The sequence below is a fragment of the Spirillospora sp. CA-128828 genome, from assembly GCF_050945415.1.
GTDB lineage: Bacteria > Actinomycetota > Actinomycetes > Streptosporangiales > Streptosporangiaceae > Spirillospora.
In genome coordinates this window covers 4915142-4972132 of the sequence record NZ_CP191986.1, presented here as the reverse complement: position 1 = coordinate 4972132, position 56991 = coordinate 4915142, and the positions used below count along the sequence as shown (strand labels likewise).

Sequence of the window (56991 nt, the reverse complement as noted above, 5' to 3'; positions counted from 1 at the left end):
ACCGGTTGACGTTCGATGGTTCGGTGGCGGACGAGCACGGTTATGTCGCGATGGGCGGGCAGGCCGAGGCGGTGGCGCAGTCGCTGAAGGACGGGTACCGGGAGGGTTCGGGGCTGGCGGGGGCGTTGCGGACGGCGGTGCGGGCGCTGGAGGCGCAGGATTCGGAGCGGCGGCTGGAGGCGACGTCGCTGGAGGTGGCGGTGCTGGACCGCAACCGTGAGCATCGGCTGTTCAGGCGGTTGTCGGCGGCGCGGATCGGTGATCTGCTGTCGGCGGATGATGCGGGGCCGGGGATCACGTCCGGTGGCGGTGAGGACGCGGGTGGTTCCGGCGAGGGTTCCGATGGTGCGAAGCCGGAGGCCGGGGGGGACGGGGAGGACTGACGCGGGGCCGGTGTGCGGCCGGCCGGAGGGCCCGTCGTGGTGGGGCGATCGGATCGTTCTGCCGCGGCGGGCCTGTGGCGTTGTGGGGAGGGTCGTGTTCCCGGGGAAACGGTGGGCTGGAGAGACTGTCGGGTGGGGGCTGCGCCGCATAGGGTCTTGGTGTGGACAGGCGCATCTTCGGGCTTGAGAACGAGTACGGCGTCACGTGTACGTTCCGCGGGCAGCGGCGGTTGTCACCGGACGAGGTGGCGCGCTATCTGTTCCGGAGGGTGGTGTCGTGGGGTCGTAGCAGCAATGTGTTCCTGCGGAACGGGGCGCGGCTCTATCTGGATGTGGGGAGTCATCCGGAGTACGCGACGCCGGAGTGCGACAGTGTCGTGGATCTGGTGACGCATGACAAGGCGGGCGAGCGGATCCTGGAGGGGCTGCTCGTGGACGCCGAGCGGCGGCTTCGCGAGGAGGGGATCGCCGGCGACATCTACCTGTTCAAGAACAACACGGATTCGGCGGGGAACTCGTACGGCTGCCATGAGAACTATCTGGTGGGGCGGCACGGGGAGTTCGGGCGTCTGGCGGACGTGCTGATTCCGTATCTGGTGACGCGGCAGATCATCTGTGGTGCCGGGAAGGTGCTGCAGACGCCCCGTGGGGCGGTGTACTGCGTGTCGCAGCGGGCGGAGCACATCTGGGAGGGTGTGTCGTCGGCGACGACGCGGTCGCGTCCGATCATCAATACGCGGGATGAGCCGCATGCGGACGCGGAGCGGTTCCGGCGGCTGCATGTGATCGTCGGTGACTCGAACATGAGTGAGACGACGATGCTGCTGAAGGTCGGGGCGACCGACCTGGTGCTGCGGATGATCGAGGCCGGTGTGGTGATGCGTGATCTGACCTTGGAGAACCCGATCCGGGCGATCCGTGAGGTGAGTCATGACATGACGGGGCGCCGGAAGGTGCGGCTGGCGAACGGCCGTGAGGCGAGTTCGCTGGAGATCCAGAAGGAGTACTTCGGCAAGGCGCGTGATTTCGTGGACGCGCGTGGTGGTGACGCGACGGCGAAGCGGGTGCTGGAGCTGTGGGAGCGGACGCTGCGGGCGGTGGAGACGGGCGATCTGGATCTGGTGTCGCGTGAGATCGACTGGGTGACGAAGTACAAGCTGATCGAGCGGTATCGGCGGAAGTACGATCTGCCGTTGTCGTCGCCGCGTGTGGCGCAGTTGGATCTGACGTATCACGATGTGCATCGTGACCGGGGTCTGTATTACCTGCTGGAGAAGCGGGGGTCGGTGGACCGGGTGTCGCGGGATCTGGACATCTTCGAGGCGAAGTCGGTGCCGCCGCAGACGACGCGGGCTCGTCTGCGGGGGGAGTTCATCCGGAAGGCGCAGGAGAAGCGGCGTGATTTCACGGTGGACTGGGTGCATCTGAAGCTGAACGATCAGGCGCAGCGGACGGTGTTGTGCAAGGACCCGTTCCGGTCGGTGGATGAGCGGGTCGACAAGCTGATCGCCGGTATGTGAGGGGGCCGGGGCGCTTTCCGGGGCGGGTGGGGTGACTTGTGCGCGGTGGGACTACTGGCAGGTCACCTGGGCGGTAGGGTGAGCGCGCAGTAGCGCTCGCCACCCCCCTGAAGGATCCTGTATGCGTCGTCGTGTTCGGTTCCTGTCCGCGGTCGTTGTGTTCGCGGTGCCGTTCGTGTTGTCCGCCGGGTGTTCGGGTGGCGGTGTGGACGTGAAGGTGAGCGGGGATTTCGGGCGGTTGCCGGAGGTGCGGTTCCCGAAGGGTGCGCCGGGTGATTCTTTCGCGGTGAAGACCGTGAAGGAGGGTAAGGGGACGGCGGCGCGCAAGGGTGACCTGGTGGTGGCCGACTATGTGGGCTACCGGTGGAACAAGGGTGGGCGGAAGCTGCTGGCGAGCAGTTATTCGAAGGGGGAGCCGGGGGCTTTTCCGACGGGGCAGCTGGTGCCGGGGTTGACGAAGGCGTTCGATGGGGCGCGGCCGGGGTCGCGGGTGGTGGCGCGGATTCCTCCGCGGGATGGTTTCGGGGATGAGGGTGACCCGAAGCATCAGGTGGGTGGGGACGACACGCTCGTGTACGTGCTTGATGTGCGGGCGGTGTATTCGCGGACGGCGGGTCCGCATGGGGAGAAGCAGGCGCCGGTGGACGAGCCGGGGTTGCCGAGGGTGGCGGAGGCGCCGACGGGGCAGGCGCCGGCGGTGACGATGCCGCGTTCGGCGCCGCCGAAGGGGCTGCAGGTCCGGGCGCTGGTCAAGGGTGATGGGCCGGCGGTGCGGAAGGGGCAGTTGCTGGCGTTGCAGTATGCGGGGTATTTCTGGCGCGACGGGAAGGTTTTCAATTCGTCGTGGTCGGAGGGGCATCCGTTCGGGGTGATGATCGGGACCGGCCAGGTGATGAAGGGCTGGGATCAGGGTCTGGTGGGGCAGCGGGTGGGGAGCCGTGTGCTGCTGGTGGTGCCGCCGTCGCTGGGGTACGGGTCGAAGGGGCTGGCGCAGTTCGGGATCAGGGGGAGCGACACGCTGGTGTTCGTCGTGGACCTGCTGGGCGCGCACTGAGCCGGAGTCTGAGCCAACCCGTCTGAGCCAACCCGTCTGAGCCAACCCGTCTGAGTCGGTCCGTCTAAGCGGAGTCCTCGTTGTTCTTAGAATGGCGGGGTGGAGGACATCGACGCGATCGCGCTGTTGCAGGATCCGGTGCGGCGGCGGCTGTACGAGTTCGTGGTGGCGCAGGGCCGCGAGGTGGGGCGCAATGAGGCCGCGGAGGCGGCGGGCGTGGCGCGGACGCTGGCGGCGTTTCATCTGGACAAGCTGGTCGGGGCGGGGCTGCTGGAGGTGGGCAGCAGGCGGTTGACGGGGCGGTCGGGGCCGGGGGCGGGGCGTCCGGCGAAGGTGTACCGGCGGTCGGCGGTGGAGCGGGGGGTGTCGGTGCCGGCCCGTGATTACGGGACGGCGGCGGGTCTTCTGGCGGAGGCGGCCGAGTCGGCGGGTCTGGACGTGGAGTTGCGGGATGCGGCGCGGCGGCGGGGGCGTGCGCTGCGTGGTGAGGGCGGGTCGTGCGGGGGGCTGGACGATCTGGCGGGGGTGCTGGCGGGTCGTGGTTATGAGCCGGTGCGGGACGGGGATGTGCTGCGGATGCGCAACTGTCCGTTCCATGCGGTGGCGGAGCGGTTTCCGCCGCTTGTGTGCGGGATGAATCTGGCGTTGCTAGAGGGGTTGGTGGAGGGTTCGGCGGTGCGGGTGCGGATGGATCCGCGGCCGGGGTGGTGCTGTGTGGCGGCCGCACCTTCTAAAAATAATGAAGATTGACATAGAAGTGCGCGCCGTGGTGGGGTGAGCCCATGACCGATGACGCCAGGTACCACCTCGCCCAGTTCAACGTCGCCACGCTCCGCTTCCCGCTCGACGACCCGCGCGCGGCGGACTTCGTCGCGCTGCTGGAGCCGGTCAACGCGCTCGCCGACGGGACGCCCGGTTTCGTGTGGCGGTTGGTGGAGGAGGGCGAGGCCGACGCCACCGGGATGCGTCCCGCCGGCGAGGACGTGATCATCAACTTCTCGGTGTGGGAGTCGGCCGAGGCGCTGTGGGACTTCGTCTACCGCAGCGCCCATCTGGAGACGATGCGGCGCCGCCGGGAGTGGTTCCAGCGGCACGCGGAGGCGCATGCCGTCCTGTGGTGGATCCCGGCGGGCCACGTCCCGTCCGTCGGCGAGGCGTTGGAGCGCCTCGCCCTGATCCGTGAGAACGGCCCGTCGCCCCGGGCGTTCACGTTCAACGCGTCCTACACGGCGGAGGAGGCGGCGGGCGCCGGTGAGGCGGAGCCCGCGGTGGCCTGACTCCTCAGCCGAGGAGGGCGGCGGTGTGGCGGCCGGCCGCGGCGGCGGTGAGGAAGTAGGGGAGGTCCTCGTCGAGGCGGCGGCCCATGGTGGACAGCCGGACGCCCCAGTCCTTCTCGGCGGCCCTGAGGGTCTCGTGGAGGCCGTCGACGGGGACGGGGACGAGGCGGTGCCGGTCGCCGAGGGGGGCGGCCTCGGCGGCGACGCGGGCGCCGAAGGCGCCGCCGAGCTCGGGGACGGGGATGTCGGCGGCGGCGAGCGCGACGCGCCCGTAGGCGGTGAGGGAGTGGTGGGAGACGCCGATGTGGCGTTCCCGCCTGTCGCCTTCGCTGACCCGCAGCGACCCGACCGGGCGGCCGCCGAGGACGGACGCGGCGTTGACGGCCTCGCCCGCCGAGACGCCGGAGAAGCCCCATCTGGTGCCCGTCCCGAGGTTCCCGGGGCCCTGGGCGAGGACGGCGACGTCGGCGCCGAGGACGAGCCGCGCCGCCAGTAGCCCGGTGTGGACGGTGACGGCCTCCAGGTCGCCGCCGAACGCTTGCCCCACGGTGACGGTGGCGGTGAGCGCGCCGGCGTCCTTCAGCCGGGCGATGGACATGGAGAACCATGACGGCAGCGCCCCGCCGTCCGGCATGACGTACGCGACGCGTGCGGACGGGCGCGCCGCGAGGAGGGCCGCGAGGATCGGTGGCAGGGCGGAGTGCAGGTCGGCGACGATGACGGGCATGCCGTCGAGGGAGTCGGCGTCGCGCAGGACGGCGTGGTGGGGGGAGTCCTGCTCGTCGGCGCCGAGGACGGTGGCCTGGAGGGGCGTGTAGCGGGCCTTGACCAGGTGGCCGGGCCCGTCGGGGTCGGGCGGGAGCCGGTCGGGGACGGCGACGACCATGGCGTAGCCGCCGGTGCCGAGACCCATCGCCAAGGCCGTAGTGTTGAGCAGGACGGTGTCGCCCGGTTCGGGCCGCCCCACCAGGGCGGGGTAGGCCAGGGCCCGGTGGGTGCCGTCGCCCCCGATCGAGACGTTCAGCTCGACCGCCCCCGGCCATTCGCGGCGGATGTCCTCGACTGTGCCTTTGCGCCATCGGATCACACCGGGAAACGGTAGCGTCCTGCACGACGGCGCGCGGGGACGATCGGCGCGCCGGGCGGGGACCGGGGCTCACGGAGGGAACGAGGTGGTGGCGAAGTGTCGCGGCGCAAGACCGAGCGGCTGCTGAACCTGGTGGTCTGCCTGCTCGCCACCCGGCGCTATCTGACGGCCGAGCAGATCCGCCGGGCGGTGCCCGGCTACCCGGACTCCGACGAGGCGTTCAAGCGGATGTTCGAGCGGGACAAGGAGGAGCTGCGCGAGCTCGGCGTCCCGCTGGAGGTGGGAAGCGACCAGCAGGGCGGCGGCGGTGAGGAGATCGGGTACCGGATCCCGCCGCAGGCCTACGAGCTGCCCGACATCCATCTGACGCCGGACGAGGCGGCGGTGCTCGGCCTGGCGGCGCGGGTGTGGCAGCGCGCCAGCATGGCGGAGGCGGCGTCGGGTGCGCTGCTGAAGCTGCGGGCGGCCGGGGTGGAGACTGACGTGCCGGCCGCGGTGGGGATCGAGCCGCGGGTGAACACCCACGAGCCGGCGTTCGCGGCGCTGTGGGAGGCGGTGCGGGACGGCCGGCCGGTCGCGTTCGACTACCAGGGGATCGGGCGGACGTCGGTGGCGCGGCGGCATCTGGAGCCGTGGGGCGTGGTGAGCCGGCGGGGCCGCTGGTATGTGGTCGGGTTCGACCGCGACCGCGACGAGCAGCGGGTGTTCCGGCTGAGCCGCATCGCCGGTGAGGTCGCGGCGGACGGCCCGGCCGGGTCGGTGACCGTCCCGGACGGGGTGGACGTGCGGCGCATCGCGTTCGACTGGGGCGACCCGGTGAGCGAGCCGCGGCCGGCGACGGTGCGGCTGCGGCGGGGCGCGGCGCAGGGCCCGCGGCGGTGGGCCCGGGACGTCCGCCCGGTCGAGGCGGGCGCGTGGGACGGGGAGTGGGACGAGGCGGTCCTGACGTTCCGGGACGCGGACCGGTTCGCGCCGTATCTGGCGCGGTTCGCGGACGACGTGGTGGTGCTCGACCCGCCGGACCTGCGGGAGGCGGTGATCCAGCATCTGAAGTCGGTGCTGGCGGCTGCCGGGCCGCACCCGGAGGCCGGGCACGGCGAGCGCGGGGAGATGAACCGGCGATGACGACGGCCAGGACGACGCCGAAGTCGGCGGCGAAGACGGCGGCGACGACGTCCACGGACCGGCTCGGGCGGCTGCTGGCGCTCGTCCCGTACGTGGTGAACCGCGACTCGGTGGCGCTGGAGGAGGCGGCCGCGGCGTTCGGGGTGACCCAGAAGCAGCTGATCGACGACCTGAACCTGCTGTGGTGCGTGGAGTTGCGCGCGCCGGACCCGTACTGCCCGATCGACCTGTCCTACGAGGGCGGGGAGATCACGGTGGCGGAGGCGGAGTCGATCGCGCGGCCGCTGCGGCTGAAGGTGGACGAGGCGTCCGCGCTGCTGGTGGCACTGCGGATGCTGGCCGGGATCCCGGGGCTGGACGACCGGGACGCGCTCAGCCGCGTGATCGCCAAGCTGGAGAGCGCGGCGGGCGCGGCCGCGGCGGTGTCCAGCCAGGTCGCGGTGGAGGTCGACGCCCGCGGCGGGACCGCCGACCCGGCCCGCAACGCGGTCGCGCTGCTGCGGGACGCGATCGCGGCGGGCCGCCGCGTCCACCTCACCTACTACGTGCCGGCGCGGGACGAGAACACCGAACGCGACGTCGACCCGATGCGGCTGCTGGTCGTCGAGGGCAACACCTACCTGGAGGGGTGGTGCCGGCGGGCGGAGGCGGTGCGGCTGTTCAAGCTGGACCGGATCGCGGACCTGGCCGTGCTGGAGGTGGCCGCGCAGGTGCCGGACGAGGCGGAGCCGATCGACGTGGACGCGGGCCTGTTCCGCCCTTCCCCGCAGGACGAGGCGGTGACGCTGGAGCTGTCCCCGCGGGGCCGGTGGGTCGCCGACTACTACCCGTGCGAGAGCGTGGAGGAGCTCGGGGAGGGGCGGCTGCGGGTCGTGCTGCGCACCCCGGACGCCCGCTGGGTGCGGGGGCTGGCGCTGCGGCTCGGCGACCAGGGCCGCGTCGTGGCGCCGGAGCCGGTCGCGGCGGGGGTGCGGGAGGACGCGGCGCGGGCGCTGGCCCGCTACGGCATGAGCTGAGATCGGATACCGTGACGGGTGTGGCGTGGGTGTCGGTGGCGGTGTCGCTCGGATTCGCCGGCCTGGCCGTGCTCGCCTGGTGCGCCTTCAAGGTGTGGCTGGGGGTGCGGCGGTTCGGCCGTGAACTGGAACGCACCAGGCGGCGGCTGGAACCGGAACAGTCGGCGCTGCGCGATGAACTGTCCCGCCTCGATGAGGCTCGCGCGTCACAACCGCCGGGTGAGGGCGTACGATCGTCCTGACAGGGCCCCTGCTGAAGAGGATTGACATGGCTGGACTTGGCACGACCGAGATTCTGATCATTCTGGCGGTCGTCCTGCTGCTGTTCGGATCGGCGAAGCTGCCGCAGCTGGCGCGGTCGCTGGGCAAGTCGGCGCGGATCCTGAAGGCCGAGACCAAGGGCCTGCACGACGAAGACGACGGCAAGTCCGGGAAGTCCGGCGACGCCGGGGACGCGGCGCAGGCCGCGGCGGGCGACGACGCGCGGGAGAAGGCGGCGCGGCTGCGCGAGGAGGCGGCCCGGCTGGAGCGTGAGGCGGCCGGCGACGGCGGTCAGCGTCCCCGCGGCGCGCTGGGCTCGGGCGAGCCGATCCAGGGTGTGCCGGTGTCGGACCCCGGCCGGATCCACAAGGGCTGATCCCGGCCCCCCACCGCCCCCTTCTGCCGCCGAACACCGAGCCTGAATGCCCACGATGAAGCTGAGCAGGCGCGACGCCGCCCCCGACGGCCGCATGCCCCTCATGGAGCACCTCCGTGAGCTGCGGAACCGGTTGATCAAGGCGATCCTGGGCCTGGTCGCCGGCGCGCTCGTCGGCTGGATCTTCTTCCCGCCGATCTGGGACTTCCTCAAGCAGCCCTACACGCGGATCCCGCCGGAGCACTGCCTCAACAACAAGTGCGACCTGGTCGTGCACGGGATCTTCGACGGGTTCTTCATCCACCTGAAGGTCGCGCTGATCGTCGGGGCGATCCTGTCGTCGCCGATCTGGCTGTACCAGATCTGGGCGTTCGTCGCGCCCGGCCTGTACCGGCGGGAGCGCCGCTGGACGTACACGTTCCTGGCCGCGGCGGTGCCGCTGTTCGTGGCGGGCGGCGCGCTGGCGTACCTGACGATGGACAAGGGCCTGAAGATCTTCATCGGGCTCGCGCCGGGCGACACGACCGTGCTGGTCGGCGTCCAGGACTATCTCGGCTACGCGCAGGCGATGCTGTTCATCTTCGGGTTGACGTTCGAGCTGCCGCTGTTCGTCGTGATGCTGAACCTCGTCGGGATCCTCACCCACGACCGGCTCCGCCGGTCCCGGCGGATGCTGATCTTCGGGGTGTTCGTGTTCGCCGCGGTCGCCACCCCCAGCCAGGACCCGTTCACGATGCTGGCGCTGGCGCTGCCGACGATCGTGCTGTTCGAGGTCGCCGAGCTGATCGCGTTCGTCCACGACCGCCGGCTGTCCCGCGGACCCGACCCGTACGAGGGGCTGTCCGACGACGAGGCGTCCCCGCTCGAGCTCGAGCGCATCGACGCGGAGCTGGAGAAGGGCGACCGCGCCGTCTGATTGGGTATCGGGCCGGTCGAAACCGTAGGCTCGAAGCATGACCTCCCCCGACACGGCGTCGGCCGAACAGACCCCGGCCCAGCGGTACGCCGCCTACCGCAGGCGCACCGCGGGGCAAGGCCCGGCCCTGCTGGACTTCCGCACCCTGTACGACTTCGAGCTGGACGCGTTCCAGCTCGAGGCGTGCCAGGCGCTGGAGGACGGCAGCGGTGTGCTGGTCGCCGCCCCCACCGGATCCGGGAAGACGGTGGTGGGGGAGTTCGCCGTCCACCTCGCCCTCACCGGCGGCGGCAAGTGCTTCTACACCACGCCGATCAAGGCGCTGTCGAACCAGAAGTACGCCGACCTCGTCCGCCGGTACGGGCCGGAGAAGGTGGGGCTGCTCACCGGCGACAACAGCGTCAACGGGGAGGCCCCGATCGTCGTCATGACGACCGAGGTCCTGCGGAACATGCTGTACGCCGGGTCGCAGACCCTCGCCGGGCTGGCGTTCGTCGTGATGGACGAGGTGCACTACCTCGCCGACCGGTTCCGCGGCGCCGTCTGGGAAGAGGTGATCATCCACGTTCCGGACTCGGTGCGGATCGTGGCGCTGTCGGCCACGGTCAGCAACGCCGAGGAGTTCGGCGAGTGGCTGCAGGAGGTGCGCGGCGACACCGCCGTGATCGTGGACGAGCACCGTCCCGTGCCGCTGTTCCAGCACATGCTGGTCGGCACCCGCCTGTACGACCTGTTCGTCGACACCGGCAAGGGCAGGGACCGGCAGGCGCGGCTGAACCCGCAGCTCACCCGGATGGCGGTGGAGGAGGTCCGGCGCGCCAAGGTCAACCAGGGCCGCCGCACCGGCCGCCGCCGCGCGCCGCGCCCGCAAAGGTTCCGGCCGCCCGCCCGGCCCGACGTGATCGAGCGGCTGGACCGCGCCGGGCTGCTCCCGGCGATCACGTTCATCTTCAGCCGCGCCGGCTGCGACGCCGCCGTCCTGCAGTGCCTGCACGCCGGGATCCGGCTGACCTCCAAGGAGGAGGCCGAGGAGATCCGCGCGCACACCGATCTGCGCACCGCCGACATCGCCCCGGAGGACCTGCGGATCCTCGGCTACGGCGATTTCCGGGACGCCCTGGAGCGCGGTGTCGCCGCCCACCACGCCGGGATGCTGCCGACGTTCAAGGAGATCGTCGAGGAGCTGTTCACCCGGGGGCTGATCAAGGCGGTGTTCGCCACCGAGACGCTCGCGCTCGGCATCAACATGCCCGCCCGCACCGTCGTGATCGAGAAGCTCGACAAGTGGAACGGCGAGGCCCACGTCGACCTCACCCCCGGCGAGTACACGCAGCTGACCGGGAGGGCCGGGCGGCGCGGCATCGACGTCGAGGGGCACGCGGTCGTGGTGTGGGGCCCGAACGTGGAGCCGGCGTCGGTCGCCGGGCTCGCCGGCACCCGCACCTACCCGCTGAACTCCAGCTTCCGGCCGTCCTACAACATGGCCGTCAACCTCGTCGGCGCCGTCGGCGTCGAACGCGCCCGCACCCTGCTGGAGGAGTCGTTCGCGCAGTTCCAGGCCGACCGGGCCGTCGTCGGCCTGGCCCGGCAGGTCCGCAAGAACGAGGAGGCCCTCGACGGGTACGCCGAGGCGGCGCAGTGCCACCTCGGCGACTTCATGGAGTACGCCGCGATGCGGCGGCGGCTGTCGGACCGGGAGTCGGAGCTGTCCCGGGAACGGGCCGGCGCCCGCCGCGCCGAGGCCGCACGGTCGCTGGAGCACCTGCGGCCCGGTGATGTGATCCTCGTCCCGTCCGGGCGGCGCTCCGGTCTCGCCGTCGTGCTGGACCCGGGCGTCGGGCGCCGCTCCGACGGGCCGGCGCCGCTCGTGCTGACGGTCAACCGGTCGGTGCAGCGGCTGTCGATCCAGGACTTCCCGCGCGCCGTCGAGCCCGTCGACCGGATCCGCATCCCGAAGTCGTTCAGCCCCCGCAACCCGCAGGACCGCCGCGACCTGGCGTCCACGCTGCGCAACAAGGTCCCCGACGACGTCCGCGAACGCAAGCGGTCGCGCGGCGACTCCGCCGCCCCCGACGACGCCGAGATCACCCGGCTGCGCGCCGACCTGCGCCGCCACCCGGTGCACGGCTGCGACAAGCGCGAGGACCACGCCCGCTGGGCCGAGCGGTACCACCGCCTCGACCGCGAGACCGAGCAGTTGCGCCGCCGCGTCGAGGGCCGCTCCCAGGTGATCGCCCGCACGTTCGACCGTGTGTGCGCCGTCCTGCAGCAGCTCGGCTACCTCGACGGCGACTCCGTCACCGACGAGGGCCGCCGCCTCGGCCGCATCTACAACGAGCTGGACCTGCTCACCGCCGAAAGCCTCCGCGAGGGCCTGTGGGAGAAGCTCGACCACGCCGAGCTGGCCGCGTGCGTGTCGGCGCTGGTGTACGAGTCGCGGCAGCCCGACGACGCCGCCCCGCCCCGCACCCCCACGGGGCGGGCCCAGGACGCCCTGGCCGCCATGGTGCGGCTGTGGGGCGAGCTCGACGCCGTCGAACGCGACAACCGGGTGTCGTTCCTGCGGGAACCCGACCTCGGGTTCGCGTGGACCGCCTACCGGTGGGCCAAGGGCGACGACCTCGACGAGGTGCTGCTGGAGAGCGACCTGACCGCCGGCGACTTCGTCCGCGCCGTCAAGCAGCTCCTGGACCTGCTCGGCCAGGTCACCGACGCCGCACCCCCCAACAGCCATCTCCGCAAGACGGCCCGGCGGGCCATGGACGCCATGCGCCGCGGAGTGGTCGCGTACTCGTCCGTCGCCTAGGCGGCCCGGCGCCGCCCGCGGCGCGCGGACCGGCGTGCGCAGCGGGCGGACAGGGTGCGGACAGGGTGCGGTTCACCCGGTACGTCGCCAGGCGGACCAGGACGGGCCGCGGCGGGCGCCTCAGGAACCCGGGGGTGACGCGGCAGGCCGCGGTGGCGGCACCGAGGAGCAGGGCGGCGGTGCGGCGGCGGGCCGGGGTCCTCCGGGCGGCGGCTGGGGCGGCCCGAACTCCTCGCGCAGCCGCTCCGGCAGGAGGGCGGTCGTGACGAGGCGGAAGACGGCCAGGGCCGGGAACAGGTCGCGGAGCCTGCGGGGCCGCAGCACGGCGTCGGCGACCCCGCGGGCCGTGCCGGTGACCTTCATCGCGGCGAGGGTCTCGGCCATGGGGCGGCCGGGGACGTCGGCGACGATGCGGGCCTGCCGGTAGTAGTCCTCGGCCAGGGCCGGGTCGCCGCCCCGGCCCGCTGGATGAGCTGCGAAGACCCAAAGCCGACCAATGATGCGAAACCGTCGCGAGGTACCAGGATCCGATGGCACAATCGGGGCGCCCGGCGACCGCGAGGTCGAGAGAGTCGGGCTCCCATTGGAACCCGAGAAAGGTCCCGACCGTGGCCATCCGCGACAAGATGAGCGCCAACGCGGCCCACGTCCTGCAGCCGGGCGAGAACATCCAGGCGGTGTTCGGCGCCCAGACCACCAGCCAGTACTTCGCCCTGCTCTCATACTGGATCATCATCTTCGCCAACGCCTACCGCGTGGTCGTCGTCACCGACCGGCGCATCCTCGTGTGCCGGTCCGGGCGGATGCGCATGACTCCCGTCAACGAGGTCCTGCGCGAGCTTCCGCGCGGCACCCGGATCGGGCCGCCGAGCGGCCTGTGGTGGCGCTGCGAGACGCTCGGCGAGCGCCTGTACGTCCACAAGCGGTTCCACAAGGACGTCAACGCCGCCGACGGCGTCGCCGCCTGACATTCCCGACGAGACGCCCTCCCGGCGGGAGGGCGTCTCGCCGTTCCCGGGGTCGGCGTCGGTGCCGCACCGCGCCGCCGGCCCCCTACCGAGGTCGGAGACGGATCGGCTTCCAGGAGGATCCGGCGGCCCCGCCGGCCGCGCTACTGTGATCCCGATCACCGACATCTGCGAGACGCGAGCCGGGACGAGGCATGATCGAGGCGAAGAACCTCACCAAGCGCTACGGCGACAAGACCGCCGTTGACGACCTGTCGTTCACGGTCGTCCCCGGGCGGGTCACCGGGTTCCTCGGCCCGAACGGGGCCGGGAAGTCGACCACCATGCGGCTGCTGCTCGGGCTCGACCGGCCCGACCGCGGCGACGCCCGCATCCACGGCCGGCACTACCGCGACCTGAACGCGCCCATGCGCGTCGTCGGCGCCCTGCTGGAGGCGCGGGCAGTGCACACCGGCCGCAGCGCCTACAACCACCTGCTGTGCCTGGCCCAGACGCAGGGGATCGGCAAGAAGCGCGTCGACGAGGTCGTCGAGCTCGTCGGCCTCACCGGCGTCGCCCGCAAGCGCGCCGGCGGCTTCTCCCTCGGCATGGGGCAGCGGCTCGGCATCGCCGCCGCGCTGCTCGGCGACCCGTCCGTGCTGATCCTGGACGAACCCGTCAACGGCCTCGACCCCGAGGGCATCGTCTGGATCCGCACCCTCATGCAGCGGCTCGCCGCCGAGGGACGCACCGTGTTCGTCTCCAGCCACCTCATGAACGAGATGGCCGTCACCGCCGAGCACCTCATCGTCATCGGCCGCGGCCGGCTGATCGCCGACTGCTCCACCGAGGAGTTCATCGAGCGCAGCACCGAGAAGACGGTGATCGTGCGCAGCCCGGACGCCGACAGGCTCGCCGGCGTCGTCGCCGCCGAGGGCGGCAAGGCCGCCCCGGGCGGAGACGGGCTGCTCACCGTGACCCACATGGAGGCGCCGCGCGTCGGGGAACTGGCCGCTGCTGAGGGCATCGTCCTGCACGAGCTCACTCCGAGCCGCGGCTCCCTGGAGTCGGCGTTCATGGAGCTGACCCGCGACAGCGTCGAGTACGGCGCCGCCGGCGCGCCCGGTGCCGGACCCGTCCCAGGGCCCGCCCCGGGCGCGGTCCCCGGCGTCGTCCCGGCCGAGGAGGGAGAGTCCCGATGACCACCGCCACCGCCACGCCCGCCGCGGAGCCCGCGGGCCACGACCGGGCCGGCTTCGGGCGGCTCATGGTCGCCGAATGGACGAAGATCCGCACGGTCCGGTCCACGCTGTGGTCGCTGATCCTGCTCGTCGTCCTCGACCTCGGGTTCACCGCCCTGTTCATCGGCCTCACCGTCGGGCAGTGGGACAACGCCGACGCCGGCGACCGCGCCCAGATCATCGCCGACCCGGTCAGCACCATCCTCGGCAGCGGGTTCTTCCTCAGCCAGCTGACCGTCTGCGTCCTCGGCGTGCTGGTGATCGCCTCCGAGTACTCCACCGGCATGATCCGCGCGAGCCTGCTCGCCGTGCCGCGGCGGCTGCCGATGCTGTGGGCCAAGGCCCTGGTGTTCGCGCTGGTCGTCCTCGTCCTCGGCGTCGCGGTGTCGTTCGCGTCGTTCTTCATCGGCGCGGCGATCCTGGCGGACAAGGTGCAGGTCTCCCTCGGCGACGAGGGCGTGCTGCGCGCCGTCATCGGCGGCGGCCTCTACCTGGCGATGCTCGGGCTGTTCGCGCTCGCCATCGGCGCGATCGTGCGGCATCCCGCCGGCGGCATCACCGGCGTCATCGGGTTCGTCCTCGTGCTGGCGCCGCTCGCCGCGCTGCTGCCCGGCAGCATCGGCGACCACGTCCACGCCTACCTGCCCTCCGAGGCGGGCACGCTGATCGCCAAGGCCCACCAGGGCCCCGACGACCTGCTGACGCCCTGGCAGGGGTACGGGGTCTTCGCCCTCTGGACGGCCGCGCTCCTCGCCCTCGCCGCCGTCCTCCTCAAACGCCGCGACGCCTGACCGCCCGGGGCGCCCCCCTCCCGGTCAGGGGCGGGAGCGCTCCGGCGCCAGCCGCCCGGCCACCACGATCCCGTACAGGACGTGGTCGAGCGCGACGACGGCCCGCCACGCGACGCCGCGCTCGTGGACGTGCCGGACGCCGAGGAGCGGGGCGATCCCCGCCTCGAAGCCCAGCCACACCGCCAGGCCGTAGGCGGGGCCCGCGGCCGGGTGCCGGCGGAACCCGGCGGGCAGCATCCCGAACACCGCGCCGCCGCCCGCGCCGTAGGCCCAGTGCGCCAGCTCGGTCGCCGCCTCCCGGTACGGCTCCGGCAGTCGGCGCACCACCGGCACGTGCCGCTCGACGATCGCCTCCGGCGGGCTCTTCTCGTGCGGGCCGACCGTGGCCGTCACGGTCCGCACCCCCGTCATCGCCATCGCCGCGACCAGCCCCCGCGCGCCCGCCCGCGCGACCGCGGGGCCGCGCGCCCGCGGCCTCCTGCCCCCCATGTGCGCCTCCTCGACGGACCCCCTCGGGCACCCGCCCCGCACGCGCCCGCCCATGCCCGCGGCGCCCCGCCCGGCATCGACTCTTGCATCATGCAATGATTCGCCGTACCCTCCGCTTAAGCGACCGCTTAAAGCGGGCGACCAAGAGACGGGGGGCGTGATGGAGGGCGACCAGGTGCCCACGCGGATACGGCTGCTGGAGGCGGCCGTCGCGGTGATGGCCGAGAGCGGCTGGGCCGCGGTGACCTCGCGGGTGGTGGCGGACAGGGCGCAGGCCAACAACGCGCTCGTGCACTACTACTTCGGGTCGGTGGACGCCCTGCGCCGGGCCGCGGTGATGCACGCCGTGGAGAAGGAGCTGGAGGGCCCGGTCGAGGCGATCCTGCGGTCCGAGGACGCCCTGGACGGCGTCGCCGGCGCGGTCCGCGACCTCGTCGGCCGCGGACCCGGCACGCCCGGCCAGCGCGTCCTGGTGGAGGCGATGCTGCACGGCCTGCGCGACGAGGAGTTGCGCGAGGAGACCCGGCGGCAGATCCGGATGTTCCGCGACCTGCTGGCCGCCCGGCTCGCGGAGAACCAGGCCGCGGGCCTGCTGCGCGCCGACGCCGACGCCGCCGGGCTGGCGGTCGTGTTCAGCGCGCTCCTGGACGGGCTGCTCATGCACGTGCTGATCGACCCCGACACCGCCGCCGGCGGATCCACGGCCGGGCTGATCGCCCTGCTGCGGCCGTCCGGCGCCCCGTCCGGCGCCCCGTCCGGCGCCCCGTCCGGCGCCCCGTCCGGCGCCCCGTCCGGCAACGACGACGAAGGAGACGACGATGACGCGTCACGGCCATGAACCGGCGGCCGTCCGGGACGACACCGCTCGGGATGAAACCGGCCGGGACGACACCGGCCCGGAGGGCGGGGCGCCGGCGGCGGTGCTGCTGCGCGGCGCCGGCAAGACCTACGGCAGCGGCCACGCCGAGGTCCGCGCGCTGCGCGACGTGGACCTGGAGGTGCGGCAGGGCGAGTTCGCCGTGCTGCTCGGCCCGTCCGGCTCCGGCAAGACGACCCTGCTCAACCTCATCGGCGGGATCGAGCCCGCCACCGCGGGCGAGGTGATCGCGGGCGGCCGCGACATCTCCGGCCTCGACGAGGACGCCCGCACCGCCTACCGGCGCGACACCGTCGGCTTCGTCTTCCAGTTCTTCAACCTCGTCCCGTCGCTGACGGCGCTGGAGAACGTCCGGCTGGTCGCGGAGCTGACCGGCCGCCGCGACCGGGAGCGGCCGGAGGCGGCGCTCGCCGCCGTCGGGCTCGCCGAGCGTGGCGGGCACTTCCCGGCGCAGCTGTCGGGCGGCGAGCAGCAGCGCGTCGCCATCGCCCGCGCGATCGCCAAGGACCCCGCGCTGCTGCTGTGCGACGAGCCGACCGGCGCGCTGGACCTGGAGACCGGGCGCAGCGTCCTGCGCGTCCTGCAGGACCTCAACCGGGAGGGCCGGACGGTCCTGGTCGTCACCCACAACGCCGCGATCGCCTCCATCGCCCACCGCGTGGTGCGGATGCGCTCCGGCCGCGTCGTCGAGGTGACCACCACCGCCGCGCCCGTCACCGCCGACGAGGTGACCTGGTGAGCACGCTCAACGTCAAACTGCGCCGCGACCTGCGCCGCCGCCCCGGGCAGCTGGTGTCGGTGGTGGTGCTGGTGATGCTCGGCGTCGCCCTGTTCGGCGCGTCCTACGACGCCTACAAGAACCTGGACGCCGGCTACCAGGCGCTCTTCCAGAAGTACCGGTTCGCGGACCTGACCCTCTCGGGCGGCGACGCCGCGGCCGTCGCCGAGCAGGCCGAGGCCCGCCCCGGCGTGGAGGCGGCCGGCGTCCGGACCGTCGCGGACGTGCCGATGCGCATGCCGGACGGCGCCACCCTCGTCGGACGCGTCGTCGGGCTCCCCGCCGGAACCCGGCCCGCCGTCGACCGGGTCAAGGTCCTCAGCGGCCGGTACCTCGACACGGCCGATCCCACGGGCGTCCTCGCCGAGAAGCACATCGCCGGCCACGCCCACCTGAAGCCCGGCGCCGCGGTGTCGGTGTGGGACGGCCGCGCCTGGCGGAGCCTCGGCGTGCGCGGCACCGTGTCCTCACCCGAGTACCTGTGGCCCGCCTCCAGCCGCCAGGACGTGCTTCCAGCGCCCGGATCGTTCGGCGTCCTGTTCGTCCCCGAACCGCTGGCCCGGCAGATCGCCGGCACGGAGAAGCCCAACCAGGTCGACGTCTACTACACCGCGGCGGGACGCGACCACGCCGGCCGGCTCGACGCCGCCCTGACCGCGGCCGCGCGCGGGCACGGCGCCGGCGCGGCCGTCACCCGCGCCGAGCAGCCCAGCAACGCCACCCTCGCCGAGGACATCAAGGGATTCTCCGAGCTGGCCGTGATGTTCCCGCTGCTGTTCCTCGCCGCCGCCGGCGTCGCCGTCTACGTCGTGCTGACCCGCCGGGTCGCGCGCGACCGCGTCGTCATCGGGACGCTGCGCGCCAGCGGGTTCCGCCGCCGGACCGTCGTGACGCACTACCTGATGACCGGTGTCGCGGTCGGCCTCGCCGGGTCCGTCCTCGGCGTCGCCGCCGGGCTGCTGCTCGCCGGATCGATCACCCGCCTGTACGCCGACGCCATCGGCCTGCCCGAGACGCTGGTGTCGGTCCGCGCGTCCACGGTCGCGGCGGGGCTGGTGTTCGGGGTGGTCGCTGGCGCGCTCGCCGCCCTCGCCCCCGCCGTGTCGGCCGCCCGCGTCCCGCCCGCCGAGGCGATGCGCGGCGCCGTCCCGTCCAGCGGGGGCGGCGGGCCGCTCGCCCGGCTGCAGCGGTCCGTGCCCGCCGCGGGACGGCTGCCCGCGGGCGCGTGGCTGGTGCTGCGCGGCCCCACCCGCCAGTTCCGCCGCACCCTCTACACGATGGCCGGCGTCGTCCTCGCGCTCGTCCTGATCCTCGTCTCCTGGGGGATGCTGGACTCCTCGCAGGCCACCGTCTCCCGGCAGTTCGACGACATCCAGCGGCAGGACGCCGAGATCACCCTCGGACGCCCCCTCGACGGCGCCACCCTCAAGGCGCTGTCGGCGACGGAAGGGGTGCGGGCCGCCGAGCCGTCCGCGCAGGTCCTCGTCACCATCACCGCGGGCGACAAGGGCTACTCCACCACCGTCGTCGGGCTGCCCGCCGGCACCCGCATGCACCGGTTCCTCACCCCCGGCGGCGGCGAGCGCCCGCTGCCCGCGCACGGCGCGCTGATCGGAGCGGCGCTGCGCGACAGGCTCGGCGTCGGCACCGGCGACCCCGTCGGCCTGCGCCTCGGCGACGGCCGGACGGTCACCACGACCGTCGCCGGGTTCGTCGACGAGCCTCTCGGCACCTTCGCCTACGCCGACCTCGGCCAGGTCGCCGCGTGGGCGCCGGACACCAAACCCGGCAGCGTCCTCGTCCAGTTCGACCCCGGCGCCGACCGCGCCGCCGTCGAGCACGCCCTGTCGGTCGTGCCCGGCGTCGTCGCCTACACCGACTCCCAGGCGCTGAGGAAGACCATGGGCGACTACATGGACCTGTTCTACGTGTTCGTCGCGGTCATGCTCGTGTTCGGCGGGCTGCTGGCCTTCACCGTCCTGTTCGCCACCCTGTCGGTCAACCTCGCCGAACGCGGCACCGAACTGGCGACCCTGCGCGCCGCCGGGGTCGGGCGGCGCCGGCTGGCCCGGCTCGTCACCGCCGAGAACCTCCTCGTCGTGGCCGCCGGAGCCGTCCCCGGGCTGATCGCCGGGCGGCTCGCCACCGGCGCGTTCCTCGGCGCCTTCAACAGCGACCTGATGGCGTTCCACACCGAGATCCGGCCCGCCACCTTCGCCTGGTCCGCGCTCGCCGTCATCGCCGTCGCCGCCCTGGCGCAGCGTCCCGGCCTGCGCGGCCTCGCCCGCATGGACCTCGCCGCCCTCGTCCGGGAGCGGACGGGCTGACCATCCGGGCGGCGCCCCCGGCCACGCGCGGGCGCCGCCCGGATCACCGGCGGGTTCCCGGGTAGTGGGAGGGGCATGCTGGACGACCCTGGAGAACGGGACTCCCTGCCGAAGGCCCTCCGCGACTACGCCCTCATCGCCGACGGGGAACGCGGCGCCCTCGTCGGCCCGCACGGCGAGTACGCCTGGATGTGCTTCCCGGCCTGGGACTCGCCCCCCGCCCTCGCGGGACTCCTCGGCGGCCCCGGCGGCTACGTCGTCCAGCCCCTGGCCGGACGCTGGGTCTGGGGCGGCTACTACGAGGACCACGGCCTCATCTGGCACAGCCGGTGGGTGACCGGCGACGGCGCCATCCTGGAATGCCGCGAGGCCCTCGCCCGCCCCGCCGCCCGGGACCGCGCCGTCATCCTGCGCAGCTGCCGCGCCGTCCGCGGCGGATCCCGCGTCCGCGCCCTGCTGGACGTCCGCGCCGGCGCCCCGATGCGCGACCTGCGCCACCACGACCCGGACTGGACGGCCCGCAGCGGCGCCGCGGTGCTCCGCTGGCACGGCGCCGACGAGGCCGCCGTCCGCGAGGGCCCGGACGGCGCGCCGATGCTCGCCCTCACCTTCGACCTGGACGAGGGCGACTCCCGCGACCTGGTCCTGGAGATCGCCGAAGGCGGCGTGCGCGGCCCCCTGGACGTCCGCGGGCTGTGGAAGGCCACCGAGGACGACTGGCGCGCGGCCGTGCCGGACTGCGCCGACACCATCGCCCCGCGCGACGCCCGCCTCGCCTACTCCGTCCTCACCGGCCTCACCGGTCGCGGCGGCGGGATGGTCGCCGCCGCGACCACCGCGCTGCCCGAACGCTCCAACGAGGGACGCAACTTCGACTACCGCTACGCCTGGATCCGCGACCAGTGCTTCGCGGGACGCGCCGTCGCGCTGCACGGCGGGCCGCCCCGCCTGCTGCGCACCGCCGCCGAGTTCGTGTCCGCCCGCATCCTCGCCGACGGCGACCGGCTGAGGCCCGCCTACACCGTCACCGGCGGGCCCGTACCGGACGAGACCACCTGCGGCCTGCCCGGCTACCCCGGCGCCGACGCCGTCGCCGGGAACAAGGCCGGCGAGCAGTTCCAGCTCGACGCGCTGGGGGAGGGCCTGCTGCTCCTCGCCGCGGCCGCCGAGCACGACCGTCCCGGCCCCGACATCGCGCGGGCCGCCGGCGCCGCGGCCGACGCGGTCGCGCGCCGCTGGACCCTGCCCGAGGCGGGGATCTGGGAGACCCACGACGACCTGTGGACGCACTCGCGCCTGACCTGCGTCGCCGGCCTGCGCCAGGCCGCCCGGACCCTCGCCGGCCCGGCCGACGCCCGCCGGTGGACCTCGCTCGCCGACGCGATCCTCGCCGAGACGGCCCGGACGTCGCTCACCCCCACCGGCCGGTGGAAACGCGCGCCCGGCGACGACCGCGTCGACGCCGCCCTGCTCATCCCGCCGCTGCGCGGCGCGCTGCCCCGCGACGACCCCCGCACCGTCGCGACCCTGAACGCCGTCCGCGACGACCTCGTCGAAGAGGGCTTCGTCTACCGCTACCGGGTGGGGGACCAGCCGCTCGGCGTCGCCGAGGGCGCCTTCACCCTCTGCGGCTTCTTCCTCGCCCTCGCCGAGGACCGCCAGGGCGAGACCGCCCGCGCCCTCGGCACCTTCGAGCGGACCCGGTCCGGCTGCGCGACCAGCGGCCTGTTCTCCGAGGAGTACGACGTCAGGCAGCGGCAGCTGCGCGGCAACATGCCCCAGGCGTTCGTCCACGCCCTCCTGCTGGAGACCGCCGCCCGCCTCGCCGCCTGACCCGCCTGAGGCGCCTGACCCGCCTGAGGTGCCCGGCGGCGCGCGGCGGGACGATTGAAGGCCGGCGTCCGGGTATGCGTGCCGGCATGGCTGTTTCGGCGAGGAGAACCAGGCAGGACGAACGGCCCGCGGGGGCCGCGGCGTACCGGGAGGACACGTTCCGGCGCGCGCTGGACGAGCGGGTCGACGGCGAGATCCGCTTCGACGCGGGGTCGCGCGCCGCCTACTCCCACGACGCGTCCAACTACCAGCAGCCGCCCATCGGCGTGGTCGTGCCGAAGACGGTCGAGGCCGGCGCCGAGGCGGTCCGGGTCTGCGCCGAGCACGGCGTCCCCGTCCTGTCGCGCGGCGGCGGCACGAGCCTCGCCGGGCAGTGCGTCAACAACGCCGTCGTCATCGACTGGTCGAAGTACTGCCGCGCGCTCGTCTCGGTGGACCCCGGCGCGCGCCGCGCCGTCGTCGAGCCCGGCGCGTGCCTCGACGACCTGAACGGCGAGCTGTCCGAGCACGGCCTCATGGCGGGGCCGAAACCGTCCACCCACGACACCTGCACGATCGGCGGGATGATCGGCAACAACTCGTGCGGCGCGTCCGCGCAGGCGTACGGGAAGATGGTCGACTCCGTCGCGCGGCTGGAGGTCCTCACCTACGACGGGCTCCGGATGTGGGTGGGGGAGACCTCCGACGCGGAGTACGACCGGATCCAGGCCGGAGGCGGCCGCCGCGCCGAGATCTACCGGGCGCTGCGCGAGCTGCGCGACGACGGCATGGAGCTGATCCGCACCCGCTACCCCGACGTCCCGCGCCGCGTGTCCGGCTACAACCTGGACTCGCTGCTGCCGGAGAAGAACTTCGACGTGGCGCGCGCCCTCGTCGGGTCGGAGGGCACGCTGGTCGCCGTGCTGCGCGCCGAGATCCGCCTGGTGCCGGTCCCCGCGCACGAATCCCTCGTCGTCCTCGGCTACGACGACATCGCCGCCGCCGGTGACGCCGTCGCCCGCGTCCTGCCGTCCCGGCCGCTCGCGCTTGAGGGCATGGACGACACGCTGCTCGACCTCGCCAAGGAGGACCACCTCGCCGGGCCGGACGTGCTCGCGGACATGCCGCGCGGCGCCGGCTGGCTCATGGCCCGGTTCGGCGGCGGCACCCAGGACGAGGCGGACGAGAGCGCCCGCGACCTCATCGAGGAGATGAGGGGCGGGCCGAACCCGCCCCGCTGCAGCTTCCTGCACGACCCCGCCGAGGAGGAGCGGCTCTGGAAGGTCCGCGAGGCCGGTCTCGGCGCCACCGCCTACCCGCCCGGGCACCCCGACACCCACGAGGGCTGGGAGGACGCCGCCGTCCCGCCCGGCCGGCTCGGCGACTACCTGCGCGACTTCCGCGCCCTCGTCCAGGAGTTCCACTTCGACCCCGTCGCCCTGTACGGGCACTTCGGGCAGGGCTGCGTGCACACCCGCATCCCGTTCGACCTGGAGGACGAGCAGGGCGCCGGGCGGTACCGGGAGTTCGCCGAGCGCGCCGCACGCCTCGTCGCCTCCTACGGCGGGTCGCTGTCGGGCGAGCACGGCGACGGCCAGTCCCGCGGCGAGCTGCTGCCGGTCATGTTCGGGGACGAGGTCGTCCGGCTGTTCGAGCGGTTCAAGGCGATCTTCGACCCGGGGAACCGGATGAACCCCGGCAAGATCGTCCACCCGCACCGGCTGGACGACGACCTCGACCACCTCGCCTACGACCCGGCCGAGCCGGACACGCACTTCTCCTTCCCCGCCGACCACCACCGGTTCACCCACGCGGCGGCCCGCTGCGTCGGCATCGGCAAGTGCCGGGCGTCGTCGGGCGGCGTGATGTGCCCGAGCTACCGGGTGACGGGGGAGGAGGAGCACTCCACCCGCGGCCGGGCCCGCATCCTGATGGAGATGATGCGCGGCATGCCCGGCGCCGCCCGGCCCGGGCGCGGCACGCCGGACCCGTCGGTGCCGGGACCGGGCGGCGCCGCCGTCATCGCCGACGGGTGGCGCTCCGAGCATGTCCGCGACGCGCTCGACCTGTGCCTGGCGTGCAAGGGCTGCCGCAGTGACTGCCCCGTCAACGTCGACATGGCCACCTACAAGGCCGAGTTCCTCGCCCACCACTACAAGGGCCGGATCAGGCCGCCCGCGCACTACACGATGGGCTGGCTGCCGCTGTGGGCCCGGATCGCCGCGCTCGCGCCGGGCGCCGCCAACGCCGCACTGCACGTCCCCGTCCTGGACGGCGTCGCCAAGCGGCTCGGCGGGATCGACCCGCGCCGCGACATGCCCCGCTTCGCCGGCGAGCGGTTCACCGACTGGTTCAAGCACCGCCCCGCCCGCGGCGGCGGCCGCCGGGTGGTGCTGTGGCCCGACACGTTCATCGACAACTTCCACCCGCACATCGGCAAGGCCGCCGTGCGCGTCCTGGAGGCGTCCGGGTACCGCGTCGAGGTTCCGCCGGTCCCGCTGTGCTGCGGCCTCACCTGGATCTCCACCGGGCAGCTCGGCGTCGCCGCCCGCGTCCTGCGCCGCACCGTCCGGGCCCTGGCGCCGCGGCTGCGCGACAGCGTCCCCGTGGTTGGGCTGGAGCCCAGCTGCACCGCCGTGTTCCGCGCCGACGCGCCCGAGCTGATGGAGGGCGACGCCCTGGAGGACGACGTCAAGCGGCTCCGCGACCAGACCAGGACCCTCGCCGAACTGCTCGACGAGCACCAGGAGGAGACCGGCGGCGCCTCGCCCGTCGCGGCCCACGGCGCCGTCGCCGGGCTCGACACCCCGCGGGTCCGCGCGATCGCCCAGCCGCACTGCCACCAGCACGCGATCATGGGGTTCGGCGCCGACGAGCGCGTCCTGTCCCGGGCCGGGGTCGAGGTGGAGACCCTCGACGTCGGCTGCTGCGGCCTCGCCGGCAACTTCGGCTTCGAGGCCGGCCACTACGAGGTGTCCACCGCCATCGCCGAGCAGGGCGTCTGGCCCGCCGTCACCGGCGCCGAGCCCGGGACGGCCGTCCTCGCCGACGGGTTCTCCTGCCGGACGCAGATCGAGGCGGGCACCGGCGCCCGCCCCCGCCACCTCGCCGAGCTCCTCGCCGGCCTGCTGCCGCAGGACGGCCGGTGACCCTCGCGCCACCGGCCGTCCCCGGCCGCTGGAGCGTTCCGCCGGCCCGTTGGCGCGCCCCGGGCCCGGCATTGTAGAAAGTCGTCATGAGCGAGCAGGGGGACACCGGCGTCGACGAGGTCACCTCGGCGCTGCTGACCGCGTCCCGGCTGCTGGTCGCGATCTCGGTGCGCTCCCTGTCCGCCGTGCAGGGAGCCGTCACGCTGCCGCAGTTCCGGCTCCTCGTCGTCCTGTCCTCGCAGGGGCCGGCCAAGCTTGTGACGCTCGCCGGGCTGCTGGAGGTCAACCCGTCCACCGCGATGCGGATGGTGGACCGGCTCGCCTCCGCCGGGCTGGTGGACCGGAAGGCCAGCCCGGACAGCGGCCGCGAGATCCGCATCCAGCTCACCGGCGCCGGACGCGGCATCGTCGACGACGTGACCGCCCGCCGCCGCGCCGACATCGCCGAGGTCGTGTCCCGGATGCCGGCCGGCCAGCGGCACGCCCTCGTCGCCGCCCTGCGCGCCTTCACCGACGCCGGCGGCGAGCCCCCGGTGACCAGCCTGGCGCAGCTCGGCTGGACCTGAGCCCCGGCCCGATCCGGTCGGCCGCCCGCCGAACCCCGCCGGGCCGACGCGCGTACTGCTGCACTGAGCCCCCCTCCTCGACCGAAAGGCGGCGGCGGATGCGAGATCCCCGACCTGTCGTCGCGGCGGCATGCGGCCTGACCGCGGTGCTGCTGCTCGGCGCCTGCACCGCGGTGGGCCGCCAGGCCGCCGACGGCGCCGTGGTGCCGCCGAAGGTGAACGCCGACAACGCGGCCCAGGCCACCGTCGACACGCAGTGGGGGCCGCTCGGCCCCGCCGACCGCAACCTCGTCGTGAAGGTCCGCCAGGCCGGGCTGTGGGAGATCCCCGTCGGCCGGCAGGCCGAGCGGCGCGCCGCCCGCGCCGCGACCCGCCGCAACCTCGGCGAGATCGCCCGCCAGCACGAACGGCTGGACGCGCTGGACCGCAACGTCGCCGCGAAGCTGAACGTCCCGCTGCCGGACCAGCCGACCGCCGACCAGCAGAGCTGGATGTCGGAGATCACCGGCAAGTCCGGCAACGACTACGACCGGACGGCCGTCCTCCGGCTGCGCATGGCGCACGGCCAGATCTACCCGGCGATCGCTGCGGTCCGCGGCAGCACCCGCAACACCCTCGTGCGGCAGTTCGCCGAGGAGTGCGAGAAGTTCGTCCGCACCCACATGAGGCTGCTGGAGGGCACCGGCTTCGTCACCGGCGACACCCTCCCGGACCCGCCGGCGATCACCGACGCGCCCCCGCCCGGGAACCCCGGCCAGCCGCACACCCCGGCCCCGGCCGCGACCTCCCTGCTCGGCGGCGGCGGGCACTGAACCGTCGGCGTCAGGCCGCCAGCTCGCCCAGCAGGGCCCCCAGGGTCGCGCCGAGCGGGGCGTCCAGCGTGACCAGGGCGTGCCCGTCGCCCCTGGTCGCGCCCAGGTTGACGATCGCCACCGGAACGCCGTGCCCGGCGGCGTGCCGGACGAACCGGTACCCCGACAGCACCGTCAGCGACGACCCGAGCACCAGCAGCGCGCCCGCCCGCTCGGTCAGCGCGTAGCAGTCCCGGACGCGGCCCGGCGGCACGTTCTCCCCGAAGAAGATCACATCGGGTTTGAGCGGGCCGCCGCACCGCTCGCAGCCCACGACCCGGAACGCCTCCACGGCCTCGTCCCCGAGGACCGCGTCACCGTCCGGGTTGATCGCGCCGGCGTCCGCCTCCCACCCCGGGTTGGCGTCGCGCAGCCGCTCCGCCAGCCGCCCGCGCGGGGTCCGCTCGCCGCAGGACAGGCACACCACCCGATCCAGCGCGCCGTGCAGCTCGATCACGCCGTCCGCGCCGGCCGCCTGCTGCAGCCCGTCGACGTTCTGGGTGATGATCCCGGCGAGCAGCCCGCGCCGCTGCAGCTCCGCGACCGCCCGGTGCCCGGCGTTCGGGCGGGCCCGGGCGATGTGCCGCCAGCCGAGATGGCTGCGCGCCCAGTAGCGGCGGCGCGCCGCCTCGCTCCCGGTGAACGCCTGGTACGTCATCGGCTCCGCGCGGCGCCTGCGCCCGGTCTCCCCGCGGTAGTCCGGGATGCCCGACTCGGTCGACAGGCCCGCCCCGCTCAGCACCACCACATCGCCGTCCGAGACGAGGTCGGCCAGCATCCGCAGCCCGGTCCCCGCCTCGCTCCCCGCAACCTCCGTCACCCCTCCATGGTGCACGAGGGCGACGGGTGCCCGACCGCGCGCCGCCCGCCCCGCACCGTCAGCGGCAGCCCGGCCGCAAGGAGCAGCACGCCGGCGCCGCCGGCGGCGAGGGGCCCGGCGGTCCGCAGCAGCCGGATCTTCCCGGCGCCGTCGGCGGACCGGGCGGCCAGCGCCCGCCGCGACTCGGGCGTCATCCGCAGGGTCAGGTCCGCGACCACGAGCCGGCCCGGCCCCTCCCTCGGCCGCAGCGTCGACAGCACCCGCTGCCGCTGGTCGACCGGCGCGCCCGTCCGCGGGTCCACCCAGAACGTGGCGTCGGCCCGGTAGTAGCGGTCGACGGGAACGGCCGCGCTCCCCTTGCGGCGCCCGAGCAGCTCGCCCGGCACGGCGGGAAGCTCGCCGGTGACCTTCGTCTCCGGGACGTGCTGGACGAAGCGGTAGGCGAGCACGCCGCCGACGCGTTCCTCCCCGTCGAACGCGGCCGGCCAGGTGCGCCGCGTCTCGGGGTCGAACAGCTCCAGTCCCTCCTTGCGCGGGGTCACCGGCCAGAACAGCCCCACCCCCGACATGCGGACCCCTGTGTCGCCCTGCACCGCCGCGCCGCAGCAGTTCCGCAGCTCCCCGGTGCGGCGGTCGAAGGCGTACCGCTGCTTCTGGATCTCGATCGTGGTGCCCCGCGCGGTGTCCTGGACCACGGTGCCGGAGTCCCAGACGGCGATCCCGCCATGCGCCGAGCCGGGATCGCCCCGGACCGTGTTCGTCGCCACGACCGTCGCGCCGGTGCGCGGCACGGCCGCGGCGGCGTCGAAGTAGGCGGCGTTCTCGGCCTTCAGCCGCGTCACCTGGTACACGTCCGCGGGCGCGCCGATCAGCGTCGGCGCGACGTAGAACCGCGTGAGCGCGCCGGCGGCCGCCAGGAAGGCGCCCGTGCCGACGAGGGACACTCCGATGATCCGCCGCATCGCCGCCTCACCCCTTCATGCTCCGATGGTGCCCCCGCCCGCCCGGCCCCGCCTCCGGGACGAGACGGCGGTGAGGGCCAGTTAACGCGCGGGTGACGTCCGGGATCCACACGGGAAATACGGGCCGCCGAGGATCGGGGCTCATGGGAGCCGACAGCAAACCGGACAGACGGCTGGTCGTGGCCGGCCACGGACCGGCCGCACACCGCCTGGTGGAGGCCCTCCGCGAGCGCGACACCGACGCCACATGGACGATCACCGTCATCGGGGAGGAGACCCGGACCGCCTACGACCGGGTGGCGCTGACGACGCACCTGGAAGGCGCCGAGCTGGCCTACCCCGCGCACGGCGGCGAGGTCGCCGTGCACACCGGCGAGCGGGTCACCGCGATCGACCGCGCCGCCCGGACGGTCACCACCTCCGCGGGACGCGCCGTCCCCTACGACGCGCTCGTCCTGGCGACCGGGTCGTCGCCGTTCGTGCCGCCGGTCGAGGGCCGGGAGCTGCCCGGCGTCTTCGTCTACCGCACGATCGACGACCTGGACGCCATCCGCGAGTACGCGCGTGACAAGGCGACCGGCGCCGTCGTCGGCGGCGGCCTGCTCGGCCTGGAGGCGGCACGCGCGATCCAGGGACTCGGGCTGCGCAGCGGCGTCGTCGAGGTCGCGCCGTGGCTGATGCCGCGGCAGCTCGACGAGGGCGGCGGCGCGATGCTGCGCCGCCACATCGAGGCGCTCGGCATGGCCGTGCACGCGGGCACCCCGATGCGCGCCCTGGAAGCGGGCGACGACGGCTCCGTCCGGCGCGTCGTCCTCGCCGACGGCGAGGCGATCGACGCCGAGGTCGTCGTGTTCTCCGCCGGCATCCGCCCCCGCGACGAACTTGCCCGCGGCTGCGGCCTGCCGGTGGGGGAGCGCGGCGGCATCGTCGTGGACGCCGGCTGCCGCACCGAGGACCCCGCCATCTGGGCGATCGGCGAGTGCGCCCTCGTCGGCGGCACGGTGTACGGGCTCGTCGGGCCCTGCTTCTCCATGGCCGAGGTGGTCGCCGACCGGCTGCTGTCCGACACCAGCACGGCCGTTTTCGACGGCGCCGACATGTCCACCAAGCTCAAGCTGATGGGCGTCGACGTCGCCAGCTTCGGCGACCCGTTCGCCGGCCCCGACCAGGGGGCCCTGGGCGTCACCTACACCGACCCCGTCGCCGGGATCTACAAGAGGCTCATCGTGAGCGACGACGCGCAGACGCTCCTCGGCGGCGTCCTCGTCGGCGACGCCGAGTCGTACGCGACGCTCCGCGCCTACGTCGGGGGAAGACTGCCGGGCGCGCCCGAGCAGATGCTGTTCGGCGGCACCGAGACCGCGGGCGGCGACCTGCCCGGCGCGACCGTCATCTGCTCCTGCAACAACGTCACCGCCGAGGGCATCCGCTGCGCGATCGCCGAGCACTCCCTCACCGGCGTTCCCGCGGTCAAGGACTGCACCAGGGCGGGGACGAGCTGCGGCAGCTGCGTCCCGCTGGTGAAGAAGATCCTGGACGCCGAGCTGACCGCCGCCGGGATCGAGGTCAGCAAGGCCATCTGCGAGCACTTCGACTACAGCCGCGCCGAGCTGTTCGACATCGTCCGGGCCGGGCAGGTCACCAGCTTCACCCAGCTCGTCGAGGAGCACGGGACGGGCCGCGGCTGCGACATCTGCAAGCCCGCCGTCGCGTCCATCCTGGCCAGCCTCGGCAACGGCCACATCCTGGAGGGCGAGCAGGCCGCGCTGCAGGACACCAACGACCACTTCCTCGCCAACCTGCAGAAGAACGGCACCTACTCGGTCGTCCCGCGCGTCCCCGGCGGGGAGATCACCCCGGAGAAGCTCATCGTGATCGGGGAGGTCGCGCGCGACTTCGGCCTCTACACCAAGATCACCGGCGGGCAGCGGATCGACCTGTTCGGCGCCCGCGTCGAGCAGCTCCCCGAGATCTGGCGGCGGCTCGTCGACGCCGGGTTCGAGTCCGGGCACGCCTACGGCAAGGCGCTGCGGACCGTGAAGTCGTGCGTCGGGTCCACCTGGTGCCGCTACGGCGTCCAGGACTCCGCCGCGATGGCGATCCGCCTCGAACTGCGGTACCGGGGGCTGCGCGCCCCGCACAAGCTGAAGTCGGCCGTCTCCGGCTGCGCCCGCGAGTGCGCCGAGGCGCAGAGCAAGGACTTCGGCGTCATCGCCACCGAGAACGGCTGGAACCTCTACCTCGCCGGCAACGGCGGCATGCGGCCCCGGCACGCCGACCTGTTCGCCACCGACCTCACCGACGACGAGCTGATCACCTACATCGACCGGTTCCTGATGTTCTACATCCGCACCGCCGACCGGCTGCAGCGCACCGCGAGCTGGCTGGAGTCCCTCGACGGCGGCTTGGACTACCTCCGCGAGGTGATCGTGGACGACCGGCTCGGCATCTGCGCCGACCTCGACGCCGCCATGGAGCGCCACGTCGCCGCCTACTCCGACGAATGGCGCGACACCCTCGACGACCCCGAGCGGCTCGGCCGGTTCGTCTCCTTCGTCAACGCCCCGCAGACCCCCGACCCGAGCATCGCGTTCGAGGTCGAGCGCGACCAGATCAAACCCCTTCCGCTGGAGGTGAAACGGTGAACCCCGGACAGGACGCCGGCATCGTCGTCGTCGGGAACGGCATGGCCGGCTCGCGGTTCGTGGGCGAGCTGCGGTCCCGGGACGCCGCGACACCGGTCACGGTGATCGGCGCCGAGACCCAGCGCCCCTACAACCGGGTGCTGCTGTCCAACGTCCTCGCCGGGGTGACGCGGCCCGACCACATCAGCCTGGTCGACGCCGCCTGGTACGCCTCCCACGGCGTCGACGCCCGGCTCGGCGTCGAGGTCACCTGCATCGACCGCGCCGCGAAGACCGTCCACGCCACCGACGGCACCGTCACCCCCTACCAGACGCTCGTCCTCGCGACCGGCAGCACCGCGTTCATCCCGCCGATGCCGGGCCTGGAGGACGGCCTGCCCGAGGGCGCGCTGGTGTTCCGCACCCTGGACGACTGCCGCCGCATCTCCGAACTGGCCGACTCGGCCCGCCGCGCCGTCGTCGTCGGCGGCGGCCTGCTCGGCATCGAGGCCGCCCGCGGGCTGATGGGCCGCGGCCTGGACGTGACCGTCCTGCACCTGGCCGGGCACCTCATGGAACGCCAGCTCGACCCCGCCGCCGGGAAGGTCCTCGCCCGCACGCTGGCCGCCCTCGGCATCGGCACCCGGCTCCAGGCCAACGTCGCCGGCCTGCGCACCGGCGGCGGCGTGGTCACCGGCGTCGAACTGGCGCTGCCCGGCGGCGGCACGGAGGTCATCGACACCGACCTGGTCATCCTGTCCTGCGGAGTCCGGCCCGAGGTCGCGCTCGCCCGCGACGCCGGCCTGGCCATCGGCCGCGCCGTGATCGTCGACGACGAGCTGCGGTCGGTCACCGACCCGTCCGTCCGCGCCATCGGCGAGTGCTCCGAGCACCGCGACGAGGTGTACGGGCTGGTGGCGCCCGCCTGGGAGCAGGCGGGCGTGCTCGCGGGCCTGCTCGCCGGCACCGACCCGGCGGCGCGGTTCACCGGCGCCCGGCAGATCACCCGCCTCAAGGCCGCCGGGATCGAGCTGGCCTCGATGGGCGAGACCCACTTCGGCGACGATGACGACGACGTGGAGGTCGTCCGGTTCACCGACTCCACGCGCGGCACCTACAAGAAGGCGGTGATCCGGGACGGGCGGCTGATCGGCGCGATCCTGCTCGGCGAGACCTCCACCGCCGGCACCCTCACCCAGCTGTACGACCGGGAGTCGCCGCTGCCCGCCGAGCGCCTCGGCCTGCTGTTCCCCGGCGTCGGCACCGCCACCGAGGCCGAGTCGCCGCTGCGGATGCCCGACGCCGCGACCGTCTGCCAGTGCAACAACGTCAGCAAGGGCCAGATCCGCGCCTGCTGGCAGGCCGGTGCCCGCACCGCCGACGACGTCGCCCGCGAGACCCGCGCCAGCACCGGCTGCGGAAGCTGCCGCTCCGCCGTGGAGGGCATCGTCGCCTGGCTGGACGAGCAGGACTCGGTGGGCGTGCAGGACGCGGTGGACATGCGGGACTCGGTGGACGTCGCCTGAGACGCCGCGGGTAGGCTCCGCCGCATGGCCGTCTACGCGCTGGGAGACCAGGTACCCGACATCCATCCGTCCGCGTACGTCCACCCGGGGGCGACCGTCATCGGGTCGGTGACGCTGGGGGAGGACGCCACCGTCTGGCCCGGTGCCGTCCTGCGCGGCGACTACGGGACGATCACCGTCGGTGCCCGCACCTCCGTCCAGGACGGCACCGTCGTGCACACCACGGCGCGGTGGCCGACCGTCATCGGCGCCGACTGCGTGATCGGCCACAACGCGCACCTGGAGGGCTGCGTCGTCGAGGACCGCTGCCTCGTCGGCTCCGGATCGGTCGTCCTCAACCGCGCCCGCGTCGGCGCCCGCGGCGTCGTCGGCGCCGGCGCCGTCCTGACCGAGGGCGGGACCGTCCCGCCCGGGCACACCGCCCTCGGGATCCCGGCGCGGGCCAGGCCCGGCGGGATCGACGAGGAATGGCACACCGAGGCGGTCGCGATGTACGTCGCGAACGGGCGCCGCTACGCGGCCGAGCTCACCCTCGTCCGGCCCTGACCGGGAGGCGTTCATGCTCGACGGACGTCCGCTGATCGACGCGCACGTGCACACCGCCCGGCTCCCGACCCTGCCGCCCGCCTGGCGGCAGTGGGCCGAGGAGTTCGGCTCGTCCCACCCCTGGCAGGACCTCTACGACGCCGACGGGACCCTCGTCCCCGGACGGGTCGACGCCTACTTCGAGGACGAGGGCGTCGACATCGCCCTCCTGCTCTGCGAGTACAGCCCCAGGACCACCGGCATGCAGCCCATCGAGGACCTGCGGCCCCTCCTCAAGCACAACCCGCGCCGGTTCCGGCCGATCGCCAACGTCAACCCGCACCTGCACTACCCGATCGACGCCGAGGTCGAGCGGCAGCTGGAGTTCGGCGCCGCCGCGCTCAAACTGCACCCCGTGCACGGCGGGTTCAGCGTCGCCGACCCCGAGCTGTTCCCCGCCTACCAGGTGTGCCGCGACGCGGGCGTCCCGGTCGTCGTGCACTGCGGGACCAGCTCGTTCCCCGGCTCGGCCAACAGGTACGCCGACCCCACGCCGATCGACGACGTGCTGCGGCTGTTCCCCGGCCTGACGTTCGTCCTCGCCCACGGCGGGCGCGGCTGGTGGTACGACGCCGCGGCGTTCCTCGCGCTGTCCCGCGACACCGTCTGGATCGAGCTGTCCGGGCTCCCGCCCCGCCGGCTCCCCGAGTACTACGCCAGGCACGACCTGCGGCGCCTCGCCCGCAAGTTCATCTTCGGCACCGACTGGCCCGGCGTCCCCGGCATCGCCCGCAACGCCCGCGCCCTCGCCGCGCTCGGCCTGGACGAGGAGACGCTCTCCCTCGTCCTCGGCGGCAACGCCCTCCAGGTCTACAAGGGCCTGTCCCTTCCCGGGGAGGGCCGCTCACCCCGCTGACCGGCCGTGATTCACGCCGCGCGGGAGAAGCGGACGTGGCGGCGGGCCGGATCCGCCTCCTCCAGCCGCACCCGGACCTGCTCGCCGAGCGGCAGGTCCGCACCCTCGCAGCGGCCGAACACCGGCGGCGCCACGAGCTGGACGCGCCCGCCCGTCCGGTCGCCGTTCACGTCGACCACCACGGCGTCGAACACGTCCCCGACGTGGTCGCGCAGCAGCAGCGCCTCGACGAGGTCGACGCACGCGTGGTCGATGTCGGCGCCCCGGCGCAGGGCCCGCTGCATCACCTCGGGCAGCTCCGGCAGCGCCTCCCGTGCCCAGCCCGGCACGGGGCGTCCCGCCGCCAGGGCCAGGCACACCTCCGAGGCGTACCGGTCCGCCAGCCGCCGGATCGGCGCGGTGACGTGCGCGTACGGGGCGGCGACGGCGGCGTGCACGGCCTGCCCGGGAGGTGCCCCGTCGAACGCGGTGTAGCCGGCGCCGCGCATCAGCCCCGCCGCGTCGTGCAGGAACGCGGCGTGCCGGGGCAGCGCCGGATCTAGGGCGCGGACGATGTCCCCGTAGGAGGCGCCGCCCGGCCAGGCGACGCCGAGCGCGCGGGCGGCCAGCCGCAGCCGCCCGACGGCCTCCGTGGGGGCGGGCGGCATGGTGCGCAGCAGCCCGACCCCGCCGTCCAGCATCAGCCGGGCCGCCGCCCGCCCGGTCAGCAGCGAGATCTGCGCGTTCCACGCCTCGGTGGCGAGGTCGCCGCGCAGCTTAAGCGCCCAGCCGCCGTTCGCGTGCACGACCTCCTGCTCGGGCAGCGGCAGGCTCACGCCGCCGCGCGCCGCCTCCGCCGCGATCAGCCGCTCGCCGATCTCGCCGAGCAGCGCGATCCGCGGGTCGCCGCCGTCGTGCCGGGCGGTCGCGTAGTCCAGCCGGTCGTGGCTGCGGACGAGGGCGCGCCGCACGTCCACGTCCGTGATCCGCCCGGCGTCGTCGATGTCGATCGTCCACGCCACGGCGGGACGCTCCCGGCCGGGCAGCAGGCTCGCGGTGCCCTCCGACAGGCGGCGCGGATGCAGCGGCGCGGTCGCGTCCGGCAGGTAGAGCGTGACACCGCGGGCGCGGGCCTCGGCGTCCAGGGCGCCGCCCGGCCGGACGAACCCGGCCACGTCGGCGATCGCGTACCGCACCCGGTGCCCGGAGCCGCGCCGCTGCAGGTGCATCGCCTGGTCGAGGTCCAGGGAGCCGGGCGGGTCGAGGGTGAAGAACGGGACGTCGCGCAGGTCCGCGCGGCCGTTGGACGGCGCCGCGGACTCGGCGGCCTCCGCGAGGACGGCGGGCGGGAACGGGCCGGGAACCGAGTACTCGGCGCGGATCCGGTCGAGCCCCGCGCGGACCTCGGCGTCGGCCTCGGCGGTACGCAGTCGCAGCGGTCGGCGCGGCACAGAATCGAGCGTACGGGACGAACCCGCCGATCCATACCGAATCTACAATGTAAAGGTGCCGGCCCGGTCGTCCGGGCTCCGCGCGAACGCGCGCAGCCCCGCCGGGTCCACCACGGTGATCTTGCGCCAGCCGGTGCTGACGAGCCCCTCCCGCCGCAGCGTGGACAGCGCCCGGGCGACGGTCTCCCGGGAGGCGTCCATCCAGCTGCCGAGCTCCTCCTGGGACAGCGGCGGCGCGATCGCGATCGCGCCGCCGGGCCCCGGCGGGGCGTGCCGGGCGGACAGCTCGGCCAGCTCCGCCAGCAGGATCGCCAGCCGCCGCGCGCCCTGCGCCGACACGTGCGCCTGCAGCCTGCGGTCCGCGTCGTCGAGCCGGCGCACGAACGTGCCGCTGACCAGCAGCCACACGCGCGGATGGGCGTCCAAGAAGGCGGTGAACCGGGCCGCCGGCACGATCAGCGCGCGGACCCGGTCCAGCGCCTGGACGGTCGCGGAGCGCTCCCGGCGGCCGAGCACCGCGCTCTCGCAGACCAGGTCGCCGGGCCCGCGCACGGCCAGCACCACCGCGCGCCCGTCCTCGCCGGCGTAACTGACCTTCGCCCAGCCGGTCTCGATGATGATGATGTGGTCGGAATCGTCGCCCTGGTAGCACAGGGGCGCCCGCGGCTGGTAGGTCCGGGTCCGCCCGGCGTCCCGGAGCGCCGCGCGCTCCGTTTCGTCCAGCGCGTCCCAGAACCCGCCGCCGGGGTCGGCGGCGACACCGCCGCGTGATCCGGTCCGCTCGCTCACGGCACGTCCGTCTCCGGTCCGGGGTTCGGATGAACCGGCACCCGCGGCAGATGGGGGGAGTGGGGCGGTGAGGCCCAGCGCCGCGGGTACCGGTCGCCTGCATGTGCCAATGAGAACCCCTTACCGTTCCGCATGCTGCACGCTGGAGACCGAGCAGTCTGCGTCATCTGACACTTTTCGCGAAAATTGCAGCGAAAAGCGGCTGGAGTCAGCGTGAGAGGGCGTTCAGGAGGCGGTTGACGGGACCGTCGAGGTTCCAGCGGTCGGCGAGCTCGACGAGCGCCTCGCCGGACCGCGGCCCGGCCGGCAGCTGGTCGTCCAGCTTCGCCAGCTCGGGAGCGTCGATGTCGGTGACGACCCGCACCACCGTCTCGGCCGAGGCCAGATACTCGCGGGCCGCCTCCATCCGGCGGCGCGCGCCCGCCGGGAACCCCTCGTCGGTGCCGGCGTCGAGTGCCGCGAGGATGCCGCCGACCGACCCGAACCGGGTGACGAGGGCCGCGGCGGTCTTGTCGCCGACGCCGGGGACGCCGGGCAGCCCGTCGCTGGGGTCGCCGCGCAGCGTCGCGTAGTCGCCGTAGCCGCGGCCCGGGATGCCGTACTTGGCCGCGACCTCCTTCTCGCCCATCACCTGCAGGTTCCGGACCCCGCGCGCCGTGTACAGGACGGCGACGGGACCGCGGTCGTCCACCAACTGGAACAGGTCGCGGTCGCCGGTCACGATGTCGACCGGGCCGTCCGCCGCGCCGCGCACCGCGAGCGTCCCGATCACGTCGTCGGCCTCGTAGCCGGGGACGCCCGCGCGCGCCAGCCCGAACGCGTCCAGCACCTGGTCGATGACCGGGAGCTGCGCCTCCAGGGCGTCCGGCGTCTGGTCGCCGCCGTCCTCGGCGACCCGGTGCGCCTTGTAGGAGGGCAGCGCGGCCACCCGGAACGCGGGCCGCCAGTCGGCGTCCATGCAGCACACGAGCCGGTCCGGCCGGCGGTCCTGGACGAGCCGCGCGATCATGTCGATGAGCCCGCGCACCGCGTTCACCGGCGTCCCGTCGGGCGCCGTCACCGACTCGGGCACCCCGAAGAAGGCGCGGAAGTACAACGACGGCGTGTCCAGCAGCATCAGCCCGCTCATGGGGCACATGCTGCCACGCGGGCCGGCGCCGCGGCGCGCGGACGCTCCTGGGATCCTGATACCGGCGACACCGAGAGATTGGAGAGGGTGAGATTGGAGACGGATGTGACAACGGAGTTGTATCCGCGTGAGCGCGTCGGGCAGGTACGGGAGGCTACCGCCGCGGCGGGCCTCGGGGCGGTCCTGCTGACCCCCGGCCCGGACCTGCGCTACGTCACCGGCTATGACGCCAAGCAGCTGGAGCGCCTCACCTGCCTGGCGGTGCCCGCCGAGGGCGAGCCGTTCCTGGTCGTCCCGCGCCTTGAGCTGCCGGCGGCGCGGGAGTCTCCGGCCGGGTCGCTCGGGGTGGAGCTGGTCGCGTGGGACGAGACCGACGACCCGTACGCGCTGACCGCCTCCCGGCTGCCCGCCGGGATCGCGAAGGTCGGGCTCGCCGACCGGATGTGGGCGGTCATGGCGCTGCGGTTCCGCGCCGCGCTGCCCGGTGCCGAGCAGCTCGCGGCCGGGGCGGTGCTGCGGGAGCTGCGGATGCGCAAGTCCGCCGCCGAGGTCGCGGCGCTGCGCGAGGCCGGCGCGGCGATCGACCGCGTGCACCGCCGGGTGCCCGGATTCCTCAAGGCCGGGCGCACCGAGCGGGAGGTCGGCCGCGACATCGCCGACGCGATCATCGCCGAGGGGCACGCCCAGGTCGACTTCGTGATCGTCGGATCCGGACCGAACGGCGCCAACCCGCACGCCGAGCCGTCGGATCGGGTGATCAGTCCCGGCGAGCCGGTCGTGGTCGACATCGGCGGGACGATGCCGAGCGGCTACTGCTCGGACTCGACCCGCAACTACTGCGTCGGCGAGCCGCCCGCCGAGTACCGCGCGTACTTCGCGGTGCTGGAGGAGGCGCAGCGGGCGTCGTGCGAGGCCGTCCGGCCGGGGGCGACGCCCGAGGCGGTGGACGCGGCGGGACGCGGCGTCATCGCCGCCGCCGGGCACGGCGAGCACTTCTTCCACCGCACCGGCCACGGCATCGGGCTGGAGTCGCACGAGGACCCCTACATCGTGGCCGGCAACCGCGAGCCGCTGGAGCCCGGGATGGCGTTCTCGATCGAGCCGGGCATCTACCCCGGCCCGCACGGCGCCCGGATCGAGGACATCGTCGTGTGCACCGCGGACGGGTACGAGCCGATGAACGTCACCGAGCGCGGGCTGGTGATCGTGGACTGACGTCGCGCGGGGAGCCCGGAGCCCCTCCCGGGCGGCCGTGGGCACGGACGGACTTCCGTCCGTGCCCACGCGGTATTTGCGGACGACACAAAATGACCCGGAAACAGGTCGGTAACGATCTCTGTACCAAATCCGTCAGCTCGCACCCTGTCTGTTGCGGTCCGGGCGGTCTGCCCTGTACCTCCTTGTTGCATTGTTACGGGGGTCAGTGGGGAAGGGGAGACGACGTGGCAGAGGTCGACCTGACCAGCGTCGGGAAGGTGTATCCCGACGGCACGCGGGCCGTGACCGACCTGAGCCTCCACATCGCGGACGGGGAGTTCCTCGTCCTGGTCGGCCCGTCGGGCTGCGGCAAGACGACCGCGCTGCGGATGGTCGCCGGGCTGGAGGACATCTCGGAGGGCGAGGTCACGATCGGCGGCCGGGTCGTCAACCGGGTGCCCGCCCGCGACCGCGACGTCGCGATGGTGTTCCAGAGCTACGCCCTCTACCCGCACCTGTCGGTGCGCGACAACATCGGCTTCGGGCTGTCGCTGCGCAAGCTGCCGAAGGCCGAGATCAAGGAGAAGGTGGACCGCGCCGCGGAGATCCTCGGCCTCACCGAGCACCTGTCGCGCAAGCCCCGCAACCTGTCGGGCGGGCAGCGGCAGCGCGTCGCGATGGGCCGCGCGATCGTCCGCGAGCCGCAGGCGTTCCTCATGGACGAGCCGCTGTCCAACCTCGACGCCAAGCTCCGCGTCCAGATGCGCGCCGAGATCGCCCGCATCCAGCGCGACCTCGGCGTCACCACGATCTACGTCACGCACGACCAGACCGAGGCGATGACCCTCGGCGACCGCGTCGCGGTCATGAAGAAGGGCGAGCTGCAGCAGGTCGCCCCGCCGCAGGAACTGTACGACCGGCCGGCGAACCTGTTCGTCGCCGGCTTCATCGGCTCTCCGGCCATGAACCTGATCCAGGGCACGCTGTCCGGGGACGCGGAGAACCCGCGCCTGGAGATCGGCGGCCAGACCCTGGCGCTGCCGGCCGCGGTGCTGACCGAGCGCCCGGCCCTCGCGTCCCGCATCGGGGGCGACGTCGTCGTCGGGATACGCCCCGAGGACATGGAGGACTCCGAGCTCGTGGACACGCCCGAGGGATTTGGGCTGACCTCCACCACCGACCTCGTGGAGGCGATGGGATCGGACGTGCTCGTCCACTTCGCGATCGAGGCGGCCCAGGTCGTCACCGAGGACACCAAGGAGCTCGCGCGCGACGCGGGGACCGACGTGCTGGGGCACCTGGAGAACCCCCGCACGGACCTGGTCGCGCGGTTCAGCCCGCGCACCCGCGTGAAGGTGGGCGACCCGGTGACGATCCACGTCGACACCGGCCGCCTGCACTTCTTCGATATCGAGTCCGGCGCGTCGATCTGGGGATCGGACGGCGCCGGTCCGGCCAGGGAGGATGAGGAATGAAGGTCAGCAGGCGTGTGACGGGAGCCGCCGTGGCGGCGGGACTGCTCCTGTCGGCCGCCGCGTGCGGCGGCGACGACAAGGGCGACGGCGATTCGACGCCCGCCGGCGGGGGAGAGCTGAAGGGCACCACCATCGAGGTCGCGGCCAAGTGGACCGGCCCCGAGGAGACGAACTTCCGCAAGGTGCTGCAGGCGTTCGAGAAGAAGACCGGCGCGAAGGTCAACTACGCGTCCACCGGCGAGAACACCGACGCCTACCTCGGCCCGCGCATCGAGGCCAAGAACCCGCCGGACGTGGCGATCCTGCCGCAGCCGGGCCTGATGCAGCAGTACGCCGAGAAGGGCGCGCTCAAGCCGCTCGGCGACGACGTGGTCTCCGAGGTCGGCACCAACTTCGCGCCGTACTGGAAGGAGCTCGGCTCCTCCGGCGGCAAGACCTACGGCGTGATCGTCAAGGCGGCCTACAAGTCGATCCTGTGGTATCGGCCGCAGGCGTTCGACGAGGCCGGCGTGCAGCCGCCCGCCGCGTGGGCCGACCTGGTCAAGACGGCGGGCACGCTGCAGGACGCGGGCACCACCCCGTTCACGCTTGCCGCCGGGCCGCAGGACTCCTGGACCCTCACCGACTGGTTCGAGAACGTCTACCTCTCGCAGGCCGGCCCGGAGAACTACGACAAGCTCGCCAAGCACGAGATCAAGTGGACCGACCCGACGGTCGGCAAGGCGCTGCAGACCCTCGCCGAGATCTGGGGCAAGCCCGACTACCTGAACGGCGGCGTCGCCACCGCGACCAAGACCAAGTTCGACGAGTCGGTCACCCAGGTCTTCGGCCAGCAGAAGGCCGCCATGGTGTACGGCGGCGACTTCGCCGCCGCCAACATCGCCACCACCAAGGCCAAGGTCGGCACGGACGCCAAGGTGTTCGCGTTCCCGAAGGCCGGCGACACCGCCCCGGCGATCCTCGGCGGCGACGTCGCGGTCGCGCTGAAGGACGGCAAGGGCGCGCAGGAGCTGATGAAGTACCTCGCCTCGCCCGAGGCGGGCAAGGTCTGGGCCGGGCTCGGCGGATACCTGACGCCGAACAAGAACGTCAAGCCGGACGCCTACTCCGACCCGATCGCCAAGCAGCTGATCGGCCAGCTGCAGCAGTCGGGTGACGCGGCCCGCTACGACATGTCCGACCTGGCTCCCGCCGCGTTCGGCGCGACGCCCGGCAAGGGCGAGTGGGAGGCGCTGCGCCAGTTCGTGCAGAACCCGACCGACGTCAAGGGCACGCAGGCCAAGCTCGAGTCCGAGGCCGCCAAGGCGTACAAGTAGGGATCCCCGGATGAAGGCTCCGAATGAGGAGGTGCCGCCGGCCGTGACGGCCGGCGGCGCCGCCGCCGTCGACGCGCCGGCCGCCCGCTCCGGCGCGGGCCGGGGACGCGAGCGGCTGACCCCGCCGTCGTGGCTCGCCATGACGTTCCTGCTGCCGGCGCTGCTGCTGCTCGGCTTCCTCGTGGTCTACCCGATCGTGTACTCGGTGATCCGCAGCTTCTTCGACGCCTCCGGCGGCTCGTTCGTCGGCGTCGACAACTACACCGGGGTCTTCAAAGGGCACGACAACCTGGTGGCGGTGCGCAACACCGCCATCTGGGTCGTCGTCGCGCCGACCGTGGTGACCATCGTCGGGCTGGTCTTCGCCGTCCTCACCGAGCGGATCCGGTGGGCGACGGTGTTCAAGCTCGTGGTGTTCATGCCGATGGCGATCTCGTTCCTCGCCTCGGGCGTGATCTTCCGGCTGGTGTACCAGCAGGACCCCGACAAGGGCGTCGCGAACGCGGCGATGGTCGCGATCCACGACACCTTCAAGCAGGACAAGAGCTACCCGGGGGCGGGCCCCCGCAGCGGCGGCGGCGCCCCCGTCCGCACTGACGGCGGGGCCGTGGTCACGGTGAACTCCTTCTCGGCGGGGCAGAGCGCGCTCGTCCCGCTGCTGAAGGTCAAGCCGGAGTACCTGCCGAAGGACGCCGAACCGGCCGCGCAGCCGCCCTCGGCCAAGCCGGGGCAGCTGACCGGCACGGTCTGGTTCGACTTCACCCGGGGCGGCGGCGGGCAGCAGAACGCCCCGAACGCGGGCGAGTCCGGGCTGCCGGGGATCAGGGTCGAGGCGGTCCGCGGCGGCAAGGTCGTCGCCAAGGCCACCACCGGCGCCGACGGCACGTTCACGATGACGAAGGTGCCGGACGGGACGTACACGATCCGGCTGCCCAAGGACAACTTCACCGCCGCCTACCGGGGCGCGGAGTGGCTCGGCGGCACGCTGATCACCCCCGCGATCATCGGGTCGTACCTGTGGGTGTGGGCGGGGTTCGCGATGGTGCTGATCGCCGCCGGGCTCGCCGCCATCCCGCGCGACGCGCTGGAGGCGGCCCGGGTCGACGGCGCCACCGAGTGGCAGGTGTTCCGCAGGGTGACGATCCCGCTGCTGGCGCCGGTCCTGATGGTCGTGCTGGTCACGCTCGTCATCAACGTCCTGAAGGTCTTCGACCTCGTCTACATCATCGGCGGCGGCGACCCGAACGCGAGCGTGCTGGCCCTGCAGATGTGGACCGAGTCGTTCGGCGGCGGCAACGACCAGGGCGCCGGCAGCGCCATCGCCGTGCTGCTGTTCGTGCTGGTCCTGCCCGCCATGCTGTTCAACATCCGGCGAATTCGGCAGGAGCGCAGATGAGCACCGCGGAGAAGACCGCCGGGGCGCCGTCCAGGGACGGTGCCGGGAACGGCGCGGCGGGCGCCCCCCGGCGCGGCCTGGTGGCACGGATCACCGGGCGGCTCGGCGGCGGCGCCGCGCAGGCACTGCTCGTCCTGATCGCGCTGTTCTGGCTGGTGCCGACCCTCGGGCTGCTGGTCGCCTCGCTGCGGTCCAACGAGGACAACAACGCGGGCGGCTGGTGGCAGGTGTTCACCAAACCGACGCAGCTGACCGCCGAGTCCTACTCCGCGCTGCTGGACAAGGGCGACTTCGTCGACTCGTTCTGGAACACCGTCCTGATCACCGTCCCGGCGACGCTGCTGGTCGTCGCGATCGCCGCCCTGGCCGCCTACGCGTTCGCGTGGATGGAGTTCCCCGGGCGGGACTGGCTGTTCCTCGGCGTCGTGGCGCTGCTGGTGGTGCCCGTCCAGGTCGCGCTGATCCCGGTCGCCAAGCTCTACGGGCTCATCGAGTTCGGCGGGTTCCACATGTTCGGCTCGATCACCGGCGTGGTGCTCTTCCACGTCGCGTTCGGGCTGCCGTTCGCGATCTTCCTGCTCCGCAACTTCTTCGCGGCGATCCCCCGGGACCTGCTGGAGGCGGCGCGGATGGACGGCGGCTCGGAATGGACGATCTTCCGCCGGGTGATCTTCCCGCTGGGCGGGCCGGCTATCGCCTCGCTCGGCATCTTCCAGTTCCTGTGGGTGTGGAACGACCTGCTGGTGGCGCTGGTGTTCGCCGACACCGGGTCGCAGCCGATGACCAAGTGGCTGCAGTCGCAGATGCGGCAGTTCACCGGCAACATCGACATCCTCGCGCCCGGCGCGTTCCTGTCGCTGATCGTCCCGCTGATCGTGTTCTTCGCCTTCCAGCGCTACTTCGTCCAGGGCGTCCTCGCCGGCTCGGTGAAGTAAGCGGGGGCCGGACGGAGAACGGTGCCCACGGCCTTCTCCGGCCGTGGGCACCGTTCTGTGCGGGACCGGTCAGCCGGACTTGCGCAGGTCCGCCGCGCCGTGGGTCTCGGCGGCGTCGGCGTGCCCGATGGCCAGGCCGCTGGACGGGTCGAAGAAGTGCAGCCGGCGGGTGTCGACGGCGAGGTTCACGTCCTGTCCCGGGCGCACGTGCGAGCGGGAGTTGACGCGGGCCGTCCACAGCGCCTTGTTGTCGATCAGCGGGATCGCCATGTCGCTCTCGCCCTCGGCCGCGTCCTCGGCGAGGTCGGCGGTGTCCTTGTGCTCGACCGGCGGCGCGTCGATGGTGAAGATCACGTTGATCTCGCTGCCGAGCTCCTCGGTGACGCTGCTGCGCACCGCCATCGGCGCCCAGTCGGGCTTGGCGTGCGCGGCGTCCTCGAAGTCCGACGGGCGGATGCCGAGGATGATCTTCTTGCCGAGGTAGTCCCGCAGGCCCGCCTTGGCGTCCACGACCTGGGCCGGCACCGGCAGCGTGAAGCCGGCGAAGGAGACCTCCGCGCCGCCGTCGCCGCTGACCAGGTCGGCGAGGACGAAGTTCATCGCGGGCGAGCCGATGAAGCCGGCCACGAAAAGGTTGACGGGGTTGTCGAACAGCCGCTGCGGGGTGTCGACCTGCTGGAGCTTGCCCTCACGCAGCACGCACACCCGAGACCCGAGCGTCATGGCCTCGACCTGGTCATGGGTGACGTAGACGGTGGTGACGCCGAGCCGCTCGTGCAGCTGGCTCAGCGAGGCCCGCATGGACACGCGGAGCTTGGCGTCCAGGTTCGACAGCGGCTCGTCCATCAGGAACGCCTGCGGCTGCCGGACGATCGCGCGGCCCATCGCGACGCGCTGCCGCTGCCCGCCCGAAAGCGCGGCCGGCTTGCGGGCCAGGAACTGCTCGAGGCCGAGCATCTTGGCGGCCTCGCGGACTTTGGCCTTGATCTCCGCCTTCGGCGTGCCGCGCAGCTTGAGGCCGAACGCGAGGTTCTGCTCGACCGTCATGTGCGGGTAGAGGGCGTAGTTCTGGAAGACCATCGCGATGTCGCGGTCCTTCGGCGCGAGGTCGTTGACGACCTGGTCGCCGATGGAGATCTTCCCGCCGCTGATCTCCTCCAGGCCGGCGATCATCCGCAGCGCGGTGGACTTGCCGCAGCCGGACGGGCCGACCAGGACCATGAACTCGCCGTCGCGGATCTCCAGGTCCAGGCCGTCGACGGCCTTGACTCCGCCGCTGTACACCTTGTCGACCCGGTCCAGCACGATCTTGGCCATCCGAACCCCTTTGGAAACGTTTCCAGCACCCCCTGCCGAACAGGGGATTTGTCTCATTGGCTGGAGTAAACATCATGGAAACGTTTCCAGGGGAGATTCCGTTATGAGAAGATGATCGGGAACATCCGGGAAGGGGCGGTCAAGGATGGCGGAGCGGCGGCCGGCGACGATCAAGGACGTGGCCGCGGCGGCCGGTGTCGGCATCGCCACCGTGTCGCGGGTGTTCTCCGGGACCGGCTCGGTCGGCGCCGCCACCCGCGAGCGCGTGCTGGCCGCCGCCCGTGACCTGGAGTACCGCCCGAGCGCCCTCGGCCGGGGCCTGAAGCTGCGGCGCAGCGGCGGCATCGGCCTGGTCGTCCCGGACGTCACCGACCCGTTCTGCGCCGAGCTGATCGCCGGCGTGCTCGCCTGCGCCCGCACCCTCGGCGAGCACGTCGTCGTGGACGCCGCGCACGGCGACCCGGCCCGCGAGGCCGAGATCGTCGAGCGGCTCGTCGAGCAGCGGGTCGACGGGATCATCGCGCTGCCCGCCGGGGACGAGGCCGACTGGCGCGCCGCCGCCCGGGTCTGCTCCAGCGTGGTGTTCGCCGACCGGGTGCTGCCCGGGCTGGCCGACGTCCCGTCCGTCCTCGCCGACGACGCCGGCGGCGTCCGGTCCCTCGCCGAGTACCTCGCCGGGCTCGGGCACCGCCGCATCGGGTTCCTCGGCGGCGCGCCGGGCCGCCCGTCCGGCGTGCGGGAGCGGGCGTTCCGCGACACCCTCGCCCAGCTGGGCGTCCCCGTGGAGGAGGACCTGGTCGTCGCCGCCCGCCCGGCCCGCGACGCCGCCTACGCGGCCGCCGCCGGGCTGCTGCAGCGCCGCGCGGACGTCACCGCGGTCCTGGCGGCCGGGCACCTGCTCGGCGAGGCCGCCGTCCTCGTCGCGCGCGAGCTGGACCTGCGGGTGCCCGCCGACGTGTCGATCGCGATGATGGACGACGTCGCATGGGCCGAGTTGTGCGACCCGCCGCTGACCGCCGTCGCCCGTCCAGGCCACGACATCGGCTACCGGGCCTGCGAGCTGCTGCTGCGCGAACCCGCCCGCCGGGGCAGGGGAGGCCCCGTCCTGCTGCCGACCGAGCTGGTCGTGCGCGGCAGCTGCGGGCCGCTGCGCCCGTCGCGCCGCTGAGACCGGAGCCGTTCCGGGTCCACGCATCGGCTCCGGCACGCTAGATTTCCCGCGTGGAGGACATCGATCGTCAGATCATGGCGCTGCTGGCCGACGACGGGCGGATGAGTTTCACCGATCTGGCCAAGGAGACCGGGCTGTCGGTGTCGGCGGTGCACCAGCGCGTCCGGCGGCTGCAGAAGCGCGGGGTCATCAAGGGGTTCACCGCCCAGCTGGACAACGGGCAGATCGGGCTGCCGCTGACCGCGTTCGTGTCGATCAAGCCGATCGACCCGGCCGCGCCCGACGACGCCCCCGACCGGCTGGCGCACCTGGAGGCGATCGAGGCGTGCCATTCGGTGGCGGGCGACGAGAGCTACATCCTCAAGGTGCGGGTCGCCTCCCCCAACGAGCTGGAGGATCTGCTGCAGAAGATCCGCGCCGCCGCGAACGTCGCGACGCGGACGACCGTCGTCCTCAGCACCCCCTGGGAGGCGCGCCGCCCACCGCTGTAGGGGTCAGGCGTCCGGTGCCAGTGCGTCCAGGGCCTCCAGCGCGCGGTCGAGGGAGGCGCGCGGGTCGGCGTCCGGGCCGGTGACCTGCGGGTCGAAGTTGAGATCGGCGAACAGCTCGGTGACGCCCTGCGCGGCGATCGCCTCGAAGTCGCCCCGGATCTCCTCGTAGGAGCCGGTGAGCGGACGCCGCCCCTCCCGGCCCGGGGGCCGGACGCGGACCGCGCCCCGGCACACGAACCGCAGCGCCGAGGCGTCCCGCCCGGCCTGTTCCGCGGCCTCCCGCACGACGTCGATGGAGCGGCCGATCCCGGTGAGGTCGGCGCGGCTGGAGCTGACCCAGCCGTCCGCCAGCCGCCCGGCGCGCCGCAGCGCCCCCTCGGAGGCGCCGCCGAGCAGGAGCGGCGGGCCGGGGGACTGCAGCGGCCGGGGATCCATGGTGACAGGCGGGATGTCGTAGAACTCGCCGTGGAACTCCGCGGCGTCCCCGGACCCGCCGCCCCACAGGGCGCGCAGCGCGGCGATGAACTCCTCCGCGCGGGCGCCGCGCCGCTCCATCGGGGCGCCGACCGCGGCGAACTCCTCGCGCATCCAGCCGACCCCGAGCCCGAGGTCGAGGCGGCCGCCGCTGACGTGGTCGAGAGTGGCGGCCTGCTTGGCGAGGATCGGCGGCGCGTAGAACGGCAGGTTGACGATCGCGACGCCGAGCCGCGCGCGGGCGGTGTGGCCGGCCAGGTAGGCCAGCGTGATCAGCGGGTCGGGGACGTTGCGGTAGGTGCGGTCGTCCGAGCCGGCCGGGTTGAGGACGCGCTGCAGCGTCCACAGGGAGTGGTAGCCGAGTTCCTCGGCGCGCCGCGCGACGGTCACCTGGTTGGCGGGGGTGGACCACGCGCCCGACCCCGGGACGGCGAACCCGATCTCCACGCTGTCTCCCTCTCCCGGCCGCACCTTACAACGTCAAGGGCGGCGCTGGTTCAGTGGAAACCGCTCGCCCTTCGTCATGGTAGGTGGCAGATGCCGCTCGGACGCATCGCATACCAGCATGACGAGGGCGCCGGCTCGTCGTCCGGCCGCCGGATCGCCTCGGCGGCCGTCCCGGCTCGGGATCACCCATTCGGCCCGCCCGGGGGCGGGTCAGCGGCGGCGGAAGGCGGCGCGCAGGGCCGCGTGCGCGGCCGGCGGGGCCTGCACGTGGTCGAGGGCCAGCAGCGCGGCGCCGAGCAGCGGGGGGTCCTCGGGGACGAGGAGGCGGGCGCGGGGCGCGAGGACGGCGTAGCGGGCGGCGACCGCCTCCGTCAGCCGCGGCCGGCGGGCGGCGAGGACGCCGCCGCCGAGCACGACGTCGGCCGGGGTGTCCAGCAGCCCGAGACGGCGCAGCGCCACCGACCCGAGGATCGCGATCTCCTCGGCGAGCCGCGCCGCGACCTCGCGGGCCACGGCGTCGCCGGCCTCGGCGGCGTCGAGGAGGACGGGCGCGAGCTCGGAGAGGCGGCCCTCACCGAACTCGCCGAGATGGATGCCGAGACCGACGTCGATGGCACGGTCCACGCCGAAGTGGGCGGCGACCGCGGTCGTCAGCGCCGTCTCCGGACCGCGCCCGTCCTCGCCGCGGACGGCGTGCCAGAGCGCCGCGCGCCCGAGCGCGCCGCCGCCGCCCCAGTCGCCGGTGTGCGCCCCGAGGGACGGGAACCGGGCGGTGCGGCCGCCGGGCGCGACCCCCGCGCAGTTGATGCCGGCGCCGCAGACCACGGCGACGCCCCAGCCTTCGGCGGCGCCGCTGCGCAGCAGCGCGAAGGTGTCGTTCCCGGCGGTCACGCTCGGCGCGGCGCCCCGGGCGAGCAGGAGTTCCTCAAGACGCTTCTCTTCACCCGGCAGGTCGACGTTGGCCATGTAAGCGGCGAGGTGGACGACGTCCCCGGCCGGGACGCCGGCGTCCCGCAGCGTGTCTGCGATGAGCGCGGTCAGCGTGCCGATGGCGGTGTCGAGCCCGGCGGCCTGCGGGCGGAACCCGTCCCCGCGCGCCGTGGCGAGGAGTTCGCCGCCGGTGGTGGCGACGGCGGCGTCGGTCTTGCTGTTGCCGCCGTCGACGGCGACGAGCACGCCCGCGGCCATCAGGCGGCCCACGGCAGGTGGGCGCGGTTGGCGGCGACCAGGTCGCGGGCGAGCCGCTCGGCCAGGTCGAACTGGCCGACCAGCGGGTGCGCGAGCAGCGCGGCGGTGACCCGGTCGACGCCGCCGCGCAGCGCCGCGTCCAGGGCCAGCTCCTCGTAGGCCGACACGTGCGCGATCAGCCCGGCGAACAGCGGCTCGACGGGCGGGACGGGCAGCGGTATCGCCCCGGACGCGGTGATCCGCGCCGGCACCTCGATGACCGCGCGGTCGTCCAGGAACGGCAGCGTGCCGCCGTTGCGGACGTTGACGACCTGCACGTCCCCGCGGCCCGCCAGCAGGGACGCGGCGAGCTGGACGGCGGCCTCGGAGTAGAAGGCCCCGCCGCGTTCGCCGAGCCGCGCGGGCTTGGTGTCCAGGGCCGGGTCGGCGTACAGGTCCAGGAGGTCGCGTTCGAGCGCGGCGACCTCCTCGGCCCGCGACGGGGCGCCGCGCTGCTCCTCGACCACGCGGTCGTGCGCGTAGAAGTAGCGCAGGTAGTAGGACGGGACGGCGCCGAGCCCGCGCAGGAACGACGCGGGAAGCCCGGAGACGGCGGCCAGGTCGTCCGGATGCCGGTCGAGGAGATCGGGCAGGACGTCGGTCCCGTCCAGCAGCACCGACCGCACCCAGGTGAGGTGGTTGAGCCCGGAGTGGCCGAGGCTCACCCGGCCGGGCGGGACGCCCAGCAGCGCCGCCGCGCGCCGCTGGAACCCGATCGCGACGTTGCAGAGCCCGACCGCGCGGTGCCCGGCGTCCAGCAGCGCCCGGGTCACGATGCCGACAGGGTTCGTGAAGTCGACGATCCACGCGTCCGGGGCGCGGGCGGCGACCCGGGCGGCGATGTCCAGCACGACCGGGACGGTGCGCAGCGCCTTGGCGAGCCCGCCCGCGCCCGTCGTCTCCTGCCCGACGCAGCCGCACGCCAGCGGGAGCGTCTCGTCCAGGTGCCGGGCCGCCTGCCCGCCGACGCGCAGCTGCAGCAGCACGACCGCCGCGCCCGCGACCGCCTCGTCCAGGTCGCCGGTGGTGCCGACTCTGGCGGGGTGGCCGGCGCGGGCGAGCATCCGCGCGGCGAGGCCGCCGACGAGCTCCAGCCGCCCGGCGTCGGGGTCGGCGAGCACCAGCTCCGACACCGGCAGCACCGCGTGCGCCCGCGCGAGCCCGTCGACCAGTTCCGGGGTGTAGGTCGACCCGCCCCCGATGACCGTCAGCTTCAACCCTTCACTCCCGTCAACGTCACACCCTGGATGAACACGCGCTGGGCGAGGAAGAACACCACCAGCACCGGCAGGATCGTCAGCAGTGTCGCGGCCATGGTGAGGTTCCACTCGACATGGTGGGCGGCGCGGAACGTCGCGACGCCGATGGCGAGCGTGGCGTTCTCCGGCTTGGCGTACACCAGCGGCCCGTAGTAGTCGTTCCAGCAGTAGAAGAACTGGAACAGCGCCACCGCGGCCAGCGCCGGCTTCGCCATCGGCAGGACGACCCGCAGCATCGTGCGCAGCTCGCCGCAGCCGTCCACCCGGGCCGCGTCGGCGTACTCGCGGGGGATCGTCACCAGGAACTGGCGCAGCAGGAAGATCGAGAACGCGTCCCCGAACAGGTTCGGGACGATCAGCGGCCACAGCGTCCCGGTCAGGTGGAACCGGGACCACACGATGTAGAGCGGCACCATCGTCACCTGGGGCGGCAGCATCATCGCCGAGATCACCACGACCAGCGCGAGATTGCGGCCGCGGAACCGGAAGCGGGCCAGCGCGTAGGCGACCGGGACGCTCGACACCAGCATGAACGCCGTGGACAGCGCCGCGTACATGGTGCTGTTGAGCGTCCACCGGACCATGTCGCCGCCGAACACGCGGTGGAAGTTGCCGAAGTGCCACTCCCGCGGCCACAGGTCGGCGCTGAGCGCCTGCCGGTCGCTCATCACCGCGGTGAGGAACATGAACACCAGCGGCGCGAGGAACATCGCCGCCAGCACGATCGCGACGGCGTGCGTCCCGACCCACAGCAGCGTCCGCCGGCTCCGCGCGCCGGAGGTCATGTCGCCTCCTCGCCGGCGAAGGCGTGGAACCGGCGCAGCAGCACCAGCGTGAACGCCATCGCCATGACGAACATGACCAGCGCGAGCACGCAGGCGTAGCCCATGTTGAACTGCCGGAAGCCCTCGTCGTACAGCCATTGCGGGAACGTCAGCGTCGACCCGTCGGGGTAGCCGGGCGCGAACTGGGTGCCGGGAAGGTCGGCCTGCCCGGCGGCGACCTTCCCGGCGACCATCGCCTGGGTGAAGTACTGCAGCGTCTCGATGACGCCGGTGACGGCGGCGAACGCCAGGACGGGCGAGATGGTCGGCAGCGTGATGTGCCGGAACCGCGCCCAGTGCCCGGCGCCGTCGATGGCGGCCGCCTCGTACAGCGACGCGGGGACGTTCAAGAGCGCCGCCAGCAGGATGATCATGACGTCGCCGACCGCCCAGAGGCCGAGCAGCCCGAGGCCGGGTTTGGCCCACGCCGCCTCGTTGAAGAAGTCGGGCGGGGTGACGCCGAGGTGGCGGGAGATCACCGGGACGGGGCCGGTGCCGGGGTTCATGACGAACACGAACGCGACCGTCGCCGACACGGGCGGGATCAGGTACGGCAGGTAGAAGACGGCGCGCAGCAGCGTCCCGCCCCGCCTGATCCTGGTGAGAAGCTGCGCCACGCCGAGCCCGAACAGCACCCGCAGCGGGACGAGCACCGCCACCAGCCACAGCGTGTTCCGCATCGCCTGCCACGCGTCGCCGTCGTGCAGCAGGTAGGTGTAGTTGTCCAGGCCGACGTACTCCAGCGTGAACAGGTTGTAGCGGGTGAAGGAGAAGTACACCGTGGCGGCCAGCGGGTAGGCGAAGAACAGCCCGAACCCCACCAGCCACGGGGACAGGAAGGCCAGCACCCGGAGCCGGCGGCGGCGCCGCGCCCGCGGCGCCGCCGCTTCGGGCAGGGTTCCCCGCAGCGGGAGGCGCAGTGTGCCGGGGGCCACCGGGCTCAGCCTCCGGCCAGCTTCAGCGAGTCGTCGACCTTGGCGTCGAGCTCCTTGAGGGCCGCGTCGAGGTCGCTCACCTTGCCCGGTTCCCACCGGTCCTGGACGAACTGCTGGAACTTCACTATGTAGTCGTTGCCGTTAGGGGTCGGCGGCGTCGTGGCGCTGTTCGGATTCTTGAAGACCGACAGGAAGGTCTGGAATTGCGGCGGCAGCCTCAGGTCCGGCGACGACAGCGAAGCGATCGTGGACGGCACGTTGCCGAGCGCGTTGGCGAACGTGACGAGCGCCGTGGTGTCGGTCGTCAGGTACTTCACGAACTCCCACGCCGCCGGGGCGTGCTTCGCGCCGCGCGGGACGCCGATGACGGTGCCGGCGACGAATCCGCTCCCGTACCGGGCCTCCTGCCCCTCGGGGACGGGTGCGGGAGCGGTGCCGTAGTCGACCTTCGGCGCCTCCTTCTCCATGAAGGTGGTGCGCCACTCGCCGTCGACGGCCATCGCGACCTTCCCCTGCTCGAAGGGGTTGGACGACTCGAACTCCTGGCCCATCGAGCGCAGGAACTTCTTGACGTTGTCGTAGCCGTACCAGTCGATGAGGCTCTTGTTCCACTTCAGGTACGCCTTGACTGCGGGGTCGGCGGCGTAACCCGCGTGCCCGTCCGGCGTGAGCCACCTGATGCCGAACTGGGTGGCGATGTGCTGCGGGACATGCTCGTAGTACTGGACGGACGGCATGAACCCGGCGACCTTGATCGTCCCGTCCGGGGCGCGGACGGTGAGCCTCTTGGCCAGCGCGGTCAGCTCGGTGAAGGTCTTCGGGGGCTGCTCGCCCTTCATCAGGGCCTTGTTGTAGTAGAGCCCGTAGGCGTCGGCCAGCAGCGGCATCGCGCACCGGACGCCCTTGTACTGCGTGTACTGCTGGACGGCTTTGGGGAACTGGTTCAGGTCCAGCTTGGACTCGGCGATGTAGGGCGAGAGGTTCTGCCAGGCGCCGCTGCGGCACCACTGCCCGACGCTGTCGGTGGTGAAGGACGACACCACGTCGGGTGGGTTGCCGCTGCGGATGGCGTTGGAGATGCGGTCGTCGGTCTGGTCCTTGACGAGCTTGACCGTGATGTTCGGGTGGGCCTTGTGGAAGCCGGCGACGGCGTCCTGGAACGCCTTCACCTCGTGCGGGGCGCTCCAGCCGTGCCAGACCTCGATGGTCTGCTTCTCGCCGGCCTTCGGGCCGCTGCCGGAGGCGCCGCCGCCCGCCGTGCAGGCGGCGGCGGTGAGGCCGAGCCCGGCGGCGGCGAGGGCGGCCGTCAGCCGGTGCGCGGCGGGGGTGGTCCGGTGCCGCGTCGATGTGCGCACTCCGGGTCTCCTTCGGGGGAGTGGGACGGCAGGGGAGGGTCAGGGGGCGGTGGTGGAGAAGACCACGTCGCGGGTCTCCCGGAGTGCCTGCTGGAGCGCCCCGGCCAGGACCGGGTTGCCCTGGACGGTGCTGAGCCGTACCTCGGGGCGCGGGATGGTCAGGCTGTGCAGGTGCTGTTCGACGCGCGCGCGGAGCGGTTCCCCTCCGGCGTGCAGGACATCGCCGGTCAGGACGACGAGCGATGGGTCGAGGACGGCCACGACCGTGGCGAGGGTGGCGCCGAGCCGGGTCGCGAGCTCGGTGAGGGCCCGTTCTGCGCGCGCGCCCGCGTCGGTGGCGGTGCGCTTGCCGGTGGGTATGCGTTCACCGGTGGCCTCCGTCTCGGCCGCGGCGCGGCCGAGGGCGGTGCCGGCGTCGCGTCCGCGGAAACCGTGCTCGCGCATCAGCTTCAGGACGGCCGCGCCGCCGGTGAGGCTGTGCACGCCGCCGGTGTGGGTCCGGCGGACGTCTCGCATCAGCGGCGCGCCCACCGCGGGCATGTAGCCGATCTCGCCGGCGCCTCCGGTCGTGCCCCGGTGCAGCGCGCCGTTCAGCACGACGGCCATGCCGACGCCGTCGGCGACCCACAGCAGCACGAAGTCGCGGGCCGCGGCGGCCTGTCCGCCGGCCCGCTCGGCGAGCGCGGCGAGGTTGACGTCGTTCTCGATGGCGACGCGCACGCCGAGCCCGCCGCTCAGCGTGCCGACCAGGTCGGGGATGTGCCAGCCGGGGATGTGCGAGGCGTACCCGAGCCGGCCGGTCGCCGGGTCGACGGCGCCCTGGATGCCGATGACTGCGCGGTCCAGGCCGCCTCTGCCGAGGCCGGCCGCGGCGGCGGCGCCGTCCAGCGCCGCGGCCATCCGGGCCACGACGTCCACGCCGGTGCGTCCCGGGGTCGGCAGCGTGTGCTCGGCCACGACCGTCCCCGCGAGGTCGGCGACGCTGACGCGGATCCGCGCCGGGGTGACGTCGGCGCCCGCGACGTGGGCGGCGGCGCCGTTGATCCGGTACAGCTCGGCGGTGCGCCCGGGCAGGCCCTCCCGGATCCCGTCCCGGACGACCAGCCCGGCCTGCTCCAGCCGGGCGAGCAGCTGCGAGGCGGTCGGCTTGGAGATCCCGGTGAGGCCGGAGATCTGCGGCCGGGTCAGCGGCCCCCGTTCCAGCAGTGCCTCCAGCGCGGCGCGGTCGTTGATGGCCCGCAGCAGGCTGGGGGTCCCCGGGACGGACACGGACACGACGGCGCCTCCGAGTTAAGAAGGTTTCCTAACTTGGAGAGAAAAGTAAGGACTCTTAACGAATACGTCAAGACCCGGACCGGTCATGGCCGTCCGGGGGAGGCGATCAGGATGCGCCGATCAGGTGCGGGTGATCAGGATGCGGTGGTCAGGGCGCGGTGGTCAGGGCGCGGTGGTCAGGGCGCGGTGGTCAGGGCGCGGTGACGATGAAGCTGGAGTTGCCGAAGCCGACCTCGTCGCCGGGCCGCACGCGGGCCGGGCCGGTCAGCCGCCACCCGTTCACCCGGGTGCCGTTCATCGATCCGAGGTCGGAGATCATCCAGCCCTCGTCCGCCCGGTAGATCTCGGCGTGGAACCGGGAGACGGTCAGGTCGGTGAGGATGAACTGGCAGCCGGGCGCGCGGCCCACGACGATCCGGCCGAGCTCGCGCGGCGGCAGCATGAACCGCGGCAGCCGGGGCCCGCGCCACGCGGCCTCGATCCGGGCGGTCACCTGCGACACCGAGGAGATGATGCCGGTCAGGCGGTTGACGACACGGCCCGTCGGCGGCAGATCGTGCACGATCTCGGCCAGCTCGGACCGGCTGCGCGCCTGCAGCACCTGGTCGACACGGCGCTCGAACGTCTCGTTCGACATCCGGCCCTCGGCCACGCGGTCGCTGAGGACGCGCAGCACCCGGTCCCGTTCCGTGTCGGACGCTCTCACCGGGAATGAGGGCTGTCCGTCCATAGTCGTGAGTATCCAGTCCCCATCGTCGGCTGTCCAGAAAGCCCGCAGGCCCCCCGGGGGCGGGCGATCGCCCTCACCCGCCCCCCACCTGTTCGATGCCCGCCGCCGCCCGGAAGTTCGGCGGCGGCGGGTCAGTTCGGCGTCAAGGTGCCGAGGAGTTCCCGGGCCTGCCCGGCGAAGGTCGCGTCCTCCGTCCGGACGGCTCGCCCGAGGTGCTTCACCGCCCGTTCGGTGTCGCCGCCGGCGGCGGCCATCTCCCCGAGGCGGAAGCACGCCTCGGCGACCAGCTCGGGCAGGTCGGTGACCTTCAGCATCCGCTCGTACCAGTGGCGCGCGCCGGCCCGGTCGCCGACCAGGTAGTGCAGCTCGCCGAGATGCCCGGTAGCGAGCGGGGCGTGCCGGTCGTGGGCGTTCATGGCCCGCTCGTACCAGCGCAGCGCCTCGCCGACGTCCCGCGCGGCCTTGGCCGAGCCGCCGAGCAGCATTGCGGCGTACCCTTCGGCGTGCGCGTGGCCGGCGTCCACCGCCTCCAGCAGGTGGGGCCGCGCGGCCTCGTCGTCGCCGCGTTCGGCCGCCACCCAGCCGAGGCCGAGCAGCGACCACGGTTCGCCGGGCTTGAGGCTTAGGCAGGCCTGGTAGGCCGCCTCGGCCTCGTCGAGGTCGCCGCTGCCGCCCCGGGTGCGGGTCATGTCCGCCACGCGGACGCCGGCGGCGTACCTCAGGTCGAGGTTCCCGCCTCCGTCCTCCAGACTCTCCGCGAGACGGTGGGCGCCGCGTGCCGCGTCCACGGCGCCGTCGAGGTCCCCGCTCCGGTACAGGAAGCGCGACAGGGAGAGGCCGTCGGACGCGGCGTCGGTGGCGGTGCCGTGCTCGATCGCCCGGCGGTAGGCGTCGGCGGCGGCGGCCGGGGGCGTCGCCCAGTCCTCCAGCCGCTTCGCGGTCCTGCGCCAGACACGCGCTTTCGCGGCCGCGTCGTCCGCGCGGTCGGCGAGCATCCCGGTGAGGGTCGTGATGTCCTCGACGTCGTAGGACTTGTCGAGGCGTTCGCGAAGCTTCTCCGCGGAGGGCTGCCCGGCCTCCGGCACGGCGACCGGGGCGCCCGGCTCGAACAGGTGTATCTCGCCGCCGTAGCCGTTGTGGTCCTCGATGACGCCGGCGGCGAGCACCCTGCCGTCCGGCGACCAGTCCAGGTGGGAGACGTAGCGGTGACCCTTCGGCCGGCAGCGCATGAGGAGGGCTTCGTCCTCGGCGCGCCGGAGTTCGATCCGCTGGGGGCGGCCGAAGCCGTCGCCGCCGATCGTGGCGAGATACGCGCCGTCCGGCCGGACGGCGTCCTGTGTCCAGGCCTTCGCCGGTTCGCCGGGCGCGTCCGTGAGCTCGACGAACCGGCCGGCGTCCACGTCGTACGCGGTCGCGGGCGGCTCGTCGTCTTCGGACTCCGGCGGGCGGGCGGTCAGCAGGTGGGTCCCCGGCACCCATTGGACGTCCTGCCCCCACGGGACGCCGGCCCGCTCGGGGATGCGGGTGTGCTCGGTCCAGCCGGCGGTTCGGTACACGACGAGCTCGCATGCCTGGCTGGTCATGGCGAGGTACTCGCCGTCGTCGGAGAACGTCAGGTCGCTGGGCGTGGCGGCGTCGGCGCCCGTGCCGGGGAACGGGTCGAGCCTGCGTGCCGCTCCGCGCAGGTCGATCACGGCCGGCGCATCAGGATCGGTGACCTGGTCGGCATTGGTGACGTAGACCGTCGTCCCCCAGGAGTCGCCAGGGGTGAGCGACTCCAGCCAGCGCGGGTCGGTGACGTGGACCTCGTAGTCGGCTTGGACGAGCCGGTCCTCGTTCACCCAGCCGCCGTCGCGCTCGTAGTAGAAGTCGTGCAGGTCCTCCCAGGCGTCGTCCTTGGCCGGGTGGTTGCGGGCGGCGACCCTGTCGACGCGGCGCACGTACAGGTGGGAGTTGGCCTCACCCCAGTCCACGTCCAGGAAGTCGTCCAGGCTCACGGCCTGCAGCGCGTGCCACTGCTTGATCGGCCGGTCGTGCGCGGCCTCCCACAGGATGCGGAAGAAGAAGCCGACGTCGCCGTCCGGCAGTGGCGCGTGACTCCTGTCGTGGACGTCGTAGTACACGACGAAGATGCGGAAGAGTGCGCGCAGTTCGCCGGGGGCGACGTCCAGGACGCGGGCGCCGTACAGGTCGGTGGACATGCGGGGCCTTTCCAGGGGGACCGTCGGAGCTTCATGATCACAGAGGGGTCCGACGGTTCGCCGGGAAACGGCGGGAGTGTCAGCGGGAGAGCAGGTCGCGGGCGATGTGGGTGACCTGGATCTCGTCGGTGCCGGCGTAGATCTGGAACGACTTGGCGTCGCGGGCGAGTTGCTCGACGCGGTACTCGCTCATGTAGCCGTTGCCGCCGAACAGCTGGACGGCCTCCTGGGCGGCCTCGCTGGCGGCCTGCGCGGCGTAGAGCTTCATCGCGGACGCCTCGGCGAGGGTCGGGGTGCGGCCGGAGCGCTGCATCTCGATGTGCCGGAACACCAGGTTCTGGACGTTGAGCCGCGCGACCTCCATCTTGGCCAGCTTCAGCTGGATGAGCTGGAAGTCGCCGATGCGCTGCCCCCACAGCTCGCGGGTCTTGGCGTACTCGACCGACAGCCGCAGGCACTCCTCGATGACGCCGAGGGCCATCGCCGCGACGCCGGCGCGCTCGGTGACGAAGTTCTGCCTGGCCGACTCCTTGCCGCCCTGGGAACCGGACGTGAGAAGCCGGTCGGTGCCGGCGCGGACGTCGTTGAGGAACAGC

Annotated in this window: 51 protein-coding genes (2 of these 51 only partly in view); 32 read left to right on the top strand and 19 right to left on the bottom strand. The window is 73.5% G+C overall.

The genetic code is table 11. The features are described from left to right. The 5 genes from prcA to ACQPXG_RS24415 form a co-directional block, all read left to right on the top strand. Window positions 1–383, top strand: partial view of a proteasome subunit alpha gene (gene prcA / locus ACQPXG_RS24435; RefSeq protein WP_433470040.1) — the end only. It extends 403 nt beyond the left edge of the window; only the last 383 of its 786 coding nucleotides appear in the window; the start codon falls outside the window, past its left edge; the stop codon is at window positions 381–383. A gap of 161 nt (window positions 384–544) precedes the next feature. After that, complete coding sequence (gene pafA / locus ACQPXG_RS24430; RefSeq protein WP_021593623.1) at window positions 545–1903, top strand: Pup--protein ligase; 1359 nt, start codon at window positions 545–547, stop codon at window positions 1901–1903. Between the two features lie 121 nt (window positions 1904–2024). Next, window positions 2025–2957 (top strand): FKBP-type peptidyl-prolyl cis-trans isomerase, encoded by a 933-nt coding sequence (locus tag ACQPXG_RS24425; protein ID WP_433461435.1) that lies wholly within the window; start codon window positions 2025–2027, stop codon window positions 2955–2957. A gap of 99 nt (window positions 2958–3056) precedes the next feature. Next, the gene (locus ACQPXG_RS24420; protein ID WP_433461434.1) at window positions 3057–3707 is read left to right on the top strand and encodes a helix-turn-helix transcriptional regulator; all 651 of its coding nucleotides are present in this window, start codon (window positions 3057–3059) and stop codon (window positions 3705–3707) included. A 32-nt stretch (window positions 3708–3739) separates the two neighbouring features. Continuing rightward, the gene (locus ACQPXG_RS24415; RefSeq protein WP_433461433.1) at window positions 3740–4234 is read left to right on the top strand and encodes a DUF3291 domain-containing protein; all 495 of its coding nucleotides are present in this window, start codon (window positions 3740–3742) and stop codon (window positions 4232–4234) included. A gap of 4 nt (window positions 4235–4238) precedes the next feature. Here ACQPXG_RS24415 and ACQPXG_RS24410 read toward each other — a convergent pair whose 3' ends face one another. Continuing rightward, entirely contained in the window at window positions 4239–5321 is a 1083-nt protein-coding gene (locus ACQPXG_RS24410) for a DUF3866 family protein (protein ID WP_433461432.1), read from the bottom strand. Window positions 5322–5417: 96 nt separating this feature from the next. Between ACQPXG_RS24410 and ACQPXG_RS24405 the strand changes: the two genes are divergently transcribed. The 6 genes from ACQPXG_RS24405 to ACQPXG_RS24380 are packed head-to-tail and all read left to right on the top strand — an operon-like array spanning window position 5418 to window position 11821. Beyond that, a complete protein-coding gene (locus ACQPXG_RS24405) occupies window positions 5418–6446 on the top strand; it encodes a helix-turn-helix transcriptional regulator (RefSeq protein WP_433461431.1) in 1029 nt (342 codons plus the stop codon). Continuing rightward, window positions 6443–7462 (top strand): helix-turn-helix transcriptional regulator, encoded by a 1020-nt coding sequence (locus tag ACQPXG_RS24400; protein WP_433461430.1) that lies wholly within the window; start codon window positions 6443–6445, stop codon window positions 7460–7462. Before ACQPXG_RS24405 ends, ACQPXG_RS24400 begins: the two co-directional genes overlap by 4 nt. A 20-nt stretch (window positions 7463–7482) precedes the next feature. Beyond that, window positions 7483–7704 (top strand): hypothetical protein, encoded by a 222-nt coding sequence (locus ACQPXG_RS24395; RefSeq protein WP_433461429.1) that lies wholly within the window; start codon window positions 7483–7485, stop codon window positions 7702–7704. A gap of 26 nt (window positions 7705–7730) precedes the next feature. After that, a complete protein-coding gene (gene tatA / locus ACQPXG_RS24390; RefSeq protein WP_433461428.1) occupies window positions 7731–8099 on the top strand; it encodes a Sec-independent protein translocase subunit TatA in 369 nt (122 codons plus the stop codon). A 55-nt stretch (window positions 8100–8154) separates the two neighbouring features. Then, window positions 8155–9015: a twin-arginine translocase subunit TatC gene (gene tatC / locus ACQPXG_RS24385; RefSeq protein WP_433461427.1), complete on the top strand. Its 861-nt coding sequence runs from the start codon at window positions 8155–8157 to the stop codon at window positions 9013–9015. A 37-nt stretch (window positions 9016–9052) separates the two neighbouring features. After that, entirely contained in the window at window positions 9053–11821 is a 2769-nt protein-coding gene (locus ACQPXG_RS24380) for a DEAD/DEAH box helicase (RefSeq protein ID WP_433461426.1), read from the top strand. Between the two features lie 120 nt (window positions 11822–11941). On the opposite strand, the gene ACQPXG_RS24375 is transcribed toward ACQPXG_RS24380, so the two are convergent. Further along, window positions 11942–12358 carry a hypothetical protein gene (locus tag ACQPXG_RS24375; protein WP_433461425.1) on the bottom strand — a complete coding sequence of 139 codons (417 nt, stop codon included), beginning with the start codon at window positions 12356–12358 and terminating at the stop codon, window positions 11942–11944. A 71-nt stretch (window positions 12359–12429) separates the two neighbouring features. On the opposite strand from ACQPXG_RS24375, the gene ACQPXG_RS24370 reads away from it, so the two are divergent. From ACQPXG_RS24370 to ACQPXG_RS24360, 3 genes are all read left to right on the top strand, one after another. Beyond that, window positions 12430–12789, top strand: coding sequence for a hypothetical protein (locus tag ACQPXG_RS24370; protein WP_433461424.1), 360 nt, complete (start codon window positions 12430–12432; stop codon window positions 12787–12789). A gap of 194 nt (window positions 12790–12983) precedes the next feature. Then, entirely contained in the window at window positions 12984–13970 is a 987-nt protein-coding gene (locus ACQPXG_RS24365) for an ABC transporter ATP-binding protein (protein ID WP_433461423.1), read from the top strand. Continuing rightward, window positions 13967–14800, top strand: a complete 834-nt coding sequence (locus ACQPXG_RS24360; RefSeq protein ID WP_433461422.1) for an ABC transporter permease subunit — start codon at window positions 13967–13969, stop codon at window positions 14798–14800. Before ACQPXG_RS24365 ends, ACQPXG_RS24360 begins: the two co-directional genes overlap by 4 nt. 24 nt (window positions 14801–14824) lie before the next feature. On the opposite strand, the gene ACQPXG_RS24355 is transcribed toward ACQPXG_RS24360, so the two are convergent. Continuing rightward, window positions 14825–15289 (bottom strand): hypothetical protein, encoded by a 465-nt coding sequence (locus tag ACQPXG_RS24355; RefSeq protein WP_433461421.1) that lies wholly within the window; start codon window positions 15287–15289, stop codon window positions 14825–14827. A gap of 175 nt (window positions 15290–15464) precedes the next feature. On the opposite strand from ACQPXG_RS24355, the gene ACQPXG_RS24350 reads away from it, so the two are divergent. From ACQPXG_RS24350 to ACQPXG_RS24320, 7 genes are all read left to right on the top strand, one after another. After that, window positions 15465–16127: a TetR/AcrR family transcriptional regulator gene (locus ACQPXG_RS24350; RefSeq protein ID WP_433461420.1), complete on the top strand. Its 663-nt coding sequence runs from the start codon at window positions 15465–15467 to the stop codon at window positions 16125–16127. Then, on the top strand, window positions 16108–16905 hold the full coding sequence (locus ACQPXG_RS24345; RefSeq protein ID WP_433461419.1) for an ABC transporter ATP-binding protein: 798 nt from the start codon (window positions 16108–16110) through the stop codon (window positions 16903–16905). Before ACQPXG_RS24350 ends, ACQPXG_RS24345 begins: the two co-directional genes overlap by 20 nt. Further along, a complete protein-coding gene (locus ACQPXG_RS24340; RefSeq protein ID WP_433461418.1) occupies window positions 16902–19271 on the top strand; it encodes an FtsX-like permease family protein in 2370 nt (789 codons plus the stop codon). The genes ACQPXG_RS24345 and ACQPXG_RS24340 overlap by 4 nt, the downstream gene beginning before the upstream one ends. Window positions 19272–19346: 75 nt before the next feature. Next, on the top strand, window positions 19347–21104 hold the full coding sequence (locus ACQPXG_RS24335; protein ID WP_433461417.1) for a glycoside hydrolase family 15 protein: 1758 nt from the start codon (window positions 19347–19349) through the stop codon (window positions 21102–21104). Between the two features lie 86 nt (window positions 21105–21190). Next, on the top strand, window positions 21191–24232 hold the full coding sequence (locus ACQPXG_RS24330; RefSeq protein ID WP_433461416.1) for an FAD-binding and (Fe-S)-binding domain-containing protein: 3042 nt from the start codon (window positions 21191–21193) through the stop codon (window positions 24230–24232). Window positions 24233–24318: 86 nt separating this feature from the next. Next, complete coding sequence (locus tag ACQPXG_RS24325) at window positions 24319–24798, top strand: MarR family winged helix-turn-helix transcriptional regulator (RefSeq protein ID WP_433461415.1); 480 nt, start codon at window positions 24319–24321, stop codon at window positions 24796–24798. Window positions 24799–24896: 98 nt separating this feature from the next. Continuing rightward, complete coding sequence (locus tag ACQPXG_RS24320) at window positions 24897–25610, top strand: DUF4142 domain-containing protein (protein WP_433461414.1); 714 nt, start codon at window positions 24897–24899, stop codon at window positions 25608–25610. A 10-nt stretch (window positions 25611–25620) separates the two neighbouring features. Here ACQPXG_RS24320 and ACQPXG_RS24315 read toward each other — a convergent pair whose 3' ends face one another. Continuing rightward, complete coding sequence (locus ACQPXG_RS24315) at window positions 25621–26427, bottom strand: NAD-dependent protein deacetylase (RefSeq protein WP_433470039.1); 807 nt, start codon at window positions 26425–26427, stop codon at window positions 25621–25623. Window positions 26428–26465: 38 nt separating this feature from the next. Beyond that, a complete protein-coding gene (locus ACQPXG_RS24310; protein ID WP_433461413.1) occupies window positions 26466–27431 on the bottom strand; it encodes a DUF3068 domain-containing protein in 966 nt (321 codons plus the stop codon). A 143-nt stretch (window positions 27432–27574) separates the two neighbouring features. Here ACQPXG_RS24310 and nirB point away from each other — a divergent pair, with 143 nt between their 5' ends. Genes nirB through ACQPXG_RS24290 form a run of 4 tightly spaced genes read left to right on the top strand, consistent with a single transcriptional unit; the run spans window position 27575 to window position 33022 of the window. Continuing rightward, on the top strand, window positions 27575–30076 hold the full coding sequence (gene nirB / locus ACQPXG_RS24305) for a nitrite reductase large subunit NirB (RefSeq protein ID WP_433461412.1): 2502 nt from the start codon (window positions 27575–27577) through the stop codon (window positions 30074–30076). Then, window positions 30073–31581: an FAD-dependent oxidoreductase gene (locus ACQPXG_RS24300; protein ID WP_433461411.1), complete on the top strand. Its 1509-nt coding sequence runs from the start codon at window positions 30073–30075 to the stop codon at window positions 31579–31581. Before nirB ends, ACQPXG_RS24300 begins: the two co-directional genes overlap by 4 nt. Window positions 31582–31605: 24 nt before the next feature. Continuing rightward, the gene (locus ACQPXG_RS24295; RefSeq protein ID WP_433461410.1) at window positions 31606–32127 is read left to right on the top strand and encodes a gamma carbonic anhydrase family protein; all 522 of its coding nucleotides are present in this window, start codon (window positions 31606–31608) and stop codon (window positions 32125–32127) included. Window positions 32128–32140: 13 nt separating this feature from the next. After that, entirely contained in the window at window positions 32141–33022 is an 882-nt protein-coding gene (locus ACQPXG_RS24290) for an amidohydrolase family protein (RefSeq protein ID WP_433461409.1), read from the top strand. An 11-nt stretch (window positions 33023–33033) separates the two neighbouring features. On the opposite strand, the gene ACQPXG_RS24285 is transcribed toward ACQPXG_RS24290, so the two are convergent. The 3 genes from ACQPXG_RS24285 to ACQPXG_RS24275 all read right to left on the bottom strand — a co-directional run bounded on the left by ACQPXG_RS24285 (window position 33034) and on the right by ACQPXG_RS24275 (window position 36370). After that, the gene (locus ACQPXG_RS24285) at window positions 33034–34452 is read right to left on the bottom strand and encodes an RNB domain-containing ribonuclease (protein WP_433461408.1); all 1419 of its coding nucleotides are present in this window, start codon (window positions 34450–34452) and stop codon (window positions 33034–33036) included. 42 nt (window positions 34453–34494) lie between these two features. Then, complete coding sequence (locus tag ACQPXG_RS24280) at window positions 34495–35241, bottom strand: Crp/Fnr family transcriptional regulator (RefSeq protein WP_433461407.1); 747 nt, start codon at window positions 35239–35241, stop codon at window positions 34495–34497. 208 nt (window positions 35242–35449) lie between these two features. After that, entirely contained in the window at window positions 35450–36370 is a 921-nt protein-coding gene (locus tag ACQPXG_RS24275; RefSeq protein ID WP_433461406.1) for a 5'-3' exonuclease, read from the bottom strand. A 105-nt stretch (window positions 36371–36475) separates the two neighbouring features. Between ACQPXG_RS24275 and ACQPXG_RS24270 the strand changes: the two genes are divergently transcribed. The 5 genes from ACQPXG_RS24270 to ACQPXG_RS24250 all read left to right on the top strand — a co-directional run bounded on the left by ACQPXG_RS24270 (window position 36476) and on the right by ACQPXG_RS24250 (window position 42689). Beyond that, on the top strand, window positions 36476–37585 hold the full coding sequence (locus tag ACQPXG_RS24270; RefSeq protein WP_433461405.1) for a M24 family metallopeptidase: 1110 nt from the start codon (window positions 36476–36478) through the stop codon (window positions 37583–37585). A gap of 227 nt (window positions 37586–37812) precedes the next feature. Continuing rightward, window positions 37813–39042 (top strand): ABC transporter ATP-binding protein, encoded by a 1230-nt coding sequence (locus ACQPXG_RS24265; RefSeq protein ID WP_433461404.1) that lies wholly within the window; start codon window positions 37813–37815, stop codon window positions 39040–39042. Then, the gene (locus ACQPXG_RS24260) at window positions 39039–40358 is read left to right on the top strand and encodes an ABC transporter substrate-binding protein (RefSeq protein WP_433461403.1); all 1320 of its coding nucleotides are present in this window, start codon (window positions 39039–39041) and stop codon (window positions 40356–40358) included. The genes ACQPXG_RS24265 and ACQPXG_RS24260 overlap by 4 nt, the downstream gene beginning before the upstream one ends. A gap of 10 nt (window positions 40359–40368) precedes the next feature. Next, a complete protein-coding gene (locus tag ACQPXG_RS24255; RefSeq protein WP_433461402.1) occupies window positions 40369–41754 on the top strand; it encodes an ABC transporter permease subunit in 1386 nt (461 codons plus the stop codon). Beyond that, on the top strand, window positions 41751–42689 hold the full coding sequence (locus ACQPXG_RS24250) for a carbohydrate ABC transporter permease (protein ID WP_433461401.1): 939 nt from the start codon (window positions 41751–41753) through the stop codon (window positions 42687–42689). Before ACQPXG_RS24255 ends, ACQPXG_RS24250 begins: the two co-directional genes overlap by 4 nt. 69 nt (window positions 42690–42758) lie before the next feature. Here the strand turns inward: ACQPXG_RS24250 and ACQPXG_RS24245 are convergent, their stop codons facing one another. After that, a complete protein-coding gene (locus ACQPXG_RS24245) occupies window positions 42759–44006 on the bottom strand; it encodes an ABC transporter ATP-binding protein (RefSeq protein ID WP_433461400.1) in 1248 nt (415 codons plus the stop codon). 145 nt (window positions 44007–44151) lie between these two features. On the opposite strand from ACQPXG_RS24245, the gene ACQPXG_RS24240 reads away from it, so the two are divergent. Further along, on the top strand, window positions 44152–45174 hold the full coding sequence (locus ACQPXG_RS24240) for a LacI family DNA-binding transcriptional regulator (RefSeq protein ID WP_433461399.1): 1023 nt from the start codon (window positions 44152–44154) through the stop codon (window positions 45172–45174). Window positions 45175–45227: 53 nt separating this feature from the next. After that, window positions 45228–45668, top strand: coding sequence for an Lrp/AsnC family transcriptional regulator (locus tag ACQPXG_RS24235; RefSeq protein WP_433461398.1), 441 nt, complete (start codon window positions 45228–45230; stop codon window positions 45666–45668). Between the two features lie 3 nt (window positions 45669–45671). On the opposite strand, the gene ACQPXG_RS24230 is transcribed toward ACQPXG_RS24235, so the two are convergent. The 10 genes from ACQPXG_RS24230 to ACQPXG_RS24185 form a co-directional block, all read right to left on the bottom strand. Continuing rightward, window positions 45672–46589 (bottom strand): TIGR03619 family F420-dependent LLM class oxidoreductase, encoded by a 918-nt coding sequence (locus ACQPXG_RS24230; RefSeq protein ID WP_433461397.1) that lies wholly within the window; start codon window positions 46587–46589, stop codon window positions 45672–45674. A 210-nt stretch (window positions 46590–46799) separates the two neighbouring features. Beyond that, the gene (locus ACQPXG_RS24225; RefSeq protein WP_433461396.1) at window positions 46800–47777 is read right to left on the bottom strand and encodes an N-acetylglucosamine kinase; all 978 of its coding nucleotides are present in this window, start codon (window positions 47775–47777) and stop codon (window positions 46800–46802) included. Then, the gene (locus ACQPXG_RS24220; protein ID WP_433461395.1) at window positions 47777–49033 is read right to left on the bottom strand and encodes a 6-phospho-beta-glucosidase; all 1257 of its coding nucleotides are present in this window, start codon (window positions 49031–49033) and stop codon (window positions 47777–47779) included. The genes ACQPXG_RS24225 and ACQPXG_RS24220 overlap by 1 nt, the downstream gene beginning before the upstream one ends. Next, window positions 49030–49860, bottom strand: a complete 831-nt coding sequence (locus tag ACQPXG_RS24215) for a carbohydrate ABC transporter permease (RefSeq protein ID WP_433461394.1) — start codon at window positions 49858–49860, stop codon at window positions 49030–49032. Before ACQPXG_RS24215 ends, ACQPXG_RS24220 begins: the two co-directional genes overlap by 4 nt. Next, window positions 49857–50834: a carbohydrate ABC transporter permease gene (locus ACQPXG_RS24210; protein WP_433461393.1), complete on the bottom strand. Its 978-nt coding sequence runs from the start codon at window positions 50832–50834 to the stop codon at window positions 49857–49859. Before ACQPXG_RS24210 ends, ACQPXG_RS24215 begins: the two co-directional genes overlap by 4 nt. A 5-nt stretch (window positions 50835–50839) precedes the next feature. After that, the gene (locus ACQPXG_RS24205; RefSeq protein ID WP_433461392.1) at window positions 50840–52189 is read right to left on the bottom strand and encodes an ABC transporter substrate-binding protein; all 1350 of its coding nucleotides are present in this window, start codon (window positions 52187–52189) and stop codon (window positions 50840–50842) included. Between the two features lie 39 nt (window positions 52190–52228). Continuing rightward, window positions 52229–53464: an ROK family transcriptional regulator gene (locus ACQPXG_RS24200; protein ID WP_433461391.1), complete on the bottom strand. Its 1236-nt coding sequence runs from the start codon at window positions 53462–53464 to the stop codon at window positions 52229–52231. A gap of 190 nt (window positions 53465–53654) precedes the next feature. After that, window positions 53655–54194: a DUF1707 domain-containing protein gene (locus tag ACQPXG_RS24195; protein WP_433461390.1), complete on the bottom strand. Its 540-nt coding sequence runs from the start codon at window positions 54192–54194 to the stop codon at window positions 53655–53657. A 131-nt stretch (window positions 54195–54325) separates the two neighbouring features. Next, on the bottom strand, window positions 54326–56395 hold the full coding sequence (locus tag ACQPXG_RS24190; RefSeq protein ID WP_433461389.1) for a hypothetical protein: 2070 nt from the start codon (window positions 56393–56395) through the stop codon (window positions 54326–54328). A gap of 79 nt (window positions 56396–56474) precedes the next feature. Continuing rightward, window positions 56475–56991, bottom strand: the end of a protein-coding gene (locus ACQPXG_RS24185) for an acyl-CoA dehydrogenase family protein (RefSeq protein WP_433461388.1). The gene runs 701 nt beyond the window's last position; 517 of the gene's 1218 nt are visible here — the last part of the coding sequence; its start codon lies off the right edge, out of view; the stop codon is at window positions 56475–56477.

Bases quoted from the DNA above. Each gene is read 5' to 3' on its own strand.
- ACQPXG_RS24425 (WP_433461435.1), top strand. From the start codon at position 2,025: ATGCGTCGTCGTGTTCGGTTCCTGTCCGCGGTCGTTGTGTTCGCGGTG.
- ACQPXG_RS24415 (WP_433461433.1), top strand. From the start codon at position 3,740: ATGACCGATGACGCCAGGTACCACCTCGCCCAGTTCAACGTCGCCACG.
- ACQPXG_RS24400 (WP_433461430.1), top strand. From the start codon at position 6,443: ATGACGACGGCCAGGACGACGCCGAAGTCGGCGGCGAAGACGGCGGCG.
- tatA (WP_433461428.1), top strand. From the start codon at position 7,731: ATGGCTGGACTTGGCACGACCGAGATTCTGATCATTCTGGCGGTCGTC.
- tatC (WP_433461427.1), top strand. From the start codon at position 8,155: ATGAAGCTGAGCAGGCGCGACGCCGCCCCCGACGGCCGCATGCCCCTC.
- ACQPXG_RS24380 (WP_433461426.1), top strand. From the start codon at position 9,053: ATGACCTCCCCCGACACGGCGTCGGCCGAACAGACCCCGGCCCAGCGG.
- ACQPXG_RS24365 (WP_433461423.1), top strand. From the start codon at position 12,984: ATGATCGAGGCGAAGAACCTCACCAAGCGCTACGGCGACAAGACCGCC.
- ACQPXG_RS24360 (WP_433461422.1), top strand. From the start codon at position 13,967: ATGACCACCGCCACCGCCACGCCCGCCGCGGAGCCCGCGGGCCACGAC.
- ACQPXG_RS24355 (WP_433461421.1), bottom strand. From the start codon at position 15,289: ATGGGGGGCAGGAGGCCGCGGGCGCGCGGCCCCGCGGTCGCGCGGGCG.
- ACQPXG_RS24345 (WP_433461419.1), top strand. From the start codon at position 16,108: ATGACGCGTCACGGCCATGAACCGGCGGCCGTCCGGGACGACACCGCT.
- ACQPXG_RS24335 (WP_433461417.1), top strand. From the start codon at position 19,347: ATGCTGGACGACCCTGGAGAACGGGACTCCCTGCCGAAGGCCCTCCGC.
- ACQPXG_RS24330 (WP_433461416.1), top strand. From the start codon at position 21,191: ATGGCTGTTTCGGCGAGGAGAACCAGGCAGGACGAACGGCCCGCGGGG.
- ACQPXG_RS24325 (WP_433461415.1), top strand. From the start codon at position 24,319: ATGAGCGAGCAGGGGGACACCGGCGTCGACGAGGTCACCTCGGCGCTG.
- ACQPXG_RS24320 (WP_433461414.1), top strand. From the start codon at position 24,897: ATGCGAGATCCCCGACCTGTCGTCGCGGCGGCATGCGGCCTGACCGCG.
- ACQPXG_RS24315 (WP_433470039.1), bottom strand. From the start codon at position 26,427: ATGCTGGCCGACCTCGTCTCGGACGGCGATGTGGTGGTGCTGAGCGGG.
- ACQPXG_RS24310 (WP_433461413.1), bottom strand. From the start codon at position 27,431: ATGCGGCGGATCATCGGAGTGTCCCTCGTCGGCACGGGCGCCTTCCTG.
- nirB (WP_433461412.1), top strand. From the start codon at position 27,575: ATGGGAGCCGACAGCAAACCGGACAGACGGCTGGTCGTGGCCGGCCAC.
- ACQPXG_RS24295 (WP_433461410.1), top strand. From the start codon at position 31,606: ATGGCCGTCTACGCGCTGGGAGACCAGGTACCCGACATCCATCCGTCC.
- ACQPXG_RS24290 (WP_433461409.1), top strand. From the start codon at position 32,141: ATGCTCGACGGACGTCCGCTGATCGACGCGCACGTGCACACCGCCCGG.
- ACQPXG_RS24275 (WP_433461406.1), bottom strand. From the start codon at position 36,370: ATGAGCGGGCTGATGCTGCTGGACACGCCGTCGTTGTACTTCCGCGCC.
- ACQPXG_RS24260 (WP_433461403.1), top strand. From the start codon at position 39,039: ATGAAGGTCAGCAGGCGTGTGACGGGAGCCGCCGTGGCGGCGGGACTG.
- ACQPXG_RS24255 (WP_433461402.1), top strand. From the start codon at position 40,369: ATGAAGGCTCCGAATGAGGAGGTGCCGCCGGCCGTGACGGCCGGCGGC.
- ACQPXG_RS24250 (WP_433461401.1), top strand. From the start codon at position 41,751: ATGAGCACCGCGGAGAAGACCGCCGGGGCGCCGTCCAGGGACGGTGCC.
- ACQPXG_RS24245 (WP_433461400.1), bottom strand. From the start codon at position 44,006: ATGGCCAAGATCGTGCTGGACCGGGTCGACAAGGTGTACAGCGGCGGA.
- ACQPXG_RS24240 (WP_433461399.1), top strand. From the start codon at position 44,152: ATGGCGGAGCGGCGGCCGGCGACGATCAAGGACGTGGCCGCGGCGGCC.
- ACQPXG_RS24225 (WP_433461396.1), bottom strand. From the start codon at position 47,777: ATGGCCGCGGGCGTGCTCGTCGCCGTCGACGGCGGCAACAGCAAGACC.
- ACQPXG_RS24215 (WP_433461394.1), bottom strand. From the start codon at position 49,860: ATGACCTCCGGCGCGCGGAGCCGGCGGACGCTGCTGTGGGTCGGGACG.
- ACQPXG_RS24195 (WP_433461390.1), bottom strand. From the start codon at position 54,194: ATGGACGGACAGCCCTCATTCCCGGTGAGAGCGTCCGACACGGAACGG.
- ACQPXG_RS24190 (WP_433461389.1), bottom strand. From the start codon at position 56,395: ATGTCCACCGACCTGTACGGCGCCCGCGTCCTGGACGTCGCCCCCGGC.